Genomic DNA, 56965 nt, shown 5'->3' on the forward strand with positions numbered 1-56965 from the left:
CATCACGCTCGTCAAATACGGAGTGTGGGCCGTCGTCATGAACTTGTTGTTCTTAAGAGGACTGGGCCCGGACGCCGAGACGTTCACCATCCTCATGGCCGTCATGTTGATGGTGTCGCACGGAGCGATGGCGTTTCAGGCTTTCTTATACGCGCCGTTCATGACATGGACAGTTCGCTCGTTCGTCTTGACGCTCGTCTGGGTCATCCATAACGATGTTGTCGACTATGTGCTCGGTCAATGGCCGCGCTATCCGTCGCTCGCCGAACATATCGCCTGGATCGGCTACGGCTCGTTCTGGTTGACCGGAATATGTTTTTTTATGGGATACCACATCATCCTGCGCACTTCGCTTGATAATAAGTTCATAAGAATGTAAAATCAGATTATCAAATACACGCAGAGGTGATCGAGAACATGTCATTAGGTGGCTATATTTTCTATCTTGCACTGATTATGCTCATCCCGTTATGGGCCCAGATGCGAGTGAAAAGTACGTACAAAAAGTTTCTCCAACAACCGATTCAAAGTGGGGTCACGGGTGCACAAGTCGCTGACTTTATCATGAAACAAAACGGTGTCCACAACGTCCGCATCGAGATGGTCGATGGATTGATGAGTGACCATTACGACCCGGTCAATAAAGTCGTCCGTCTATCGCGTGAAGTGTATCAAGGTTCGACGATCTCATCGGCTGCGATTGCAGCCCACGAAATCGGCCACGTCATTCAAGATGCGACAGACTACAAGATGATGCGGGTCCGTCACCGGCTCGTCCCGGTCGTGAACATCACATCGAACTTGTCGTTCCCACTTCTCTTAGGTGGTTTCCTCCTCGGAGCGATGGGCCTCGCTCAACTCGGTGTCGTCATGATGCTCGGGGCGGTCGTGTTCCAACTTGTCACACTTCCGGTCGAATTCGATGCCTCGAAACGGGCCATGGCTGAACTGACGAGTCACGGCATCGTCACGGCAACAGAAGAGTCGGGCGCGCGTAAAGTGCTTAACGCGGCAGCATGGACGTATGTAGCGGCAACGCTCGTCGCCGTCGCCGAACTCATCCGCTTGGCGCTCATCGTCTTCATGCCACGTGACGAGTAGAATCAACGGTCCCGTCGAACGACGGGACTTTTTTTGTATCTCGTTTTGAAAGGAGCCACCCATGCCAAAACCACAATTGACGAAGGCGGGTCGCCTGCGTTTGATCGAACAACTCGAGACGCTTCGCGTCGATGGGCGGCGCGAGGCGCTCGAACGCGTCAAGGCAGCTCGGAAATTTTGTGACTTTCGAGAAGACGTGACGTATGTGGACGCGGTCCGCGAACAAGAGCGCATCGAGACAAAAATCATCGAACTAGCGCGTACGCTCGCCGACGCCGTCATCGTAGAACGGGAATCAGATGCCGGACAAGTCGGATTCGGTGACACGGTAACACTCCGAGAACTACCTCAAGAAGAAACCGAGACGTACCAAATCGTCGGCGAGCTCGAAGCCGATTTGGCGAACGGGACGATCTCCGCGACGTCACCGCTCGGCAGCGGGTTGATGGGGGGCGCCGTCGGTCAAACCGTCTCGATCGCTTCACCGGGAGGCGCGCTCATGTTTGAGATCGTCCACATCAAGCGATTATGAAACGCCCCGTTCATTCGAACGGGGCGTTGTGCGTCGTGACTTATTTCAAGGGAATCCGGTTCTCATCGAACGTGAAGCCTTCACCGCCGACCTCATAGACATGGTGGAACGTGATGAAGGCGTGCGGATCAATCTGTTTGACGATCGTCTTCAATCGATTCACTTCGTTCCGGCCGACGACGACATACAGCACTTCAAGCTCCTTGTTCGAATAGCCACCTTTGGCGAGAAGTCGGGTCGTCCCGCGGTTCATCGTGGCATGGATGCCGTCGGCGATGGCTGTGCGGTGATCACTGATGATCATGGCTGCCTTCCCGGCGTATGTCCCTTCCTGCATCGAGTCGATGACGCGGGCACCGACATAGACGGCGAGTAGCGTGTACATCGCCTCGCGAATATCGAGATACGTCAAACTGAGGACGATGACGAAAAAGTCGAACACGAGGAACGTCTTGCCGATCGACCAGCCGACGTAGCGCTGCACGAGCCGGGCGATAATGTCGACGCCTCCGGTCGTCCCACCGTTATTGAAGATGATGCCGAGACCGACCCCGATGAAAAGACCTGCGAACAGACTCGCGAGCACCATATCGTCCGTCAAATCGATGACGAGGTTCGAGTACTTGGCGATGAGTCCGTACCAGAGCGAGAAACTGAACGTCCCGATGAGCGTGTAAATGAACGTCGTCCGCCCGAGCAGCTTATAACTGACGAAGAAGAGCGGGATGTTGAGCGCCAAGTTCGTGATCGACGGTGACCAGTCGAACAAACCTCGTAGAATCAGTGTGATCCCGGTGAAACCGCCTTCCGCCAAATTGTTTTGGACGTTGAAGTGATAAACCCCGAACGCAAAAATAAAGGAACCAATTAAAATAAAGAAAATATTGCGAAACCGAATCGGTAATTGTACCGTCATTTGGTTCACCTCCCATCTAGTAGCGTACTCGAAAAACCTCTCGGTTGCCTACCCTGAACATATGACAATCGAGACGGAGTCCGATATACTTTTCACAGAAGAGGTGATTTTATGAAAATAGTAGCAATTGGGGCCCATCCGGACGATATTGAGATTGGTATCGCCGGCATGACCGCCCAATGGACCGAGGACGGGGTCGAGGTGCTTTACGTCGATTTGACGAGAGCCGAACTGTCCTCGAACGGGGACGTCGTCACCCGGTCGAAAGAAGCCGAGACGGCCGACCTTGTGCTCGGTACCCGCCGCGTAAACCTCGGTTTCCCGGACCGGGGTTTGACCGGGGACGCAACGCAAGTCGAGGCGCTTGTCCGTTTGATTCGGACCGAACGGCCGACACACGTCCTCTATCCATATGGCGTCGACCGCCATCCCGACCATGGGGCATGTGCCCGACTCGTCGAGGAGGCGCTCTTTAACGCCGGGATCCGTAAATTCATGCCCGACGTTCCGGCGTATCGACCGGCGAGCGTCTATCAATATATGATCAATGCCCACGCGACGCCTGACGTCTGTATCGATATCTCTCCGACGATTGAACGGAAGCTCGACGCGCTTCGTGCTTACGCGAGCCAATTTACGCCAGTCGACGGGGTAGCGACCCCACTGACGGATGCGTACCTCGAGCGGGTCTTGGCCCGGGAACGTCATTTCGGCAGTTTGATCGGCACGGAGTACGCCGAAGGGCTCATGACGACCCGGCCGTACGTCGTCACGAAGGCGGGTGACCTCGCATGAGACTACGCATCGGGGTCCTGTGCTATCCATCGGTCGGAGGTTCCGGCATACTCGCCACCGAGCTCGGCATGAAACTCGCCGACAGAGGTCATGACGTTCATTTCATCACGTCGAGCATCCCGTTCCGACTGAACGCCTATCATCCGAATATCACGTTCCACCAAGTCGAGATCAACCAGTACTCGGTGTTCCGCTATCCGCCGTACGACATCACGCTCGCCTCAAAGATTGCGAGTGTCATCCAGGCGTTCGGACTTGACATCATCCATGCGCACTACGCCGTGCCGCACGCCGTCTGTGCAGCCCTCGGGCGCGAGATGGCGGGGACGAAGACACCGATCGTGTCGACGCTTCATGGGACCGATATCACCGTGCTCGGGGAAGACGAGGAACTTAAGCCGGCCATTTTATATGGTTTGCGCCAATCGAATGCGATCACGGCCGTCTCGGACAGCTTGAAACAAGAGACGCTCGAGCGGATCGGGTCCGATTTGTCAATCGACGTCATCCATAATTTTATCGACGAGGCCGTCTATCAGCCGCAAGCCGACACAGCGCTTCGCGAACGATACGGTCTGTCCGAACAGGACCGGGTCGTCATCCACATCTCGAATTTCCGCCAAGTGAAGCGAATCGATCTCGTGCTCGAGTCGTTCGAACAGATGGACGTGCCGCACAAGAAGTTGCTCCTCGTCGGTGATGGTCCGCTCATGGGAGCGATGCGCCGCCTCGTGAGCGAGATGGGGCTTGAAGAGCAAGTCATCTTCGCCGGGAAGCAAGAGCAAGTGGCGGCACTCTTGTCGATTAGTGACGCCCATGTCCTATTGTCAGACAAAGAGGCGTTCGGCCTCGTCGCCCTTGAGGCGATGGCGACGGGGGTCCCGTCGGTCGTCAGCGATGCGGGCGGGTTACCGGAAGTCATCACGGACGGCGTGGAAGGGTTCGTCATCAAACGCGGGGACGCGCATGCGGCGACGAAGGCACTCGAGGCAATCTTGCTCGATGGAGAACTGCACGCACGTTTCCGTACGAACGGGATCGAGCGGGCCAAACAGTTCGCCTCGGCCGATATTGTCACAGCGTATGAAACGTTGTATGAACAGGTGGTGGACCGATGACAGAATGGGAGTACGCCAAACGAATCATCGAGACGATCAACGCCCACGGTGGGGAGGCGTATATCGTCGGCGGCGCCGTCCGGGATTATATGCTCGGCACGCTACCGGACGATATTGATATCGCCACGTCGCTCTTCCCGGACGAAGTGATGCGCTTGTTTCCAAAATCAGTACCGACCGGGATTGACCATGGCACAGTGACGGTCATTCTCGACCATCATCCGTTCGAAGTGACGACGTTCCGTTCGGAAGGGACGTACTCGGACTCGAGACGGCCCGACCACGTCTCGCTCGGCGTCTCGCTCGAGGAAGATATGAAACGTCGCGATTTCACGATGAATGCGATGGCGTTCCACGATGGCAACGTCGTCGACTTGTTCGGAGGACGGATGGACCTTGAGGCACGTGTCATCCGGACCGTCGGTAGTCCATATGAACGCTTCAATGAGGATGCGCTCCGCATCATGCGGGCGTTCCGTTTCATGGCCCAGCTCGATTTCCGACTCGACGATGACGTGCAACGTGCTTCTCATGCGCTCGGTCACAAACTGCAAGATATCGCGATGGAGCGGATCGCCATCGAGTTTGAGAAACTGATGGTGGGCCCGGCGTATCGGAAGGCGCTCGAGGCAATCCTTGACCTCGGCATCCATCAGTATTTACCGAACGTCTCGACAGAGCTAATCGAGCGCGTCATCGCCGACAAGCGGACGCCAATCAATCCGGTCGGGGGCTGGGCGCTGTTCGTCTATTATGCCGACGACACCAATTGGCTGACACCTTGGAAACGCTCGAACGCGTTGAAACGGGAGGCAGGTGTCCTCGCCCGTCTGTTTGATTCAGGGCTCGACACGTTCACCATCTATGAGACGACGACGGAGACGCTAGCGACATACTTGCACATGTCCGGCCGCAGCGAGACGGCCGAACAGTTGAAACGGCAGTTGCCGATCCAGTCACGTCGAGAACTCCGATTCGATGGTCGCGATGCGTTACAGATTGGGGCGCGCGGACCGCTCATCAAACAACTGCTCGCCCATGTCGAGCGGCTCGTGCTCACTGACGAGCTCGACAACGAAGCGGAACCGTTACGAAAGGAGGCCGAACAATGGCTTCGACACGCGGAAAAGTCTTAAATCTGTTGCAAGACGGGACAGTGTGGAGCGGGCAAGAGTTGGCCCGTCAATTAAGTATTTCACGTACCGCTATTTGGAAACATATTGAGACATTAAAACAAGACGGGTATGTCATCGAGACGATCCCCCGGAAAGGGTATCAATTATTCGGTCAGACCGACCGGCTCGATGAACCGGCATTTGTGTCGTTCCGGAAAGGGCGATTTGGACAAGTCGTCCATGCGTTCGAACAAATCGACACGACCCAGCGTATCGCCCATGAATTGGCACAAAAAGACGCTCCGGAAGGGACGCTCGTCATCAGCGAGGAACAGACAGCTGGGCGAGGTCAACTCGGGCGGAATTGGTATAATCCGAGCCACGTCAACATCGCGGCAAGCGTCATCTTGCGCCCGGCGTTGCCGATTCGAGACGCATCGAAATTGACGCTTATGGCGGCGAGTGCCTTCGCCCGCGCCCTACATGGTCAAGCCGTCCCGGCCGAAATCAAATGGCCGAACGACTTGTTGCTGAACGGGAAGAAAATCGGTGGGATTTTGACTGAGATGCAGACAGAAGGCGACCGAATTCAAGCCGTCATTCTTGGGTTCGGATTAAACGTCAATAGTGACGTCATCCCGGACGAGCTGGCTCATCGCGCGACATCGATCAAACTTGAAACGACCCAGTCGTATCGCAGAAGTGAACTGCTCGCCAATTTGCTCGTCGAGCTTGAAACCGAATATGATTTATTCCTCGAGTCGGGGTTTGGCCCTGTGCGCGACCATTGGCTCGAACACGCCGCCTATTTGGACGAACCGGTCACGTTGAACGCGTCAGGTAAGCCACGACGTGGTTTGATGCGCGGGATTTCGGATGAAGGGGCACTCCTGTTGGAACGAGAAGGAGTGGTTGAGCCGATTTACTCGGCCGAGATCGCAGTTTGGAATGATTGATGGAAACGGCTTCGTGGTCTATAATGAATGTGCCGGACGCTATCGCTAGCGAAGTGTACCGGAACTGCAGACCGTCACTACATTTTTTTGTCTGCCTTGATCATTTTGACAGGGACAGAAGGACACTCATCTACTTGAGATCGTTTTCGTGCGCCTTCTTACCATTCGTGTAGGAAGGCGTTTTTTCTAACCTGTCTCCACATTAGGAGGAGAACCATATGCATACGATGACTTCTTTATTGAAGAAAATGAAGCAAGAAGAGAAATTGGTCATGTTGACGGCTTACGACTACCCGTCAGCGAAACTGGCCGAGGCTGCGGGCGTCGACATCATTTTGGTCGGCGACTCGCTCGGAATGGTCGTACTCGGCTACGACTCGACGATTCCGGTGACGACCTCAGACATGGTCCATCACGCCAAGGCCGTACGCCGTGGGGCACGTGACACGTTCGTCGTCGTCGACATGCCATTCGCGACATACCACGGTGATTTCGATCGTACGCTTCAAGCGGCCGCATCCTTGTTCCAAGACGGGCAAGCCGATGCCATCAAGCTCGAAGGGGCCGGCGAAGTGCTCGAGACGATCGAGCGTCTGACGAAAGTCGGTATGCCGTGCGTTGCCCACCTTGGTCTTACGCCGCAATCGGTCGGTGTGCTCGAAGGCTATAAAGTACAGGGCAAGTCGCTCGAAGATGCCGAACAGTTGATTGCTGACAGCCTCGAGGCCGAACGGGTCGGGGCGAAGATGCTTGTTCTCGAATGTGTACCGCACCAGTTGGCCAAAAAGATCGCCGAGGCACTTACGATCCCGGTCATCGGTATCGGTGCCGGTGCCGACGTGGACGGTCAAGTGCTCGTCTATCACGATATTTTGAAATATGGCGTCGACCGTCTGCCGAAGTTCGTCGAGGCGTACGCAGATGTGAACGCGGTCGCGACGACAGCGATTCGCAATTACGTCGAAGCGACGAAAGACGGCTCGTTCCCACTCGAACGACACACGTTCACGATGGATGAGTCGCTACTCGATACGCTCTACGGGGGCAAGGCATGAACATCGTCACAACACCACAAGCTTTACAGCAACTGTTGACAGACGCTGGAACGATCGGTTTCGTTCCGACGATGGGCTATTTGCACGAAGGGCATCTCAGTCTTGTCGAGGCGGCCAAATCAGAAAACGACCTCGTCGTCATGAGCATCTTCGTCAACCCAACGCAGTTCGGACCGAACGAAGACCTCGACCGCTATCCGCGTGACTTTGAACGGGACGAGGCGCTCGCCCGCGAGGCGGGGGTAGACGTCTTGTTCTATCCGAACACGGAGACGATGTATCCGCTCGACATGGCTCGCGTGACGGTACGTATCGGCGCCGACGTCTTATGTGGAGCGAGCCGGCCCGGTCATTTCGATGGCGTTTTGACCGTGGTCTCCAAGCTGTTCAACTTGGTTCGTCCGACACGCGCCTATTTCGGTTTGAAAGATGCGCAACAAGTCGCCTTGATTGAAGGATATGTCCGTGACTATTTCGTACCGGTCGAGATTCGCCGCTGTCCAATCATTCGTGAAGAATCGGGTCTTGCTAAATCGTCCCGGAACGTCTATCTGTCTGAGACAGAGAAAGTGGACGCGAGTGACATCAATCGGGCATTGACCGAAGCGAAGGACGCGCTCGCACAAGGCAAAACGATTCAAGACGTCAAAGTGCGTCTTGAGGAACGCCTGCATCACATCTCGAACAGTACGGTTGACTATGTAGAAATCAAAGACTACCCGACGTTGACAGAGGTGACATCCGTGTCAACGGAACTATTGATTGCCGTAGCGGTGCAGTTCGAACGGGCCCGCTTGATTGATAATGTGATTTGGAAGAGAGGATGAATCCAATGATTCGAACATTTATGCACGCGAAACTACACAAAGCGACCGTCACCGAAGCAAATTTGCATTACGTCGGCTCGATCACGATCGATGAAGATTTGATGGACGCGGTCGGCATTATGGAGAACGAACATGTGCACATCACGAATAACCATAACGGTGCTCGTATCGAGACGTATGTCATCAAAGGAGAGCGAGGTTCGGGTGTCGTCTGTTTGAACGGGGCAGCGGCCCGTCACTTCCAAGTCGGAGATGTCGTCATCATCATGGCGTACGGTCAGATGACGGCCGAGGAAGCGAAACAGCATCGTCCGAAAGTCGCCGTCTTGAACGAACGGAACGAAATCGATCAACTTCTTTATGAAGAGATCGCGCATACGATTCTATGACACGAGCGGGGATAGCCGATAGAGGCATCCCCGTTTTTTCGTGTATCGTTCTATGGTAAGATGAGACAGACAGAAAGCACGATCGTGCCGAAGATGGGATGGATGTTATGGACACCTATGTGATAGTGGATTTGGAGACGACTGGTCATTCCGTCAAGTCCGGCGACGAACTGATTGAATTTGCGGCGGTGGTCGTTCAAGGGAGTGAAGTGATTGAGCGCTACAGTACCTTGATTCGCCCGAGTCGCCCAATCCCGCCTTTTATCACGCAGTTGACGACGATCACCAATCAAGACGTGGCGGAAGCCCCGACGTTTGAAGAAGTGATCCCAGATATATGGAAGATGCTCGATGGACGGATATTCGTCGCCCATAACGTATCTTTTGATTTGAATTTTTTAAATGAAAGCCTCGAGCAAGCGGGCTATTTACCGTTCCAAGGACGGGCAATCGATACGGTCGAGCTGGCCCGGATTCTATATCCGACGCTCGAGAGCCATGCGCTCGAGTCACTCGCTGAGACGTTCGACCTCGTGCATACCGACGCGCACCGGGCGCTCAGTGATGCCGAGGCAACAGCGGAACTGTTTATTCGTTTAGTCGAACGGTTGCGCGCTTTGCCGCTTGTGACGCTGAAACAATTGCGACGGCTGTCCGAGTCGTGGACGAGCAACGTCGAACCGCTACTCGATGAGTTGATTCTCGAAGTCGGGATACGAGCCGACGATGAGACGACGTTCGATATTCATCGGAAAATCGCGTTCCGACGTCTCGTCGATACGTTCGAGCCCGCTGTCGAACGCGAACCGTTTGAACCGTTTCTTCATCGGACGATCGAAGAGACGCTTCCTGCGCTGTTTGGCCAATTTGAGCCGCGTCAAAGTCAATTCGAGATGATGCGACACGTCTATAAAGCGCTCGATGACGAAGCGACGCTGTTGATCGAGGCGGGGACAGGGACCGGGAAAACGTTGGCGTATTTGATTCCGAGTGCCCATCATGCGCTTGAGACGAAGCGACCGGTCGTCGTCAGCACACATACGATTCAGTTACAAGAACAGCTGTTGAATCGAGATTTACCAATTTTAAAAGCGATTTTCCCTGAAATCGAGTTCACACTCTTGAAAGGGAGACGCAACTACATCGACCTCCGAAAGTTCGAGATGATTCTCGAAGAAACGAACGACGGTTTACTCCCGGCGATGTGCAAGGCGATGGTCCTCGTCTGGTTGACCGAGACGGAGACGGGCGACTTGGAAGAGTTGTCATTGCCCGGTGCGGCGTCACAAGGTCCGGCCTCATTCAAACGGTTGATTCAGGCCGATGCGGCCTCTGACTTCGGTCGGTTCGACCCTTGGTACAGTCGTGATTTCTTCACCCGTGCTGTCTTGCGCTCGAAAGAAGCTGACATCATCGTGACGAACCATGCCCTATTGTTCTCGGATTTGCAACATCAGGCCGGGATTCTCCCAACCGATACACCGCTCGTCTTGGACGAGGCGCATCAAGTCGAGGAAGTCGCGTCGCATCACTTCGGTGTGACGTTTGATGCGATCCAATTTGATCGCCTGTTCAAATGGTTCGGTTATGGTGCCGACGGCAAATTCCATTCACGGGTGCTCGGACTCGCCGATTTGACGGCCGTTTCAGAAGAAGCGGAGGCGTTCAGTAAGGCAACCGATCAAACGCTCGCCCGTGTCGACGATGAGCTGAACGATTTGCTCACGGCGCTCCAGTCACTCGGTAAAAAACGGGAGCAGCGTCAAACCGTCCGCTTCGAGCGGGAAGGAGAAACGTTCCGGCCGATCCGAGAGGTGGCGAAACGGCTCGAAGACCGACTGCGAACGCTCCGGACGACGCTCCGGCAACTGCATCGGCTTCTCGATGAACACAAAGAGCATATGACGTTCAAACAGCGGGCCGTGCTCGGTGATTTGAAGGCGTTCATCGGCGACGTGCGCGATATTGAGAGCGTGCTTTACGAGACGATGCTCACACGGGATGACGATGCCGTCAGTTGGGTTGAGCTCAATCTGGCCAATCGCAAGTTGACTTCAGTGTACACCCAGCCGGTCGAGATCGGTCCGCTCCTGCATGAGCGGCTGTTTGCCAAACGGCCGACAATCTTGACGTCGGCGACGATGACCGTCTCAGGACGGTTCGGCTTCATCGAGCGGCGTCTCGGACTCGACGGGGAAAACGTTCGCCGCGTCGTGTTGGCGTCACCGTTTGATTTTAAGAAGCAAGCGAAACTGTTCGTCCCGTCCGACATCCCACTTATCAACGAAGTCCCGTTGCCGCGGTTCGTTGAACAGATCGCGGGCTCGATCGCTCAAATCGCTAACGTGACGAAAGGGCGCATGCTCGTCTTGTTCACGTCGAACGAATTGTTGCGCTTGACGCACGAGGCCGTCAAAACTCAGTTGGATGAGGCATATACGTTGCTCGCTCAAGGTGTCAGCGGTGGATCGCGTAGTCGCTTGACAAAACAGTTCAAACGGATCGACCAGTCGATTTTGTTCGGAACGTCGAGCTTCTGGGAAGGTGTCGACATTCCGGGCGAGGCACTCACCTGCCTCATCATCGTCCGCCTCCCGTTCGCGCCTCCCGACCAGCCGGTCATGCAGGCACGGTCCGAGAAGATCGAGGCGACAGGCAAATCATCATTCTTTGAGCTGTCACTCCCGCAAGCGGTCATCCGCTTCAAACAAGGGGTCGGTCGTCTGATTCGCTCGAAAGAGGATTACGGTGCCATCTTCGTCTTCGACCGCCGCGTCGAGACGACACGTTATGGGAAACAGTTCATCAACAGTTTGCCGGCCGTCGATCGAATTGATGGACCGCTTGAGACCGCACTCGCCGAACTAGAGCTGTTTTTAGACGAGAAAGAGAAGACCGGCCTAGGAAATCAGAGATAACGCTAGGCAGCGTGAAATTATCGCTTTATAATAATGGGTATAGTGTTTTTTGAAGGAGGAGTAATCATGAATTCGAATATTGAGACGTTGGCGACGGTTCGAATCGAGCCGACGGCAGACGTCTACAAAATTGTCGACTTGTTGAACCGCACGTTGAAGAGCCAAGATTTAATGTTCGGTCTTGCTTTAGAGAAAAAAGTGAATGATCCGAAGAAAGAAGAGATGGTGTTCACCATCTATCGGACGGAATGACACGGAAGACAAAAGTAGTGATTGCGTTCATGACGGCACTCATCGGTGTCGTCATCGTATTTAGTGGCATTTATTGGTTCACGGTCGGCCACACCGAGCGAACGAAAGAGAAGATGATCGAGGAAGCGCGTGAGCGACTCGTCGCCGAGCAACCGTCCGTATCGATTGAACGTGCCGAGTTGTTCAACGGGACAGAACCGTACGTCGTCTTCGAGGAGACGGATCGGGTCCAGTTCGTGCCAGTCGATGATAAGTTGCCAATCGTGACACGGGATATCGCGACGGTCGATTTGGATCAAATCTGTGCCGACTCGGTCGCGGAGACCGGTGGTACGCTCGTCAGCTGTAAGTATGGCTTCGACGAACGGGCATTGATCGAGGTCGTGACAAAAGCGGGCACGTCTTACACGTACTCGTATTATACGCTCCAAGCGGGCGAATTCATTCGACGGGTCCAATTGACGGACTCGCCTTGACGAAACTAGAGGGGGATCTCCATGGAACATCTATTGGCACAACGTGTAAAGCAGTTGACACCTTCAACAACACTCGCCATCACGGCGAAAGCGAAAGCGTTAAAAGCGTCGGGTCAAGACGTGATTGGGCTAGGGGCCGGCGAACCGGACTTCAATACGCCTGAACGCATCATCGAGGCGGCCTGTCAGGCCGCACGCGATGGCGATACGAAGTATACCCCATCTGGCGGGACGGTCGCACTCAAAGACGCAATCATCGAAAAGACGAAACGCGACAGCAACTTGACGTTCACCCGTCCGGAGGTCATGGTCGCTTCCGGTGCGAAACACGCCCTCTATGCACTTTTCCAAGCGATTTTAGATGAAGGGGACGAGGTCATCATCCCAGTACCGTATTGGGTCAGTTATCCGGAGCAAGTGAAGCTCGCGGACGGCGTCCCGGTCTACGTCGACACGAACGAGGCGACGATGTTCAAATTGACGCCTGAGCTGCTCGAAGCGGCCATCACGGACCGGACGAAGGCGGTCATCTTGAACAGCCCATCGAACCCGACCGGTATGATTTATACAGAGTCCGAACTGTCGGCGCTTGCAGACGTCGTCAAACGGCACGATTTGCTCGTCGTCAGTGACGAGATTTATGAGAAACTCGTCTATGGCGATGCGGAGTTCGTCTCGATCGCGACGTTGCCTGACATGCGAGACCGGACCATCATCATCAACGGCGTCTCGAAGTCGCATGCGATGACGGGATGGCGCATCGGCTATGCGGTCGGTGATAAGACGATCATCGAGGCGATGACGAATCTCGCGTCGCACTCGACATCGAATCCGACGTCGATCGCGCAAGCGGCGGCGGTCGAAGCATACAACGGATCGCAAGATGATGTCGAGATGATGCGCGTTTCGTTCGCTGAACGACTCGAGATCGTCTATGATCGACTCATCTCAATCCCAGGGATCACATGTTTGAAGCCGCAAGGCGCATTTTACTTATATGCCAACGCCAAAGAAGCGGCCACGATGAGCGGTTACGACTCGGTCGATGCGTGGTGCGAGGCCGTTCTCGGTGAGGCGTTCGTCGCGCTCGTCCCGGGCTCAGGTTTCGGACAGGACGACTACGTCCGCTTGTCTTATGCAACAGAATTAAAACGGGTATTAGAAGCGCTCGATCGAGTGGAAGACTTCATTACACGTAACGCTCGATAAGCGAAAGGATGGATATGAACATGACAACTATTTCAATCAGCCAATTTAAAGACTATGAAGGCCAGACGGTCCGGGTCGGAGCTTGGATCGCCAACAAACGTTCGAGCGGGAAAATCGCGTTCCTTCAACTTCGTGATGGGAGCGGCTTTGCCCAAGCTGTCGTCGTCAAAGCCGACGTAGCTGAAGATTTGTTTGCGCTCGCTAAAGGCGTGACGCAAGAGACTTCGGTCTGGGTCACAGGTACGGTCAAATCGGACGGCGGACGCACGCCGCTCGGCTTCGAACTCGAAGTGACGGCGATGGAAGTGATCGCGGAATCGGTCGACTATCCGATTACACCGAAAGAGCACGGGACAGAGTTCTTGATGGACAACCGTCACCTATGGCTCCGTTCACGCCGTCAGCACGCGATCATGAAAGTCCGTAATGAATTGATCCGGGCCACGTACGAGTTCTACAACCAAGAAGGCTTCGTGAAAATCGACCCACCGATCATCACGTCTAGCGCTCCGGAAGGCACGACAGAATTGTTCGAGACGGATTACTTCGGACAGCCGGCCTATTTGTCACAAACGGGCCAACTTTACATGGAGGCTGCCGCAATGGCACTCGGGAAAGTATTCTCGTTCGGACCGACGTTCCGGGCTGAAAAATCGAAGACACGCCGCCACTTGATTGAGTTCTGGATGATTGAGCCGGAGATGGCGTTCTTCGACCACGATATGAGCCTCGAGCTCCAAGAGCGCTACGTCTCGTACATCGCCAAATCGGCGCTCGAGAACTGCCGCAACGAATTGGAACTGCTCGGACGCGACTTGTCAAAACTTGAGAAAGTACAAGCACCGTTCCCGCGCGTCCGTTACACGGATGCGATCAAGTTCTTGAAAGAGGAAGGCTTTGACGACATCGAGTACGGCGACGATTTCGGCGCGCCGCACGAGACGGCCATCGCCAACGCGCATGACCTCCCGGTGTTCATCACACATTGGCCGAAAGATATCAAACCGTTCTACATGAAAGTCGACCCGGAGAACCCGGAACTCGTCCTTTGTGCCGACTTGATCGCGCCAGAAGGTTATGGCGAAATCATCGGCGGCTCGCAGCGTGAAGACGACTACGACCGTTTGAAGGAAGAGATTATCAAAGAAGGCCTCGATGAGACAGATGCTTACGATTGGTATCTCGAACTCCGTAAATACGGATCGGTTCCGCATTCTGGATTCGGTCTCGGCCTTGAGCGGACGGTCGCTTGGATTAGCGGCATCGAACATATCCGCGAAGCGATTCCATTCCCACGTCTCTTAAACCGCATTCACCCATAATCGCCGATCGGGGATGACGTTGTCTTCCCCGATTGATTTGTCTAGAAAGGATGTGCGACATGGATGCACATAATATAATCAAGCTGTTCGAACAAAATCCAGTCGTCGTTCCGAGGAAACTGTTCACCGAGGCACGTCGCCTCAACTTGACGCCGATTGAGTTCAATCTCGTCATCCATCTGCTGGAAATGATCGGGGAAGGCATCGAGATGCCGCTTCCGAGTGAACTCGGAGACCGGATGAACGTGGCCGAGAGCGAGGCCCGCGCCGTGTTGCTCGGTCTGCTCCAAAAAGAGTTGATTGCCATCGATGCGTCGGCCGAGGTCGAACGGTACAGTCTGCTCCCGTTATTCTTAGCACTCGATGAAGGGGCAACCTCTGAAAAATCGGCCCATTCGTTGAATGAGAACATCATTCATACGTTTGAGCGCGAGTTCGGGACGATTACCCCGTTTGAGATTGAGCAGATCGTCGGCTGGTTGACCGAGGACGGCTTCAGTGAAGAGCTGATCATGGCTGCGCTTCGGGAAGCGAAACTACGCAACGTGCGCAACTTCAAATATATGGACAAGATTCTCCGGGTGTGGCAAGACCATAACGTCGAGTCGCTCGAGGACCTCGTCGATTATCAACGGAGGAAAAAGTGATGTTGACGAGAGCCCAATTGTCGGAAGTGTCGGACACGATGCGTCGCATGTTCCCGGACGCCCACTGTGAGTTGACGCACCGCAACCCGTTCGAGCTCGTCGTGGCCGTGGCCTTATCGGCGCAAGCGACCGATGCGCTCGTCAACAAAGTGACGCCTGGTCTGTTCGAGGCCTATCCGACCGTCGAACAGATGGCAGCGGCCGACGTCGCCGACATCGAGGCGTTAATCAAACGCATCGGTCTGTATCGCAATAAAGCGAAAAACGTGAAGGCGCTCTCGATGCAAATCGTGGAACGTCACGACGGAATCGTCCCGTCCGACCGTGAATCGCTCGAGGCATTGCCTGGCGTCGGACGCAAAACGGCGAACGTCGTCTTGTCCGTCGCGTTTCATGAACCGGCGTTCGCCGTCGATACGCATGTCGAGCGCGTCTCGAAACGGCTCGGTATCTGTCGCTGGAAAGACAACGTCCGCCAAGTCGAGGACACGCTCATGAAGAAGTTCCCACGTGAAGAATGGTCACAGCTCCATCACCAGTTCATCTTCTTCGGACGCTATCATTGTAAAGCGCAACGTCCTGCCTGCGAGACGTGTCCGCTGCTCGATATGTGCCGCGAAGGGAAGAAACGAATGAAGTCCAAGCAAGCGAAGGGACAATGAACGAAAAAACTGCCTTGCCGATATTCGGCAAGGCAGTTTTCAATGGTTCCACGGATGGTCGCTCCATTCGCGGCGTTTTTTCGTGATCGGTACTTTTTTGAATCCCCAGTTACGGAAATCTTGGTCAGGACTTTCTTTACGAATGTAAATCTTGTCCTTGATGGCTTTGAAGATCCGGTTCTCATCCCCATAATGGACGAACCGTGGTTTCACTTCGATGACGCCACGGCGCACACGCGAGAGCGGGAGGCAGACGAGGTCAGCGATTTCAAGCCCAGACTGATAGATTGTATGTTGTTTCTCCGAGAAGATGAAGCCTTTGATCTTTTGTCGGGACTTTTCGACATCGAGATGGACTGTTCCCGAATTGAAGATGTCGAAGAACGCCTTTTGGATGAGTAAATTCTGATAATCATCACGCGACTCCAAGACGACACGGGCGCTGACTGCTTCCGTCTCTTCTAAAAACGCATAAAACGATTTCATCAAGTGGGCGAAAGCGACGACGTACGGATCTTTCGGTGTCGAATAGAAGTCGCGGAGTTTTTGTTTATCGACTTCGACACTGATGATCGTACAGTTAATGTCGCGCAGAAAATCCGGCAACTTGTTCCAAAAGTCACGAAGCATATCGATCGTGATACCGTCCTCTTTCCCATACGGATGCTCGGCCTTCAAGATCTCTTTTAAATGGAGCGGGATATTCTCCGTCTTGAACACATCGCGCTTGAAGGCATGTAATCGGCGCTTCAACTCGCACGGTATCCCGGCTTCGTCGGCATCGATCGCATATTTATATTCCATCAATACGCCGGTAAGGTTGAACTGGGTATTCCCTTTAGGCGTGCCCGTCTCGTCGACGAACATGACATACTTCTTTTGTGTTTCCATCTTACTCCTCCAACCATGGCCCAACCGCTTATCTAAGCGAGCCTGCTAATTGTTTTCCAACCTTGGTTTACGCTGCTGATTGCACATTAATTGCACACTTTTTCAAACTTACGTCAATCTGCGTTTAATCCGTCTTGATTATGGCTAATAAGTAGAAGACTTATTTCAGAAAAATAAATAGCTCTTCCGTAACAAGGTCGTGTCAATTTGACTACACAATGAACTACCTACTAGTTTAACATACGGGAGTTTGGTACGATATGGATTGCGGAAAATCCACAGAGGAGTCGAGCGACAGAACTCGACAATCAGACTTCAGACGGAAGGAACGGCTGGACCAACCTGTTAAACTAGAGACTAGGGGTGACGACATTGTTCCATTATCCGAACGGGAAAAAGCCGAAACCTGCGGCAACGCCGGTCCGCTCTAATCCGCAGACGTACGCGAACCGAGGAATGAACCTCGAGACGCTGCTGAACGACACGAACGAGTTTTACCGACTTCACGGGCGAGCGGTCATCCATAAGAAACCGACACCACTGCAAATCGTGAAAGTCGATTACCCGAAACGGAGCGCGGCGAAAGTGACCGAAGCGTATTTCAAGCAAGCGTCGACGACCGATTATAACGGGGTGTATCGCGGGAGATATATCGATTTCGAGGCGAAGGAGACGAACAATAAGACGTCGTTCCCGCTTGGAAACTTCCACGACCACCAAATCAACCATATGCGCGAGTGTGAGCGGCATGGAGGGGTTTGTTTTGTCATCATTCGGTTTAGCCGCTATAATACGCAATATGTGTTATCAACGGAGCAATTATTAGTTTGGTGGGAACAGCGCGAATCAGGACGTAAGTCGATTCCGCTCTCCTATATCGAGCAAGAAGCAATTGAAGTTCCAACCCGGGCGATGCCGGCCGTTGATTATTTGACGGCGATTGAGGCGTGGCTCGATTGAAATAGAAGGAGTGAAGCATGAATGGAACGAAGTCGGATGGCACGTCGACAAGATACGACGACCAATAAACGTAAACCAGCGGCCAAAAAGTCGAAACAAAAGACGAAAAAATCGAAGTTTCGGCGCATATTCACGATACTAGGGATTTTGTTCATTATCGGCGTCATCGCCGGCGGCGCATACACGGCGTATGCAATCGCGACGGCACCACCGCTCGACGAAGAGAAGTTGGTCGATACGTACCCGATTCAGCTGTTATCAGCTGAAGGAGAGCCGCTCGAAGGAAGCGGACAAATTCGGGAGTACGTCTCCATCGATGACATTTCGGAAGTGATGCAACAAGCGGTCATCTCGATCGAGGACCGCCGCTTCTATGAACATAATGGAATCGACTTGCGCCGGATTGGTGGCGCCGTGGTCGCGAACTTGACGGACGGCTTTGGGGCCGAAGGCGGTTCGACGATCACGCAGCAACTCGTTAAACAATCGTTCTTGTCGACCGACAAGAAATTGAAGCGGAAGCTGCAAGAACAGTGGCTCGCCATCAAACTTGAGCGCGAGTACACGAAAGAGCAAATCCTCGAGATGTACTTGAACAAAAACTATTATGGTACAGGCGGGTATGGTGTCCAGACGGCATCAAAACGCTACTTCAATAAACCGGTCTCAGAAGTGAACTACCAAGAGGCGGCCATTTTAGCGGGTCTCCCGCAACGTCCGAGCGCCTATGACCCGATCAACGGGGATCAGGAACTGACGCGTTATCGTCAAGAGCAAGTGCTCTCAGCGATGAAGCGAGATGGACATATCACGGAAGAAGAATACAACCAGGCACTTGACGTCGAGATTGCTGACGTCATCTCGCCAGGTGAAGAAACAGAAGAAGAGACGTACACGCGCTCGATTTACGCTCGCGTCCAAGCCGAGCTCGAGGAAGACTATGGTCTCGAGCAGGCCGACATTTACGGGACGGGCTTGAAAGTGTATACGTCCATCAATAAAGACTTGCATACAAAGTTCAATAGCGATATTAAGAATGATAACGTCAACCTTCCAACAAGTGCGTTCCCAGAAGATCTTCGTATGGGAGCGACCGTGTTGAACACGAAGACGGGTGAAATCGTCGCCGTCATCGACAGTGAACAGGCGAAACAAGGCGATAAGAACTATCGCGACTATTCGCGCGAGAAACGCCAAATCGGATCGACGGCGAAGCCGTTCTTCGATTACGGTCCAGGGATTGAAAACGCGCAATGGTCGACCGGGAAAGTATTGATTGACAAAGCGTTTGACGAGGATGAAAATTATAAGCCTCTAAACTATTACGAAGGTTTCCGTGGTGCCAACACGATGCGCTATTACTTGACAATCTCGGGTAACACACCGGCCGTCCGTGCCTTCTATGAAGTACGTGACGAGTTCGGCCAAGAGGCGATTCAATCGTTCGTCGAGAACGTCGGCATCGAGCCGTCGATGTCGGGCGACGAGATGAACGCCTCGAACGCACTCGGGACGGCGGAAGCAAGCACGACACAAATGGCGGCTGCTTACGCTGCGCTCGGAACGAACGGCATGTATACGAAGCCGCACGTCATCCAAAAAATCGAGTTCAACGACGGCTCGACGATCAACTCGCCGATTAAAGCGAAGCAGGCGATGGAAGACTATACAGCCTATATGTTGACGGACATGCTTCGTGACGTCGTCAGCGGGTCGAACGGGACGTATGAACCAGGCGCGTTCCCGTACGACGTCGCCGGGAAGACCGGGACGACGAACGATGATAAGGGCGATGAGAAGGACAAATGGTTCACCGGTTATACGACCGACTACTCGATTTCGGTATGGACGGGCCGTTCAAATGACATACCAGTATCGGTGTTCAAACCGAACTACGCCCAATATTACTTCGAGTATATGATGCAAGAAGTGACAAGAGCGACGGGTCAACCGGATCGCTTCCAACAACCGGAATCGGTGCTTTCGCTCGGGAACGAGTTGTACGTCAAAGGGACGAAACCGAAAGACTTACAGCCGGACAAACTTGCTGCGCCGACCGGCGCATCAGTCGACTATGACGTACCGGGTGAAACGGGGACGCTCTCATGGTCGTACGACAAACAAGCGGTTCAAGCCGCTGGTTACCAAGGACTTTCGTTCACGGTGACGGAGAAACGTCCAGACGGTAGCGAGCGTGTCGTCGGGACGACTGAAGACACGAGTATCGCCATCTCCGGACTCGGTGAAGGGGAGACGACGTTCACGATTGTGGCTAACGCGACGAACGCGCTCGTCGGTGACCAACAGTCGAGCCCGCTTCAAACTTCTTATACGGTCGAACGAAGCGAAGAGCCTGCGGCCGAAGAGGAAGAAGAACCAGCCACGGAAGAGACGCCTCCTGAAGAGGAAGGCGAGCAAACCGATGGTGAGAACAACGGCAATAACGAAAACAATGAGAATAACGGAAACGACAACAACACCGAAGACGAGAACACGGAAGAACCGACCGAAGAAGAACCGACAACCGATGAGGAATCGGATTCGGACGGGGACGTTGACCGTCAATCGACATCAGACTCGGAAGGCCGTGACAACGGCAACGGGAATGGGAATGGGAATGGCAACGGTGGTCGTGATTGAACCGACTCACTGGAAACAGGGCGACATCAGCGCCCTGTTTTTCTGTTTCATTTGCTATAATGAAAAGAAAGCGAATAGGATGGTGACACATGGTACAACTCTCATTGAAACGTAAGATGAAAGTATTGTTTGTGATCGACCGACTGCAAGAGGATGATTTAGGCATCCCGTTACATGGCGTCAATGGCTTGAAGATGGGCCGGTTGCTCCTCGAGGAATCGATTCCGTTCGGACGCTTGATTGATGATCAAGCCGTGGCCGAGGCCAGTGGCCATCCCTATTTGAAACGGATCGGCGTCGAGACGATGTTTCTCGGCGACGAGTCATATTACCCTGAACTTCTGCAGGGCAAGCGCCAAGCGCTCGCGACGCATGAAGATTATCATAAAGCGGTGCAGCGTTACACGAAGCATTTACAAGCGGTCCACTCGAAGTGTACGAAGCTACATACCATCGTCTTGTTCGGACGCTCGACGCAACGGTTGTTTGACGATGCGATCACGCGTCTCGAAGAAGAAAATGAGCATGTCGCCGATTCGTTTAAAGCGATGGACGTGCTCCGTTTGCCGGCCGTCCATCGGCTCGTACGCGACGAACGGATCAGCCAAGTCAAGGCTGTCGTGGAACGTCTCGCACCTTCGAAATCATAAAGAAGGTGAACTCTATGCGGAAAAAACGTTCCGTGGAAGAAATGATTCAGACGCTGAAGACCGACCCGGGTTTTTCGGGCAACGTGACGCATTGGCACACGGTCGAGGCGAAGCCGGCCCGGTATGCGCCGATTCCATCGAGCGTCCCGCCAGATCTCGTCCGAGTGCTCCATGGCCGCGGAATCGAACAACTATACACCCATCAAGCCGAAGCAATCGAGCAGACGTCTCGCGGCAACTCGACGGTCATCGTCACCCCGACCGCTTCCGGGAAGACGCTCTGTTACAATTTGCCGGTTTTATCGAAAATGATTGAACAACCGACGGCCCGGGCGCTCTACCTTTATCCGACAAAAGCGCTCGCCCAAGACCAAAACAGTGATTTGATGGAGATGGTCGAGGCGCTCGAAGGTGACCTTCGTTGTTTCACATACGATGGGGACACGGCGCCAGCGGCTCGTACGAAAGTGCGGGACGCCGGCAATATCGTCATCACGAATCCGGATATGCTTCACTCTGGAATCTTGCCGCACCATACAAAATGGATTCGATTGTTCGAGAACTTGGAATACATTGTTGTCGACGAGTTGCATACGTACCGAGGGGTATTCGGTAGCCACGTCGCCAACGTGTTCCGCCGCCTGAAACGGATCTGTGCCTATTACGGGAGTCATCCGAAATGGATCATGACGTCGGCGACGATTGCCAACCCGGTCGAGTTGGCTGAACTGTTGACCGAGGAAGACGTCGTCCTCGTTGACAATAACGGGGCACCACAAGGGAAGAAACATTTGATTTTTTACAATCCGCCCGTCGTCAATGAGGCGCTCGGGATTCGTCGGAGCGCCACGCTCGAGACGAAGCGGATTGCCTCAAAGCTCGTCGAAGCGGACATTCAGACGATCGTCTTCGCCCGCTCACGGGTACGGGTCGAGGTGTTGTTGACGTATTTACAAGAACTGACGCGGCGCGAGCTCGGTCCTAAGTCGATCGTTGGCTATCGAGGTGGTTATTTGCCGTCAGAACGCCGTGAAATCGAGCGCCGCCTCCGGAACGGGGAAATCAAAGCCGTCGTCTCGACGAATGCGCTCGAGCTCGGTGTCGATATCGGCCAGTTGCAAGCCTGTGTCTTAAACGGATATCCAGGGACGGTCGCATCGATGTGGCAACAGGCGGGCCGGGCCGGACGCCGTCATTCCGAGGCGCTCGTCATTTTTGTCGCCTCATCGTCATCGCTCGACCAACTCGTCGTCGAGCAGCCCGATTTGATTTTAGACCGGTCTCCGGAAGCGGCCCGGCTCGACCCGAACAATTTGATCATTCTCGTCGACCATATGAAATGTTCCGCGTTCGAACTGCCTTTCCAAAAAGGGGAACGGTTCGGGACGGTCGAGACGGAAGACATTCTCGATTTCTTGACGGACGCGCACATCTTGCATGAACGGGCCAATAAATATTATTGGATGACCGACGCGTTCCCGGCTCACGACATCTCGCTTCGGACGAGTGACCAAGAGAACGTCGTTATCGTCGATCAAACCGCGAAGAACCAAGTCATCGGCGAGATGGATACGTTCAGCGCGATGACGTTACTGCATGACGAGGCCATCTATTTGCATGGAGCCGAGCAATATCAGGTCGAACGACTCGACTTTGAAGAGAAAAAAGCGTACGTCCGACGTGTCGACGTCGACTACTATACGGACTCCAATTTGGCGGTCGAACTGAAAGTGTTAGAAGAGAACAAGACGACCGGCGTGAAGACGTTCGGGGAAGTGTCGGTCATCGCGATGGCTACACTGTTCAAGAAAATCAAATTTGGGACGCACGAGAATATCGGTTCCGGACCAATCCATTTGCCTGAACGAGAACTGCACACGACGGCGACTTGGTTCACGCTAGACGACCGGTTCGCGTACTCGGAAGCCGATATGGAAGATCAGCTTGAAGCAGTCAGCGATCTCTTGCGGCGGCTCGCCCCGCTCTATTTGATGTGTGACACGCTCGACTTGTTCACGACGATTCAAATGAAAGCGACCCATACGAACAAACCGACCGTCTATTTATACGACCGCTATCCAGGCGGAATCGGGCTGAGCGAAGCACTTTATCGCGACGCCGATGAGGTCTTGGACGCGGCCATTCGTACGATCGAGGACTGCCCGTGCGAGAGCGGTTGTCCGCGTTGCGTCGGAATGATCGGCTACGGTGATTTCAAACAGCAGGTCGTCAGACAGTTGCATGCATTGAAAGGAACGATATGAAAGCAAAACTATCACGACTCATCAAAACGAATGAACCGAAACAAGTCGCCGTTACACCGGACGACGTCGAACAGGCGAAATGGCGAGATCGAGGCGGAGAAATCTTGACGTTCGAACAAGAGTGGTGCGTTCGACTGAAGCAGATTTACCCGCTCGACGAGACGTATCATGACTATACGTTCGGAGAGGCGAAAGCCTCGCTCGCGAGATCGACCCATCCGTTCTTTCAAGTCGATGTCCCATCCGAACAGGTATTGTTCATGGATACCGAGACGACGGGGCTCCGCGGATCGGGAACTTCGATCTTTTTAATCGGATTCGCACGTTTCCAAAGGGACCATCTCGAGATGATCCAGTACGTGTTACCGCACCCGGCGTTCGAGACGGCGTTTTATTATCACTTTTTGAACGACATCGGCGACGAGGTACGTTTCGTGACGTATAACGGCAAGTCGTTCGACTGGCCCCAAATCAAAACGAGGCACACGTTCGTCCGCTCAAAAGTCAAGGCGCTGCCAGCCGTCGGCCATGTCGATTTGTTGCATGCCTCGCGGCGATTGCTCAAACCGACGCTCGAATCGGTCTCGCTCAAAGCGGTTGAGGCACATTTCGGCCACGCCCGGACAGATGACCTACCGGGATTTTTGGCACCGATGCACTATTTCCAATATGTGAAGGACCGGGAACCGGATATTTTACAGCCGGTCATCGACCACCATCACGCCGACTGCTTAAGTCTCGTCTCGCTCTATAAACGGCTCTGTCATCTCGTCGAAGCTGACGAGACACCGTTCGGCGAAGAACGGGCGCACTGGTTGAACGATCTCGGCAACGCCGAGGCGGCGCTTCAAGAATATGAACGCCTCGAACGGCCGACGAAACGTGCCTTGATGCGTCAAGCGTTGCTGTTGAAACGGACCGGCCAGATGGAGCAGGCGCTGCCGCTGTTCGAACAGGTCGGTACGGTCGAGGCACTCGTCGAATTGGCGAAATACGCCGAACATCGCCAAAAAGATATCAATCGGGCCATCACCTATACCGAACAGGCCATCGCCTTGGCAGAACGGAAAGAGACGGTGCTTCGACAGACCGCCTTGACCGAGATGCGAGCGCTGCGCCATCGGATGAACCGGCTAGAAAGGAAGCGAACATGAAAGTTGTCGCCATCACAGGATATCGGCCGCATGAGCTCGGTATTTTTAAAGCAGACCATCCTGGTATCGACATCATCAAAGAAGCGTATGAACGAAAAATAGTCGAAACCATCGAACTTGGGGCCGAATGGTTCATTTTTAGTGGCACGAACGGTTGTGAATTATGGGCTGGAGAAGTATTGTTAGAGTTAAGAGAAACATATCCAATCAAAATCGCCGTATTTCCACCTTTTTTACAGATGGAAGAGAAGTATAAACCGTATGAGCAAGAATTGTTCATTCGTTTACAGCTCGAGGCTGACTTTTTTGAAGCACTGACCCAGCGTCCTTACGAAGACCCGAGCCAGTTGCGCGCAAAAACCGCCTTCTTTTTAGACAAAGCAGCAGGATTAATCACGCTGTATGACGAAGAGACGGGAGGAAGCCCTCGCTTTCTCGTCGAAGGGGCTAAACGAAAACACCAGATGGAGTTATTCTTGATCACGCAGGAAGAGTTGCGCGTGATTGAAGAAGAAAAACAATGGGAACAACATTGGGAGTGAATATGATGCAAACTGAATTAACAGCTGAAGCTATTTATAAACAAGAGTTCAAGACCGCCCTTCGTGGGTATTCACAGGAAGAAGTCGACCAATTTTTAGACGTCGTCATCCGCGATTATGAGAAGATGACGAAAGAAATCGAGCGGTTGCGTCAAGAGAACGAATCGCTCCGTCGTGGTTCGAATGAACAAACAGAGCCGCTCAAACCTGCCCAACCGGTCGCGTCGAACTATGACATGTTGCGTCGCATCTCGAATTTAGAAAAGGCTGTCTTCGGAAAACAGGTCGGTCCAAGCGAATAAAGTGAGGAGGTGGGAACGATGTTACAAGTATTGACGGCCGTCAAAAAAGAGCCTGAAAAACGACAGACGAAAGGCTTGTTCCGCACGAAAGAAGAAGTCATCACACCGCCGAAGTCGTACACGGACGAGATTGTCGAAATCATCCGTCACACATGCCGGTTTGATTGGATGATGATCGAACAAGTCGAACTCGGTGATGATGTGCTCGATTATGTATTGGTCGGCCCGAAAGGCGTCTTTTTAGTCCGCATCAATCGGACGACGTCGGCCGTCCATATGACGAACCGTGACTGTCGTCTCGAGACGCCGCTCGGTTGGAAAAACATCTATCCACATCCGATGGAAGAACTTGAGCGGATGACGAAGCACGTCCGGAGCGTCTTGAAGAGGCAATGCGGACAGGCTGTCCCCGTCACGTCATTTTTAATTTTCCCTGAGACGCCGCGTCTCAAAGTCGAACGCATTAAGGCGAACTGTGCCGATACGTTCGATGTGATCGACGACGTCATCACGAAAACGAAGCTCGAGCTGTTATCGGAGGCGACAATTAAACACATTGCCTACTATTGCTCGGAGCGTCAAGTACATAAATAAAAATGGCGCTGAAGCTTCAGCGCCATTTTTATTTCAATAATTGTCGGGCCTTCTGTTCATCCTTGCGATGAACGAACAATGCGACCCGGTCGTCCAAGTTTTTCGCAAGCGGCCGGAACAGACGGCCGGTCGGCAAGCCGTGTTCGACACGGCAGGTGATGCCTTGTTCCGTCAAATACGTATAGTCGTCGAGTAGCGCCTCGCCTTGTTTGCCGAACGCCTCACCGAAGCGGACCCACTGTAAGTTACGGACGGCGCGAATCGAGACGAGTACGACGAATGTGATGCCTAAGACGATAATCAATATTGTTTCCAAGTTCAAAGCGTTCAACCCCTTCTTTACATAATTTTAAGGGCGCAACCGCTTGAAAGCAACAACGATAGACCGGTATACTCAAAAGAAAGTGAGGGATGACCATGAAAACAACGATTCAATCGCGTCGCGAAGCCGTGACACTATTAGAGGATAAGCACGTGCTCTACATCCGCATCCATAACGGACAGACCGGGATGATCAAACAAACGGATGAGGGTATCATCATCGCAATTCCGAATGAAGAGACAGATAAAGTCGATTTTCGCAAGTTAGAAGACATCGAAGCATTTGAGGCGTTCTACGATTTGACGCTCTCGAAGCCAGGGACGCTGTATTACAATCGAGCGTGAACAGAGCTCCACTCGTGACGAGTGGAGCTCTTGTCATAGTGCCGGCAACCAAGCCGCCATCGTCTGTTGCAACGACTCAGGACGGAGATGCCGCTGTTTATGAAGCAAATAACCGTCTGGTCGGATGACGAGTACGCCACGCTTCATGAACAATGACTTCGCGAGTTCGTTACCTTGGTCGAAGAATGGGCGGCTCGTCTTCGAAAGTGTGATGATTTGGAAGAACGATTGATGGTCGTTCAAATAGTCATATAGTGCGGTCGCATCACGCTGATCATCGTCGAGGATGATGACTTGGAACCGTCCGTCCGCGATTTCCGAGATTTTGGTGCGCAACCCGTCGTCGGTCCGTATGATCTCGATTTCTGGGAAAATCTTACCCTTGGCGACACGCAAGAACGGAATTCGGGAATGTCCGGGATAAGACAAGTGTAGTTGGGCGATCCGTTCCGTGATTTTTTGATTGATTAAGTTGACGCGCGTAAAGACGTCGGCACCGAGCGCTTGGAACGGCAAGAGGACAGGTAATGTCGTCTGTAACACTTCCGTCGCCACGTTCGTTGTCTGAAGCACGTTACGAGCCACGTGCTCTCTTTCGTCGCGATACGAGGCTACGACGCGGAACGGGGCACCGGCTTTCAAATGAAGCCACAACTTCCAACCGAGATTGAACGAATCGGCGATACCGGTGTTCATGCCTTGTCCGCCCACGGGTGAGTTGATGTGTGCGGCGTCTCCCATGAGAATGACGCGGTTGTGAATGAACGAGTCGACCATCCGGTTATGGACCCGGAAAAGCGAGAACCATTCGACTTCGTCAATCTCGACTTCCATATGGCTGCGCTGTTCGATTAACTTGCGCAGCTCTGACTCGTTGAACGATTCATCGTTCGCGAGGTTTCCCGTGATGCGGATCGTGTCATCCGTGAGCGGGAATACTTCTAAGACGCCCCGGTCGGAAAAGAAGATATGCACTTCTTCGCGCGAAATATTCCACTTGGCTTTCATATCGGCGAGCACCCACGACTCTTTAAACGACTTCCCGCTGAACGGAAGGGCAAGCATCCGTCGGATCGAACTATTCGCTCCGTCGGCCGCCACGACGTATTTAGCTTCGATTGTCCGATTCGACGCATCCGACTCAAGGTGGGCGAGAACTCGGGACGGATAGTGCGTCAATGAGACGAGTGATTCGCCGCGTTGGACAGCATGACCGTGTCCATTTAACGCATCCTCTAAAATCGCTTCCGTCTCATTTTGTCGTAGTAGCGTCACGAACGGGTAGGGCGTGACGAGACGAGAAAATTCAAGCTTGGCCGTCCATTGACCCGAGAAGTACAGATTACCTTTCTCGATAGTCCGTGCCCGGCCGAGCACTTCTTTGGCGACATCAAGACGAGAGAACACTTCAATCGTCCGAGGTTGAATCCCGATGGCACGGGAATTGTTCGACGGTGTCGTCTTACGATCAATAATTTCAAATGAGATTCCATACCTAGCTAACGTCAACGCGAGCGTGAGTCCGGTCGGGCCCGCTCCGACGATTAATACATCAACTTTTTTATCCATCACATCCACCAACTCCTATCGTTAATAATGATATTTCCGACATTTGATGCGTTTAAACGAGGAGACAGCGGTGGAAGTGTAGAAACAAAGAGAACGAGGTGGAGAGAATGGACAAATCATGGATCACGGAACAACATTTGCGTGACAGTTTCTCGATGGAAGAAAACTATGAACAGACGGCTGCCGTCCTGATTCCGTTGACCGAGGTCGACGGGACGTGGCATGTCGTCTTTGAAGTACGCGCCCATACGATGCGACGTCAACCCGGAGAGATTTCATTTCCGGGCGGCCGCCTCGATCCTGGTGAGACGCCGGTCGAGGCTGCGATCCGAGAGACGAGTGAGGAGCTGTTGCTCGCCTTGTCTGATATCGAAGTCATCGGTCGCCTGCAACCGGTCGCGACGCCGCATCGTCAACTCATCTACCCGTTCGTTGGGGTGATTCCGCGGCTGCCGGACGTCCATCACACAGATGAGGTCGATCACTTATTTTCCGTTCCGGTCGAGACGCTGCTTTTGCTCGCCCCGTTCCATGGCGAGATGGAATGGACGATGAATCCGGATCAAAATATCCCGTTTGAGCGGATGGCGAATGCTAAAGCGTACGAAAAACGGGTAATTAAAATGAGAGAACCTTTTTATGAACATGAAGACTACATTATTTGGGGATTGACTGGAAAAATTTTGACACAATTTATTAAACGGCTTAAAGAAAACGTATTCAAACCGATATAATTTCGTTATAATGATAGAAACAAATTTAAGATTGGAAGTGAATGGGTGTGTCTGTAGAATTCGTTGTGGGTGATATCGTCAAGTCAACTCGTGAAGGTTGGGTCGCAGAAGTGACTGCCGTATTGACCAATACGGTCATCGGGGACGTTTCCATCATGGAAGAATTTCAACAACTGGGTCTCGAATTCGAGAAACAAGTTTTATTGAAAACAGATTTGGAATTGATCGAACGCGCCAGCTGACCTTTTAACCGAAAGGGATGATTCAGGTGTCCATTGACAAAAAAGTACGTGAATGGAAAGAGGCCGGTTTACTGGATGAAGTGACCGGTCAGCGCTTGGTCGAATATGAACATAAGAAATTGGCGGTCGGTGACAAACGTGAGCACAAACCGCCTATTCTTGTGATTATCGGATCGATTTTACTGGCGCTCAGCCTCTTCAGCTTTGTCGCGGCCAATTGGCAAGCGATTCCCGACCTCATCAAAATAGCCATTTTCTTATCATTCATGGTTGCGATGTACGTTGCGGCCGAACGCCTGCAAGTGAAGGCATCGCGTTATGTCACACTGTTCCGTCTGTTGGGCGTCGCTTTTTTTGTCGCCACAATGATTGTCATTTTCTCGACGTATAATCTGTCCTCGCAAATTCCGTTCTTATTCTGGTTATTCCTTGCCGTCGCAGTCCTACACAGATTGATGTATAAGCATCCCATTTATACGTTCTTGGCTGCGCTCGCTGCCTTTTTGGCGATCACGAACAGTTTTCAAGGCATCGGACTCCTGTTGATCATGTTCGGTCTGATTGTGACCTGGATTTGGTTCCATTACGGAGACAACGAGCTTGATCGCATTTTCGCCTGGTTCACCTTTTATGGTCTCCTCATCACAATCGGTCAATACGCAGGTTACGAAGGTCGCTTTTGGCCGCTATGGGCACTTGCCGCCTTGCATATCTTATTCTTGGTTTATCGCGAGCGGGGACAGTGGAATTATTTGTACCTCTTCGTCGCGGCGATCCTATCGATTGGTTATTTGATCAATGCGACAGAAGGCTGGTTGTCCCAGCGACAACCGTCCGTCATCGAAGCGACGATGCTGTCGGTCGTTCTCGTCGCTGTCTATTTGTTGCACCGGCGCCAGGATTTGATATGGGTCAGCTTACTCGCCGTCATTCCGTTTTCGTTATTCGAAGACACGGGCATCTTGCTTGCGGTATTGCTCGAAGTGGTCGCACTCGCATATCTCGTCTATCAAGACCATAACCGCAAACCGATCGTCCTCGCTTTCATCTATTTCTTGCTCATCCAAATGACGATCTATTTCATTTACGTTTGGGATCGACTCGACATTTCATTGTTTTTCCTCATCGGAGCATTGATCGTCTTCGCGTTGTCGCTCGCATTATGGTGGCGTAGCCGTTCGAGAGGGGATGCTCAGACATGAAACGATGGACGCCTTGGTTAGTGCCGGTTGTGCAAGTAGTGATTGCGATTGGTTTTATTTTGCTCGTCTATGCGGTCTCTTGGTTTGGAGAAACATATACGTTCAAAGCGACGTCTTATGAGCCGTATGACCCGTTCTTTGGGGACGTTGTCTATTTAGAGTATGATTCGTTTGAAGGCAGACAAGATGTCGAATCAGGGACCATATACGTCTCGTTCAAGACCGGGGACGATGGGTACGCGACCATCGATCGGGTCAGTTCAAGACCGTTCTTCGGTGGCACACGGGCTAACTATTACGACCGGCAAGTGTATATCGATGACATGAGTTCGTATCGGGTCGTTGAGGAAGAAACGTCGGCGATCGAAGGAGCGAAAACGTTCGAAGTGGATGTCGACGTAGCGCCATGGGGCATGGTGAGACCCCATAATCTACGGTCAATTGAAGCTGAAACAGAATGACAATCAGATTACAGATTTGTTACAGGCGATATTGTAACGAATCTGTAATTTTTTGCGGAATCGCTTGGTAATACTGACTAAACAGCAAATGTTACAGATTGTAACCTCTTCTTTCGTCATGTGTCAGAAATATTTCACTTCATCAAAATCTCTTCTCGTGGTTAGAACAGCATGGTAAATTTACTCCTGTTCGTTAGACGACGAGAAAGGTGTTGACCTATTGACTATGCATTCATTAAAATATATGGTCGCGATCCTATTTACCGCATTCGGAACGTTCGTGTTTGCTGCGACGGCCGATGCCGCCCAAATTGGAATCGGGACTGAACAGAAAATTGTCCAAAACCCACTTGAATTAGAACGCCAGGCGATCGAGCTGGAGCGCCAACAAAAAATCGAACGTGAGAAACGTCTTGCCGAAGAGAAACGATTGGCCGAAGAAAAAGCCAAACGTGAACAGGCCGAGCTCGAAGCGAGAGCGAAAGCAGAGCGAATAGCTGAAGAAAAACGCGTCGCTGCTGAGAAGGCACGACAAGAAGAAGCGAAACGTCAAGCCGCAACGAAAGCCGAGATGAAGCAACAAGCGGCATCAAGCGCGACTGTGACACCGGTCTCGACACAAGGACGCGTCATTCAAGCCGAGTCGACGGCGTATACGAACGATGCGGCTGACAACGGCTCTTACGGGGGACGGGTCTTGACGGCGACAGGCCATGACGTGACGGATTCGATTTATGTTAACGGCATGCGCATCATTGCCGTCGATCCATCTGTCATCCCGCTCGGAACGATCGTTCAAATCGAAGGGATTGGTCAAGCGATTGCTCTCGATACAGGCGGTCGCATCAAAGGGAACATCGTCGATTTACTGGTCGACACGAAAAGCGAGGCCATCAATTGGGGCCGTCGCCATGTCACCATCACATTGCCATGATTTAAAGGTTCTCCTTCCCGGAGGACCTTTTTTAGCGTCCATTCACCTAATATGGGCGTTAGCGGGCGATGCGAGCACGTTACATTGTTTAACAAACGTTGGAAACGGGCAAACTAATATTTGACTTTCATGAAAAGTTACGAGCCGAGGAGGGGTAGAGTTGATAGAATTTCAAAACGTATCCAAGCGCTACGAAGACGGGACGTTAGCCGTCAAAGACTTGGATTTGACAGTACACAAAGGGGAGATTTTTGTCTTGATCGGTCCATCCGGGTGTGGCAAGACGACGACGATGAAAATGGTGAATCGACTAATCGATCATACCGACGGGAAAATTTTAATTGATGGGAAAGAGATTTATCAATTCGATATTTTTGAGTTACGTCGCAATATTGGTTATGTACTCCAACAAATTGCCTTATTCCCTCATTTAACGGTCGAGGAAAACATTTCCGTCGTCCCTGAACTGTTGAAGTGGCCGAAACAGAAAACGAAAGACCGCGTAACTGAACTCATGGAGATTGCCGGACTGGACCCTGTCTTGCGGGCTAAAAAACCGACCGAACTCTCGGGCGGACAACAACAACGGGTTGGGGTGCTCCGCGCGCTCGCGGCCGACCCAGAGGTTATCTTGATGGATGAGCCGTTCTCGGCACTTGACCCGATTAGCCGGGGACAACTTCAAGACGATATTAAACGTTTGAACGATGAACTCGGGAAGACGATTCTTTTCGTAACGCATGACATGCAAGAAGCGATGAAACTCGGAGACCGCATCGCCTTGATGCGTGACGGCGAATTGGTCGTCATCGGTACTCCAGATGAAATCAGAGCGAGTACGGACCCGTTCGTCCTCGACTTTACACAACGCGGAAGAGGTGAGGTAGATGCTTGAGACATTTCAAAACCGGCGGGGAGAACTCGTCGAGGCACTGATCGAGCATTTACAGCTCTCCGTCGTATCACTCTTGATTGCCGTCTTGATCGCGGTCCCACTCGGGATTTGGTTGACGCGCCGCAAGAAAGTGGCCGAGACCGCCATCGGTCTCACTGCCATCATTCAAACAATTCCTTCATTGGCGCTCCTCGGTCTTATGATTCCGCTCGTCGGAATCGGTGCCTTGCCGGCGACGATCGCTCTCGTATTATATGCTTTGTTACCAATTCTTCGTAACACGTTCACAGGCTTGAATGAAGTCGATAAATCGCTCATCGAAGCGGCACGAGCTTGTGGCATGAAACCGAACCAAAGCTTGATGAGAGTCGAGCTCCCACTCGCCTTGCCGGTCATCATGGCCGGGATTCGAACGGCGATGGTGCTCATCGTCGGGACGGCAACACTCGCTGCCCTCGTCGGAGCCGGTGGACTCGGGACGTTGATTCTTCTCGGAATCAACCGGAATGACAACTACTTGATTTTGCTTGGCGCCATTCCGGCAGCCATCCTCGCCCTCTTGTTCGACTTCCTGCTACGGCAGATGGAAGGTGCGACGGCGACGCGTAACAAGACGAAGCTGATCGCTGTTTCGACCGTGTTGGCACTGATCATCGCGGCACCGCTCGCGCTCGGTCGTACCCAACAGACCGACCTCGTCGTCGCCGGAAAACTTGGGCCTGAGCCTGAGATCTTAATGAACATGTATAAACTGTTGATTGAGGAAGAGACCGATTTGACCGTTTCCGTCCGTCCAAACTTTGGTGAGACGACGTTCGTTTGGGGAGCGCTTCAATCCGGTGATGTCGATATCTATCCAGAATTCACAGGGACGGTACTCGCCAGTCTCGTGAAAGAGACGCCAAACTCAAATGACGCTCGCGAAGTATATGAACAAGCGCGTGGCGCGTTGGCTGATGACGGTTACGCGTTGCTTGAGCCGATGCAGTTCAACAACACATATGCCATTGCCATCCCACGCGACTACGCCGAAGAGGAAGAGATCACATCGATTTCTGATTTACGCAATGTGCAAACGGACATTGCAGCCGGTTTCACGCTCGAGTTTACGGACCGTGAAGACGGATACCCTGGGCTTCAGCAGGCGTACGGACTCGACTTCCCATCTGTCGTCTCGATGGAACAGAAACTCCGTTACCGTGCCATCGCACGCGGTGACGTCAACCTCGTCGATGCCTACGCGACGGACCCTGACATCGCTGAGAATGATTTGCTCGTCCTTGAAGACGATCAACAGTTCTTCCCGCCATATCAAGGGGCACCGTTACTCAAACAAGAAACGTTAGACGAGCACCCTGAAATCGAAGACGCCCTCAATCAATTGGCCGGCAAAATTACAGATGAAGAGATGTCTGAACTCAACCGCCGTGTCGCGTATGGGAATGAGCGTGCTTATGACGTCGCGCAAGACTTCCTGGAGCAAGCAGGTCTTTTATGAGAGCCATGATTATCTCGAACCCAAAATCCGGTGCAAGTGAAACGATGCTCGGTGAGGTCGTCGGGACAGTCGAATCCTTGTATGACGAGATTTTGATTCGAAAGACGCTCGGACAAGGAGATGCGGCCCGCTTCGCCGAGGAAAGTGCTCCATTCGAACACTTGATTGTCATCGGCGGGGACGGGACCCTGCATGAGGTCGTTAACGGCCTCATGGTACTTCCGAAGGACGAGCGGCCGACGGTCGGCCTCATCCCAGGCGGTACGTGTAACGATTTTGCCCGTGCCCTCGATTTACCGGTCGAACCGATTGATGCGGCCCGGTTATTGAAGATGAGTCATGTCCAACCGGTCGATGTCATGCGGATCAATGAGCGGTACGGCCTCAATTTTATTGGGGTCGGTCTCATCGCTGATGCGTCGCGGCAAATTGACCCGCTTCAAAAAGAATCACTCGGTTCCATCGGCTACTTTTTAGCGACGATTCGTCAGTTCAGGGAAGTCGACCCGTTCGACATCCGTATCGAACAGGACGGAGAAATCGTTCATGACGGTCCGGTCAGCTTTTTATACGTCGGGAACGGGGCATATCTCGGGACAGTCCCGACGAAACTCCCGACCCAGTCGTTCACCGACGGACTCGTCGAAGTCGTCCACAGTTCAGCCATCGGCTTTCCGATGATCCGGCAACTGCTCACGCAACAACTCGGGCTCGAACAGTCATCCCCGGAGTGGGTCCATCTGCAAATGCCCCAGTTGACCGTCCACTTGAGTGAATCGCAGATTATCGACGTCGATGGGGAGCATTTCGAGTCGGACACATTACACATCGACGTATTGCCGAGTGAATTGACGTTTCTTGTCCCATCCCACTAAATGAACAGACAGAGAAAAGAATTCAGACTTTTCTCTGTTTTTTGTTGTCCTCGTTTCTGAACCGTGTTAGTATTTCACTATTATTATGAAAAAGATATGAAAACAGGAAGTAGGGATGGTAATGGCGCAAAATTCGTTCGCCTCAAAAATTGGATTCATCTTAGCGGCTGCAGGGTCAGCGATTGGTCTCGGTGCAATCTGGAAATTTCCGTATGTCACCGGCACAAGTGGAGGCGGCGCCTTTTTGCTCATGTTTTTAGCGTTCACGCTCTTACTCGGTTTACCGTTGTTAATCGGTGAGTTCATCGTCGGACGCTCGACTCAAAAGACGGCATTGCTCGCATTTAAAAAGCTCGGCCACGGCCGTTGGACGCTCGTTGGTTACCTCGGCGTCATCGCATGTTTCTTATTGCTCTCATTCTACAGCGTCATCGGCGGGTGGGTCTTGATTTATGTCGGTCTTGGATTAAGTGGGACATTGAATGGACGTTCGCCTGACGAGTTCGGTGCCGTCTTCGGGGATGTCGTTTCATCGCCAGGCATCGCCGTGTTCGGTCAATTCTTGTTCTTATTGATTACGCTCTTGATCGTCTTAAAAGGCGTCGAAGCAGGGATCGAGCGGATGAGTAAAATTTTGATGCCGCTCTTGTTCGTCAGTTTCATCGTGCTCGTGATTCGCTCGTTGACACTCGACGGGGCAATGGAAGGGGTTCGCTTCTTCTTGCAGCCTGACTTCTCGGCCTTGACGGGTGAATCGGTCTTGTTCGCCCTCGGCCAAGCGTTCTTCTCGCTATCGCTCGGAGTCGCGGCCATGTTGACGTACGCGTCCTACATTAAGACGAAAGGGACGCTTAATCGTTCGGCGAATATGATTGTGCTATTGAATATCGCCGTCTCGCTATTGGCGGGTCTCGCGATTTTCCCGGCTGTGTTTGCATCAGGACTCGACCCGGCTGAAGGCCCGGCGCTCCTCTTCGTTGTCTTGCCGGCCGTCTTCAATCAAGTGCCGCTCGGCGGGTTCTTCATGGTCTTGTTCTTCCTCTTGTTCACGTTCGCCTCAATCACATCGTCAATCGCGATGCTAGAAGTCGTCGTCGCCGGTGTGACCGACAGACTGAATGAAAAGAAACAGACGATGTCGAAACGGAACGTCACGCTCTTATCGGCGGCGATCGTCTTCGCGGTCGGGATTCCTTCAGCTCTCTCGTTCGGTGTCATGAGCGAGTTACAATTCTTTGATGGAATGACGTTCTTCGATGTGATGGATTACGTCGTCAGCTACGTTTTGATGCCGATCGGCGCGCTTCTGACCTCCATTTTCGTCGGATATGTCGTTGATCAACGCATCTTGAAAGAAGAGATTCAAACGTCGGATGTCGGTGTGAAGCTGTATCCAGTGTGGCGCTTCCTTATTCGCTACATCATTCCGGTGACGGTCGCCGTCGTCATGGTGTCGACATGGATCACTACGTTGCTTGAAACGTAACCTGTTTATTAAAAACATCCTCTCGCTACATATGGTGTAGTAAGAGGATGTTTTTCGTTTAAAAAGGTTCAGGAGAAGGTGGGCTTATGCACTAAAAACAACATGATGACAACACCTAGGGTAGCGATGGCAAACACCTACATATTCCGTTCTGTCTGACGCCAAATGGCATTGATGCCGATGACTGTCGCAGCGATGATGACCACAATTCCTTCAATAGAGAAGATGTTCCCTGTAATTCGAGATATACCTATGAAAGCTAAAGTAGTTTAGATGGCGCTCAAGACAACAAATAGGAAAAAAACGATGGAAAGTTTCCCAAATGAGATCTTTGGAAATGTAAATATGCTGTTCAGCTCCTTTTGTGCTTCGTTGAGACGAATAACAATCGTCTTGGCTTTGAGAGTACTTGTATATGAAGATGCCCTGTTATTTAAAAGTTCATTTCGAGTATTAGGTGAAGGATGGTCGAGACTATTTCGTTCTTGCGACCGAGAGAGCGCCAGGTATCATTATGCTAAGCTTATAAAGATGACGAAACTTTTTTTGAAGGGTCACGTAAGGTACAATAGAAGTATCATGAGACGAGGTGAAACGGATGAAAACATGGATGAAATGGGCCCTGACCGGGGCGATCCTATATTTTGCCATAAACGTTTTTGATTTTTCTTGGCTGTTTATCATCGTCGGGGCGCTCGTATTAAACGAAGTGTGGTCGACCAATAAACGCCGGAAGCGGGCGCCGGCTCCTGTTGCCAAACGGGCCAAGAAGAAACTGCTGCTCGATGAAGACGAGCCGTTCGTTGGTTCGCGCATCTTGAAACCGCTTGAAGAAGCGGCACCGGTGCGTCAGTTCGAGGCGACCGACGACTTAGAGCTTCAATTTTTACAGCGGACGATTGAGCAAGGCTATGAAAAGCTACAACAGATTGACCGCGTCTTGCCGGAAATCAAGGATATCGAGGTGCGGCGTGAGATGAAGGCCGTTTCGAAAGAAGCTCACGAACTGTTCGCTGAGTTGTTCGAAAATCCACAAGACGCGAAACATGTGCGTGACTTGTTCACGTTCTATTTGGATTCACTCGTGTCGGTCGTATTGAAATTCAAAGAACTAGAAGGAAAACGCGTCGTCATTCAAGAAGAGACACGTGAACAGCTGATCACCAATATGCAACTCATCGTCGACAAGTTCAAACAGCAACGCAGCCGTCTATTAGAAGATGATGCGGTTGACTTTGAACGAGAGTTGATCATGATGGAAAAAGTATTGGCCGATCAACCAGAAGGGAGAAAAAAACATGACTTCATCGAATGAAACGAACTGGCAGTCATGGCCAGAAGAAGAGCTCACTTCACAGACGAAAACGAAGACGGAGACCGATGCGATTTCGGACCCGTCCGTGGATTGGTCATCAATGACAGAGAAACATGAGGTGCCGGCCATTCAAGTCAATGCCGACGTCCCACAAGCGCATCGGGAACGGATCACCCGCATCGCCGAATCGATCGATATTAAAAAGACGGATTCGGTCATGTTGTTCGGTTCGAACGTGCAACGTGAACTATCACAATTCTCAGACCAAATCTTGACTGAGGTCCGGATGAAAGATGGCGGAGACGCCGGCAAGCTATTGTCCGACTTGATGCAGAACGTGCGCAAGATGGACCCGGACATGTTGCAACCGGAGAAGAAGAGTTTTATGGACAACCTACCGCTCATCGGTCGGGCCAAGAAGAAAGCCGAGAACTATAAGTTACAGTTCGAAAAAATGAGCGTCTATTTAGAAGAGGTCATCCATAATCTAGACCGGGCCAAGTTCGGCTTGATGAAGGATATCACGATGCTCGATCAAATGTACGACAAGAACAAGCGTTACTTCGAAGAACTCAACGTCTATATCGCCGCTGGTGAGACGAAACTCGACCACGTGCGTAGCTATGAGATTGCCCCGCTTCGCCAAGAAGTCGAGATGTCAAAAGACCAGGTCAAACTGCAACAGTTGAACGACATGATCCAACTCGCGGACCGGTTCGAGAAAAAGTTGCACGACTTGAAATTGAGCCGGACGATCAGCTTACAGATGGCACCCCAAATCCGGGTCATCCAGCAAAACAACCAGATTCTAGCCGAGAAAATCGAGTCGGCGGTCGTCAATACGATCCCCCTCTGGAAAAACCAAGTCGTGCTTGCGCTCAGCTTGACGCGACAAAAGACGGCGCTCCGGATGCAGCAAGACGTCACGAAGACGACGAACACGTTGCTCGAGCAGAACTCGAAGATGTTGAAAGACTCGTCAATCGAGATTGCCACGGAGAACGAGAAAGGGATCGTCTCGGTCGAATCGCTCAAAGTGGCGCACGAGAACTTGCTCTCGACGCTCGATGAGACGCTCCGGATTCAACAAGAAGGACGACAGAAACGTCGTGAGGCCGAACGTGAACTCGATCGGATGGAGCACGAGTTGAAAGAGAAAGTCATCGAGATCGCTTCAAAAAACAAAGAGTTGCCAAAAGAGACTGGGTATTGAACGAGGAAAGTCTGAGTGCTCAGACTTTCCTTTTCTTCGAGGAGGATACAACATGGAAAAACAACGGCTATGGGATGAGACGTGGTTACAGTTCGCCGATATGATGGCGGTACGTCATTCGAAATGTGCCTCAAAAAGTGTCGCTTGCGTCATCGTCAAAGATGAGAAGCCGATTTCAATCGGCTTGAACGGGACGCCACCGGGGCATACGAACTGTAATGAAATCTTTTTAAAGCGGGAAGACGGCTTTTATAAACGGGACGAGTACGTTTCGCCGGATGCGGTCGAATTGCTTGAGGAACCGGAATCGATCATCCATGAGGGTGTGACATTTATTAAATGTTCGGACCCATACGACCACCACAACTGGTCAAAACAACATGAAATCCATGCTGAAATCAATGCGATTGGAAAGCTCGCTGCGGATTCGACGAACGCGTTCGGTGCGACGGCGTACGTGACCCATTCACCGTGCCACGCCTGCTCGCTTGCCTTGATTGCGTCCCGTGTGGCCCGTGTCGTCTATGCGGTTGGCTATGAGCATGGCGACGGCCTCGATTTGATGCGGGAGAGCGGGATTGATGTGGTACATATGCCGCTTGAAAAAAGTTTCAAAAACGCATTGTAAACGTTTACATTCGGTGTTATATTATTAATGTACTGCCAATGGTGTTTTACTCTTCCATTATTCGTCTCTCTTCGGAGGGACCTTTTTTTATGTCTAGGTAAAGGTGAGACAAAGTTTACACATAATGTTCAATATTTCACAATCTTTTCGGGGATTTCTTTCTTATAATGAAAGTAGATTAACGAGAGGGGAAATGTTACATGGAAAAACAAGTTCGTTTCACAGATGGTGCCTATGAAGTGGAAGCGTTGATCACACTCGAAGAGGTGTGGGAAGATAAATTTGCGATTGGGACGCATAAAGAGCTCGCTGTCAAATCGTTGAAAATCAATGGGAACGACGTTTCGGAGTTGAAGCACGTTCGGGCGTTGCTTCGCTATTACCCGACGCTCGGTGTCTCGGGCATCTTGCTTGCGCTTGACGGTGCAGCCGCTGAGATTGTCGCCTTGTCGGGGGACACGGATCCGGCGCTCCAGTTTGTTGAGCTCGTTGCGTTGCAAATGGACGAGGTCTCGACTGAAGAATTGAAAGATTTATACGCTGAGATGGCGGTTTAATTTCGTAAGGATGACGTTCATGTCATCCTTTTTCTATTTTTGGGTTGCATCACCAGGGAAGTATGGTATGATTGTCAATAGATGAAGAAATGGAACGCCATATCGTTATCGACAACCAAAAATGGGGATCTAGATAGCTAGATCGCTGTGAAAAGCCACGTTCATAGGAACGTGGCTTTTTTTTGTATAAATTTGAAATCAGCAGCGAGATCACTAGCGACATGTGCGTCTGAACCGAGCACGAACGGGATGCCGAGAGTGGTCGCCTCGATCGCGACATCAATCGCGTAAGGTTGCTCACAATCCGGTTTACGGAGCCCGGCCGTATTCAGATCGAGTCCGAAACCGCGTGTGGCGATGGTGTGTAGCAAGCGCGTCTGTTCGTCCCGGACATTCAAACGATTCCACGTGTAATTGTGCTGATATTTGATTGGTAAATCGATATGTCCAATCCGGTCCACTTTCAGTCGCTCCCATGGGTATGAAAGGCCCGTTGTGAGTGACGTGTAATAACGACGCATCACAGCCTCGAACGAGCCGAAACGTTCGACGAGTACATGAAACGTCTCCGCTGAGAAGTCGACAGGCAGGAGCTCGTCGTCGACGAGTAGAAAGTGTTGGGACAGGATTGTCTCATCAAGGTCTGCTGCGTATGGTTCAAGTAAAGACAACGTCTCCGATTCATAACCAGGCAAGTAGTCGATTTCCAGTCCGATACGGATGTCGAACTCGGGATTCGCTCGCTTCAGCGTTTGCAAAGCTTCTATATAATGTGGGAGCGAATCGAGCGCCATCGCCGAGTCTTGATCGGGCGTCGGGTCGTGAAATCGTTCGGGGAGCGGCGCATGCTCCGTGAACGTGAGCGTTTTAATTCCAAGCTCCGACGCGCGATTTATATACGCTTCAAGCGAATCAGACGAGCCATGTGGGCAAAATGGGGTGTGAAGGTGACCATCACGGGTAAAGTCAATCATTGGTCAACATTCCTTTCGAGTTCGCCGGTTGACAGCACCGGCTTGGTTTGATAAATTTAACACACTACTTTAGTTTGGTAAAGTGATAATAAGATAAAGGGTGATATTGATGATCTGGTTCAACACAAAAGGATCCATCCCGGAAGGATGGCACGAATTGCAAGGGGAGGACGTCTTGCGTCCGAAGCAGTGGATGTTGTCATTTTTAGAACGAGCCGAGTCAAATGGCTACAGTGTCATTGAGCCGCCGCTCGTGGAATATTATTCTCACTATCAAGACTTGGCCTTATTTGATGAATCGGCCTATTATCGCCTGTTCGGGAACGATGGCGAGTTGCTCGTCATGCGTCCTGACTATACGCTACAAATCGCGCGGAAGCTCGCCGATGGTCATGAGCCGATGCGCGTCGCCTATGCGGGGGCCGTCTATCGACGTACCCCGAAGCATTCGGGTCAGCCGCACGAACGTCAACAACTCGGACTGGAATGGATTGACGGCGACGCAGCCGATATGGAGCTGATCGCGTCATTCCTCAGTATGACCGAGCACGTGTTGCCGCAAGACGGCCTTCGGATTCAAGTCGGCTCGGCTGCTTTGGTCGCGGCCGTGGCGGAAGAGGCTGGCATTCCAGAGCGGACACTACGCCAATATTTGGCACTCCGCAACCTAGAATCACTCCGTGACCTCGCAGATACGTATCAATACCCGTTAATCGCGAAGTTACCGTTCTTAATCGGTGATTCGGCGCTTACTGAATTACGGGAAGCCGCCGAGCCAGGGCTGACAGTGGCGATCGATGAAGTAGAGCGAGCGGTCGAGCACTTACGCGCCATCGGTTTGAACGTATCGTATGACTTTGGTCAGACTGGTGATTTCGACTATTATTCGGGCTTGACGGTGACAGGAAGCATCGACGGGCGACGCGTCCTCTCAGGTGGCCGCTATGATTCGTTGTATGGACATTTCGGTCAATCACGTCGAGCATTTGGATTGTCGCTCGATTTAGAACAGTTAGGTGAGGTGATTTTATGAAAGTGGCCATTGCGAAAGGGCGCATTGAAAAAGCGGCCCGTGACTATTTCGAACAAGTCGGATTAACCGTTTGGCCGGAAAAACGCGGCCGGGAATTGACGGTTGAAGTCGACGGTCACGAGTTCATCTTCGTCAAAGGCGATGACGTCTATAAATACGTCATGCACGGTGCAGCGGATGTCGGCGTCGTCGGTGGCGACATTTTACGAGAGAAGACGCCTGGCGTCCTCGAAGTCGTCGATTTGCCGTTCGGACGTTGCCGGATGGCGGTCTGTGGACCGAAAGAACGAAAGAACGGAACGAAAAAACTGAAAGTCGCGAGCAAGTATCCGAATATCGCCATTTCTCACTTCGCTTCGAAACGTCAGAACGTCGAAGTGATCGCGTTGAACGGTTCGGTTGAACTCGCACCACTTACAGGACTCGCCGATTGTATCGTCGACATCGTTGAGACGGGGGCGACGCTCCGCGCGAACGACCTCGAAGAATACGAGACGATTTTCACGGTGAACGCCAAGTTCATCACGAGTGAGACGGCGCTCGCCAACGACCCTGATGAATTGAAGGCGTGGATTCGTCGTTTAAGCAAGGAGGAAGCGAAATGAGTACGGAAACGAATCGGAGCCGGCGTGAAAGCTGGGCGGAAGCAGTTAAGCCAATTCTCGAGGCCGTGGAGTCTAACGGAGACGAGGCGCTCCTCGCGTTCACAAAGAAATTTGATGGTGTCGATCTCATCGAAACGGTCGACTTGACATCCTTCACGCCACCTGAGGCGTACGGGGAGTTGACCGATGCGTTGACGCTCGCCGCCGAACGGATTCGCGCGTTTCACGAGCGTCAGCGTCGTCAAGAGGACGTGTATGAAGATGGCATGTTCCGGCTCGGACGTCGTTTCATGCCACTCGACTCGGTCGGCGTGTACGTTCCAGGCGGGACGGCCGTCTATCCCTCAAGCGTCTTGATGAACATCATCCCGGCGAAAGTCGCAGGTGTGAAACGAATCGTCATGGTGACGCCACCGAAACGAGATGGCATCGACTTGTCGCTATTGATTGCGGCAAAAATCGCAGGGGCAGATGAATGTTATCTCGTCGGTGGGGCACAAGCCGTCGCCGCCCTTGCGTTCGGCACCGAGACCATCAAATCGGTCGATAAAATCGTCGGACCTGGGAACGCCTATGTCGCGACAGCCAAATCGCTCGTCTCCCATATCGTCGGCATCGATTCAGTCGCCGGACCTTCTGAAGTACTGATCATCGCCGATGAGACGGCCAATCCGAAATGGGTCGCCGCCGACTTGCTCGCCCAAGCCGAACATGACGTCGAAGCGACGGCACTCGCTCTCGTCACGTCAGCCGAGTTGGCCGAACGAATCGATCAGGAATTGACTCACCAGCTGGCTGAGTTGCCACGCCGTGACATTGCGGTCGAGGCATTGAAGCGAGGCGGGGTACGCGTCATGTCGAGCGAACGTGCAATCGAGGTCGCCAATGAAATGGCAGCCGAGCACGTGCAACTCGCCGTCGCCAATCCGGAAGGCTACATGCAAGCCATCCGTCATGGCGGATCATTCTTCCTCGGTCATGAAGCGGCGGAGGCGTTTGGCGATTACATCGCTGGACCGAACCACGTCCTGCCGACGAGCGGGACGGCCCGCTTCTCGAGCGGCCTCTCGGTCGATGATTTTTATCGGAGACAAACGTTCCTTCAAATGACGGAGCTCGATGAGCGCATCACGCGTGCCGCGATTCGCATTGCCCAACAAGAACAACTTGACGGCCACGCCCGGGCGATGGCGGTCCGATTGGAGGACGCATGAGACTGAACTATGAGACGATTCCACGCTACGTCCCGCATGCGGTCAAAGGACACGCGTTGAATCAAAACGAAAGCCAATACGAGTTTCCAGAGCGATTAAAGACGGCCATCCGAGAGCTTCCGCTCGACTTGAGCCATTATCCGGTCGACGAGTTGACGGCGCTGAAACAAAGCTATGCGGCATATGCCGGTGTGAGCCCACAACAACTCATGGTCGGCAGTGGCAGCGATGAATTACTCGCGATACTTTGTCAGGCCCTCCTCGATGCCGATGACGTCGTCGCCGCACCGCTTCCCGATTTTTCGATGTATGGCATATACACGCACATCGCCCGCGGGAATTTCGTGCAACCGGATGCGGACGGCTTGTCGTTCGAGGCGCTCATGCAAACGATTGAAACGGAACGACCGAAGCTCGTCCTCGTATCGAATCCGAACAATCCGACCGGGAAGATGTGGTCGCTCGATGATCTCGAGACGATTGCCCGCCGAGTCCCATATCTTGTCGTCGACGAGGCGTATATCGATTTCACGATTGAGGACTCATTCAAAGACCGCCTCGCGGACCATGCGAACGTCATCATTCTCCGGACGTTATCGAAAGCGTTCGGACTCGCAAATCTGCGCATCGGCTTCATGATCGCCGATGAGCGCTTGATCGAGAAGATTGATCGGTTCCGCTCTCCGTTCAATGTGAGTGGGCTGAGTGCGGCCGTGGCGACGGTCGTGTTGAACGACTCCAATTACATCGGAGAGTCGATTATGTTCCATCAAACGCAACGAAAAAAACTTGAATCATTGCTCACCCCAATCGGTAACGTGCTACCGAGCCGAGCCAATTTCCTATATGTCGAGACAGCGGACAGCAAGGCGTGGGCAGAACGCTTCCTGGAGAAAGATGTCCATGTTCGTGCGTTCGCGGACGGGATTCGTGTCAGTGCTGGCACTGACGAGGCGTATCGATTGATTCAACAAACGATAGAAGAGGTGACTTCACTTGAGAACAGCTGAGACGAAACGAGAGACGAAAGAAACGAACATCGAGCTCAAGCTTGATTTGAACGGGACGGGACAAAGTGACATCAAAACAGGCGTCGGCTTCTTTGATCACATGCTGACGTTGTTCGCGTTCCACAGCCAAATTGATTTGACGGCCCATGTCGAAGGGGACACATGGGTCGACGCCCACCACACGGTCGAAGACGTCGGAATTGCCCTCGGGCAGATGATTAACGAGGCGCTCGGCGACAAAATCGGGATTCGTCGCTATGGCACGAGTTATTTGCCGATGGACGAGACGCTCGCGCGTGCCGTCGTCGACGTGTCTGGCCGCCCGTTCCTCGTTTACCGGGCCGATATTAAAAATCCGAAACTCGGTGATTTTGATACCGAGCTCACCGAAGAGTTTTTCCGGGCCGTGGCGATGAACGCCCGCTTGACGCTTCATCTAGAAGTACTTTATGGATCGAACTCGCACCATATGATTGAAGGGCTTTTCAAGGCGTTCGGTCGCGCCCTCGCTGAAGCGATTGGGCAAGACGGGTCAAACCGACTCCCTTCAACGAAAGGACGGATCGAAGGATGAAAGTCGCGGTCATCGATTATGGAATGGGCAACGTGTTCAACGTTGAACGGGCACTCCAAGCCATCGGCTGTTACGTCACCATCACCAACGACCCCGTGGACATCGAGGCGGCTGACGCCATCTTGCTACCGGGAGTCGGGGCGTTCCCGCAAGCGATGCAATCGTTGAATGAGACGGGACTGATTCCGCTATTGAAACGGTCGGCACAGGAAAAGCCGTTCCTTGGCATTTGCCTCGGTATGCAGCTCTTATTCGAGTCGAGTACGGAAGGGATGCCGACAGAAGGACTCGGTTTGATTGAAGGACATGTCGAGCGGATGCGGGCGAAACGTCTGCCGCACGTCGGATGGAACTCGATTTTACGAGACGAGGACGTCTATTTCGTTCACTCGTATCACGTCGTGACCGATCCGGTCCATGTCGTCGCTTCTGCCGACTATATGGGGGAGAATGTGCCCGCCATCGTGCAAAAAGGACTCGTCACGGGGATGCAGTTCCACCCGGAGAAGAGCGGCGCGTTTGGACTCAGTTTATTGAAAGAATGGAAGGAGGCGGTCGAACGTGAGATTACTACCGGCCATTGATTTGATTGACGGAAAAATCGTCCGTTTGACGGAAGGCGATTTCAATACAGAAGAACAATACGGAGACCCGTATGAGAAGTTGAAGGAGTGGCAAGGACGTGTGCCGATGCTCCACTTGATTGACCTCGAAGGTGCGAAAGCAGGAGAACCGAGACATCTCGATGTCGTCCGCTTTGCCAAAACGTGTGGCTTCTTCGTCCAGACCGGCGGGGGCATCCGTTCCGAGGAAGCGCTTGACGCGGTCATGGCGACTGGGGCGGACCGAGTCTTGCTCGGGACAAAAGCGTTCACAGACCCGGATTTCTTGGACCGGGCGCTCGCGAAGTACGGTGACCGTGTCGCCGTCGCCCTCGATGCCTATGATGGCATCGTCGCCGTCAACGGTTGGCAAGAAGCGACCGACTTAAAAGATATCGATGCCGCGAAAGGGCTCGTTGACCGTGGTGTCAAGACGATTCTCTATACGGACATCGGGTCGGACGGGAAGTTGAACGGACCGAACCTCGAACGCATGAAGACGCTCCGTGAAGCCGTATCGGTCACGCTCATCGCCTCGGGCGGTGTGACGACCGAGACTGATGTCGAGGCGCTTCAAGCGGCTGGAATCGATGAGGCGGTCGTCGGGAAGGCACTACTTTCTGGCCAAGTCAGCCTCGATGACTTAATCGAGTGGGAGGCGCGCCATGCTTAAACGACGCATCATCCCGTGTCTTGATGTGAAAGACGGTCGTGTCGTCAAAGGAATCGAATTTGTGGCGCTTCGGGACATCGGAGATCCTGTTGAAATCGCGAAATATTACGATGCCTCTGGTGCCGACGAACTTGTCTTTTTAGATATCACCGCAAGTACGGAACGCCGCCAGACGATGCTTGACGTCGTCAGTGCCGTGGCCCGGAAAGTGTTCATCCCGCTCACGGTCGGCGGGGGCATCCGTTCGCTTGAGGACATCTCCTCGCTCCTTAAAGCCGGAGCCGATAAAGTGTCGCTCAATACGCTCGCTGTCGAATCACCCGATTTAATTAAACGGGCGGCCGAACGATTTGGGTCACAATGTATCGTCATCGCTATCGACGTCAAGTTTGAGGACGATGATTATTTCGTCTATACGTATGGCGGCAAGAACCGGACCGAGTTACGGGCCGTCGACTGGGCGCAGCAAGTGGCCGCACTCGGGGCGGGCGAATTGCTCGTCACGTCGATGAATCAAGACGGCAAGCAGAGCGGCTATGATTTGCGAATCCTTGATTTGCTTCGCGAGGCCGTCGATATCCCGATTATTGCCTCTGGCGGTGCCGGGAACGCGAATCATGTCGTCGACGCGCTCGAGAAAGTCGATGCGGCGCTACTCGCCTCGATTTTGCATGACCGGAAAACGACAGTGGAAGAGGTGAAACACGTATGCAGCGAGCACAACTTGCCGATGCGGTTCGTTACGACGCAAACGGATTGATTCCAGCCATCATCGTGTCGACAGAAGACGATGCTGTCCTCATGTTAGGTTACATGAACGATGAGGCGATTCAGAAGACGCTCGAGACGAACACGGTCACGTTCTGGTCACGTTCGAAAGGACGACTTTGGATGAAAGGGGAGTCGAGTGGAAATACGCTCGAACTCGAAAGCATCCACGTCGATTGTGACCAAGACGCGCTCTTGGTCCGTGTCCGTGCCAATGGGCCGACGTGTCACACGGGAAATCGAAGCTGCTTTTTCACGGAGGTGGAAGGATGATTCACGAATTAGAGAAGTTGATTCAAGAGCGGCAGGCGTCACCGAAAGAAGGGTCGTATACGTCATATCTATTCGACCAAGGTGTCGACAAGATTGCCAAGAAATTTGGAGAAGAGTCGTTCGAGGTCGTCATCGCGGCACTGAACAATGTAGATTTGGTCGAGGAGTCAGCGGATCTCTTGTACCACTTGCTCGTCTTGCTCGCCGCCAAAGGGGTGTCATTACAAGACGTCGAGGCGCTCCTCGCCAAACGGCACGGGACGACGACACCGGCGAAGCCACGGCGGGACGTCACCGACTGGTAACACAAAAAGGAACGAAGCCCATTGCGGCTTCGTTCCTTTTTAGCGGTTGACCGAGGCGGCCATGCGGATATACGTATGGCGTCGTCCACGGATCGCAATCGATAACGCTTGAATGTTCTCCGGTGTGGCGATCCCGGACAGACCGGCATCGCCGATATGGAAGATGTCGGTCCCGCCGCGCTTCGAGGACAAGGCGATGTCACGGATCGTCGCTTCATCGGACCCTTCCTGCGACGTACCGATGGCGGCGACGACGAGCTTGTTCAACGCCTGAATCTCGCGTGTCACTTCATAAAATTCGTCTTCGCGGACGCCGGGAACGGTCCCAGGCGCAGGAATCAAGATGATGTCGGCCCCGGCTTCAGCGAAGCGGACGTATGCCTCTTGGTCGAGTACACGGCCGACGCCGGCTTGATGCATCTTCCCGGCGATGATGACGCCCGCGAACTCTTGGCGTGCGTTAATGATGGCTTGCTCAATCGCCTCGTTCGTCACCCCGGTGTTCGGATTGCCGGTCAAACAGATGAAGTCGATCCCGAGCTCTGATGCTCTAGCGAACGCTTCCCGTGTCGCCAACCGTCCTTGTTTCACGTCATACATATCCTCCGATTTCTCAGAGAAGTCGACCGGTTCGAGGTTGACCCCAATCGGCAAACCGACGAGGCGCTTCAATTCCATGATTGGATTGTCAGACATCGTCTCGCCGGGTACGTTCCCGAACAAGGCGTGGCTTTCGAGACCTTTTATGTATGGATGGAACACGTCGAACATATTCAACAGGATCATATCGGCCCCGAACGCCCGAGCGAGTTCGGCGTTCGTCACTTCTGGATAGAGTGGCTGCACGGTCGGGATGACCTCGGCGAGTACGGTCCGACCCTCGGCCTTCCGAATCGATCCGATCAAATCCGAGCGGTTGAACGTCAAGAAATCACTGGCCCTACAATCAAGAATTCGTTTCATCGATTTATTCCTCCTCTAGTTCGTCATGGTCCTATTCCCCGTTTCGTCAGAAATTCCTCTATACTAAAAAAAGAAAAGGGGGAGAAGCGGATGACAGAAAAAGAAAAAATGATTCAGGGCGAGCTTTACTTGGCCGGGGATGACGAGCTTGTCGCCGATCGGCGTCAGGCGCGGCGTTTGACGGAACGGTTCAATCGGTCCGGCATCGATGAACTCGACGAACGAAAAGCAGTGTTAGCAGAGCTATTCGGCTCGACCAGGGGTTCGTTTTATTTGGAGCCGACGTTCAAATGCGACTACGGCTATAACATTCATCTCGGGGAGCGGTTCTTTGCCAACTTTGACTGTGTGTTCCTCGACATTTGTCCAATCACGTTCGGTGACGATTGCATGCTCGGACCTGGTGTCCACGTCTATACGGCGACGCATCCGCTTGACCCGATCGAACGAATTTCGGGTCTTGAATACGGGAAACCGGTCACGGTCGGGCATCGGTTGTGGATTGGCGGCGGCGCCATCTTGAACCCTGGGGTGACGGTTGGCGATGATGCGGTCATCGCCTCTGGTGCCGTTGTGACGAAAGATGTGCCAGCCCGTGCCGTCGTCGGGGGTAATCCGGCGAAAGTCATCAAACTCATTCCGTGACAAAAACGCTCCGACTGGGACCAGCCGGAGCGTTTTTAATTAATTCGTCGTTTGTATCGCATACACGTTGAGTGCCTCGTTCGCCAAGGCGAGGGCTTGTTCACTGCCGAGCGTGATGCGAATCCCGTTCGGTTGTTTCGATGTGTGAACCCCGTGCGCGGCGAGGTGGGCCCATACGGCCTCCGGTTCCTCGAGCGTGACGTAAATGAAGTTCGCCTCGGCGGGATGGACGTGACCGATGGTGGCGAACAAGTCGGTCCACTGTTTGCGCATGTCGGCGTGCCAAGCGATGACTTCATCGAGATAAGTCTCATCTTGTAAGAACACGTTGGCGATTTTCGCGCTCACGCCGCTGATGTTGAACGGCGGGACGAACTGACGGAAATATGCGGCGAGTTCGGTCGTCGTGACCATGAAGCCGAGGCGGGCGTTGGCCAGGCCAAACGCCTTCGATAATGTCCGCAGCACGATTACGTTCGTGAACGCGTCAAGACGGGACACCATACTCGACGCCGGTGTGAAGTCGATATACGCCTCGTCGACGATCAAATAGGGCACGAGTCCCGCGAGTTCAGTCAGTTCAGCGACGCTCCACAATTTTCCGGTCGGATTGTTCGGGTTCGACAACAGCAACAACTTCGGTGCGTGTTGCGTAATCGCCTGAACGAGTGCGTCATACGACAGGTCATCGGCTTGCACATGACGGCCATGGGCAATGGTTGTGAAAATCGGATAGAGTGCAAAGTCCGGACTCGGTGACAAGACGACGTCTTCTGGTGACAACAACGCCTGGGTGACGACGTGAATCATCTCGTCACTGCCGCAACCGACGAGCAGTTGATTCGGTTTAACACCAGCATAGGCGGCATAACGGGTGAACAACTCGTCAATCGGTTGGACCGGATACTCATGCAAATCTTGGAACGTAATCGTCGCCAGTTGGTCATACAGCCGGGACGGTACCGGGAATTGACTCTCGTTTTGATTCAATCGGTACCCTTCTGGATAGGTAACGGGGTAAATCGGCAGCGAGACTTGTCTCATTCCGTCGGCTCCATCGAGAACCATTTTTTAGCGAGTTCATCGATTTCACCCGAGTCAATCATCTTGTTCAATTCTTCGTTGAATTGATCGCGGAGGTCGTCCTCTAATTTAAATGCGGCTGCAGAACCTTTCTCGCCATCTTCTTTAAGCGCGAACGTATAGAGCCCTGCGTCTTGGTCCAAGTATTTTTGGGCGACCGTATCCTCGATGACCATCGCGTCGATTCGACCCGTGTTCAACTCTTGAACGATTTCTGGAATCTTGTTCAATGAGACGAGTTCTGCGTCCGGAGCTTGCTCTTTGGCGATGTTCTCTTGAATCGATGCCGTTTGGACGCCGATTTTCTTGCCGGCGAGCGCTTCGATTTCTTTTAGCGACTCGTCTTTTGTCATAATCAAATTCGTCGCCGACAAATAGATGTCCGAGAAGGCGGCATTTTCTTTCCGTTCTTCAGTCGGTGTCATGCCCGCCATGACGAAATCGATCCGTCCGGCGTTCAGTGCCCCGAGCAGGCTACCGAAGTCCATGTCTTCGATTTTCAGTTCGTAGCCGAGGCGCTCCGTGATCGTCTCCGCGATTTCGATATCGAAGCCGACAATCTCGTCTCCGTTCGCCGTATCGACAAATTCATACGGGAAGTAATCGGCGCTCGTTCCCATGACGAGTGTCTTTTTCTCTTCGCCCGTCGTCTCCTGGCTACAACCTGCTAATAATGCACTTGCCACTAATCCCCCTGAAATGACCCACTTTTTCATGTATGAATTCCTCCTTCAAGATATGAGACTAAGTGTATATGCATGATTATTAATTGTAAAGCATAAAAATACAAAAAAGATAAAAAGATGCACCCGCCTAAAAGTCACAGGATGCATCGGACGCTCAATCCATTGGGTGAGATGGGCATTTGACTCGAATGTAAACGTATGCAGCATCGGTTCGTTTAGACTGCCCATTATGAGCGGATTCACTGGAATCGAAGAAGCTGAAGAGTTGAATAAAGAATATTATTTTATCCTCACGTTCCATTCGGTTTCCCGCGACTGAACCCGGCAAATAACCGGCCGCCGAATGGGGAGAGCGTCTCATCGACGAAACGGATAAGAGCCTCTGTGTCGTTCGTTTGATAATAACGTTCAAGGGCATCAGTGAGCTCATGGGCTACTTGTGCGTCATAGCGATCGAAAGCGCGGTATGTCCATTTGGAGGAACCGATCCATTGTCGATTCGTACGCAGGATGAACTCGCAGACTAACGTGGCGAGGGTGCCCGCGATGAATAACCCTTCTGCCCGATTGGTGCAACCAATCAAGTCATCGAGCGCATCGGTCAGGAAGTATCGTTTCATCTCAATCGTCTCGTCCGACCACGCTTCCGGCCCGCTGTCGAGCAAGGCCCTCGCTTCATGTTTGATGTCTGTGATGACACCGGAATCCTTCAAGATGATACCTTCGGAGACCATTGTCGGTAACGATGGAATGGCGCGCCGATAGTCTTGTTCGAAGAACGCGCGATACGACGTCAAGTTATGGGCGAACAGCTCGATATGCCATCCGGACTCGATGAACGATTCCCGATAAGATGAGACGAGGGTGTCGTCAAAGATGATGATGTCTAAATCCGACGTCGCGGTCGCCTCACCACGGACGATGCTTCCGGCGAGCAGCGCAGCCTGACAATTGGAGAAATGTGTTCTGACGAACGTCTTTGCCGCTCCGATCGGTTCAAGTTTAGCTTGCATGGAAGACTCCTTTATACAGACTTGGCTTCATTAACGTCCCATTGTGTCGAGATGCTTTAGAAAATCACAAACCTCGGTACGTGATCGCAATCGGATGATTTGTTTTTCGGCAGGAAGTGAGTTCAATCGTTTGATTACATCCGGGCGTTGCGACTTCGGATAATCCCACACCCATTTCAAAAATTTCGGATCAAACTGTTCTTCACAACCGGCCCCCATATCCGGACGTGTCTTGCCACGGTACGTCAACATGCGCTTCAAGATGCGATATGTACATATGGTTTTCGGTAAGTCGAGAAAGATAATCGTATCGGCTGCGTCTAAACGAAAATTTAGCGTGCCGCCGTAATTGCCGTCGATGATCCACGACTCGCGTTCAATCAATGCTGACTGCGTGGCAAGTTGTTCTTGCCGTGTGGCGGGTGTCCAATTCGGTTTCCATAACAAGGCGTCCAAGTGATGGACATCGATGCCAAGTCGCATTCCTAATTTACGTGCGAGTGTCGATTTTCCCGATCCGCCAGAGCCGATCAAGAGTATTTTTTGCATGAGAACTCACCTTCCACATCGTCATGTTCTTGATTATTCAGATTCAAGAATACGCCATTTTTTAATTTGATTCTCCTCTTCGTATAGGACGCGCACTTCCATCTGGTTCAAAACGAGCCGTTGCTCGCTGGCGAAGAGCACAATCGGATAACCGATTGACAGCGGTTCGTCCGCTTCAAAGACGGGGCTGTGCGCCTGCATGGCATAATAGCCGTCCGAGCGTGTGTTGGCCGCACCTGCATCGACTTGAATCACCGTATCGAACCCTTGGAGTCGCAACACGTAACTATAAGTCGTGCGCGCCCCGCGTTCGAGCCGCCACTCCTCGATCATCGCCTCGCGGCCATCGTTCACTTCCTCGAGTAACACTTTTTGTGCCGTGTACTCACGTTCATACGGAATCATCTCTTGAATGTTGACAGCCGTCATGGTGGCGACTTTTTGTGATTCTTCTGATGGTGGGGTAATGAGAATACCGATAAAAATCAAGATTGGAATGAGCAGATAAATGATGACCCGACTTCGCATATGGTTTCACCTGTCCTTTATCGATTTTTTCGCCATCTTTAGCAAGAACCCTGCCTGACCGGCGAAATATGTCTACGGAACACGTTGAAATGTCTCGGATTTCGAGAAGGCATGTATGATGAAGGCAGGAGGGGATTAACATGCAAATCGGGATTATCGGTGGTGGAGTTGCCGGATTGACGACAGGTGCGCTCGCGAGCCGAATTGGCCATGACGTGACCGTATACGAATCGTCACGAGAATGGGGTGGATGCGCTGGCAAATTCGAACGTGGGGACTATCGGTTCCCGGCCGGGGCGACGCTTGGGATGGGCTTTGAACCCGGAGGCCTGCATGAGCGGGTTTTGTCATATTTAGGTGAAACGATTGACGTTCGTCCATTAACCGAGGTGATGCACATCCATGTGGATGGGAAAACCGTCCATTATCATCAAGACCGGGATCAGTTCTTAGCAGAACTCGAGTCGACATTTCCGGAGCTTGCGCCGCGCATTCGGGCTTTCTTCAATGAAGTGTGGGCCGACTTTGAGACGATTCGTCCTTTGTTTGAAACACTACCGGCGTTGCCGTTTCGTACGGTTCGTGATGCAACGCTTGCGATCCGTGCGTTTCGACCGGCACAGCTCGGGGCGTTCCGGAAACTGTATCGACCGCTCGGCACGACGCTGTCGCATCATGGATTGGACGGGACGTCGTTCGAACGGGTGATTGATGGAATTTTGCTCGATAGCCTGCAGACCGGTGCCCGCGAAGCGAGCCACTTGCTCGCGGCTGTCGCGTTATCGATTTACCATGAAGGGGCATTTTACGTCGACGGTGGCTTGTATACGCTCGCTCATGCATTGGAGCGCTCGATTCAAAGAGATGAAGGCAAAACGCTTCTAGGGCGACAAATCGTCAAAGTCGAACAGGTCGCGGATGGTTGGCTCTTGACCGATCGCCGGGGCCGGCTCGACCTCGTCGATGTCATCGTGTCGGCGATTCCGCTAGAGGCGACAGCTCAGCTATTAAGCGGAGATCCATCGGTTCAGTTTAGCAAGCAGTACGCCCGTCACTTAAAGCGCTCACAATGGGGGACGTTCAGTCTGTACGTCACGTTACCGGAAGCGGTGTGCTCCGGACGTCCGCTGTTTCAACAAGTGTACAGTGACGGCTTACCTTCTGGGCACGCCTTCATCTCAATGTCGGCCGCGGATGATGCGCTCCGGACCGAACGACCGGAACGGACCATCACCGTCTCGACCCATATCGATTTGAGCGAGTGGCAAGGTTGGAAAGACAAGATGACGTATGAGAAACTAGAGACAGATTGGACCGAGCGTCTCGTCTCGGTAGTGGGTCGAGCGTTCCCAGACTGGACCGGCGAATCGTCAATCCTGCTTCCTGGGGGACCGGGGGCGTGGGTGAAGTATACGAAACGTCCAAATGGTGCGGTCGGAGGATACGCCCAGACACCTCAACAAGCGTTGTTCCATGCGGCGAGCTATCGGACGAACCTCCCGAATTTTTACGTTTGCGGCGACACGGTGTTTCCAGGTGCGGGGACAATCGGGGCGATGACGAGTGGACTTCACGTTGCCCGTGCGCTCGGTTCGAAGTTATGAGGGGAGACAAGTTAAGATGCATAAAAAACGGTTTGATGAATTGACGACGAGAGAACTCTATGAGCTGTTGGCGCTCAGGACCGAAATATTCGTCGTGGAACAAGATTGCCCGTATCAAGAAGTTGACGGGAAAGATATAGCGGCGGTCCACTACTGGATCGAGGCCGACGGTCGCCCGATCGCGGCGCTACGTGTCCTTGAGGAGGAGTCACCGATCGCCATCGGTCGTGTCGTCACGAAATCGACGCATCGGGGAGAAGGTCATTCGCGTCGATTGATGCAAGCAGCCGTGGCTGACTTTGGTGACCGTGATTTATACTTACAAGCCCAAACCTATGTCGAGCCGTTTTATGCGAGCTTCGGGTTCACCCGAACGAGCGAAGAGTACTTAGAGGACGGGATTCCCCACGTCGATATGGTCCGCGTTGCGACCGTTTTGATGTGAAGCGATGCGGTACCGTTTGTGATAAGTTCATGGTAGAATGATGGAGAATACTTGCGTGCGTCAAGACGTACGTTCAATCATAGAGAGCAAAGGGGTTTACGATGGTGACTGATCAGACAGTGATTCAAAAAGCAAAAGAATTGGCCGACTTGTTGGCGAGCACGCCGGAAGTGGCCCGCTTCAAAGAAGCGGAAACGAAAGTGAACGAGAGCGAGCGCGTCCAAACGTTGATCAAACGAATCAAATACTTACAAAAAGAAGCCGTCAACTGCAAGCATTACGGGAAGACGGAAGCACTCGCCAAAGTCGAGTTGAAAATCGACAAGGCGATGGACGAACTCGATTCGATTCCGGTCGTCCAAGCGTTCCAAGAGACGCAAGTCGAAGTGAATGATTTACTTCAATATGTGACGGTCACACTCGCCAACTCGGTGACAGATCGTATTATCGAGTCGACGGACGGAGACGTTCTCGCCGGTAAGACAGGAAGCGGCATGGCAGCGGAGAAATCACGCGGCGGCTGCGGATACTAACAAACAGCTGGCCTTTGGTCAGCTGTTCTAATTTCTAGAGGTGAACACGAATGGAAACGATACATCAAACTCCGATGATGAAACAGTACTTCTCAATCAAGGCAGATTATCCAGATGCCTTTCTCTTTTACCGGCTCGGTGACTTTTACGAGCTATTTTTTGAAGATGCTAAAATCGTCGCCAAAGAACTCGAACTGACATTGACTGCGAAGAACGGCAAAAATGCTGAGCACCCGATTCCGATGTGCGGGGTCCCGCATCACTCTGCCGCTATCTACATTGAACAGCTGATCGAAAAAGGGTTCAACGTGGCCATCTGTGAA

General features: G+C 52.6%; 62 protein-coding genes and 2 pseudogenes (2 of these 64 only partly in view). 53 read left to right on the forward strand and 11 right to left on the reverse strand.

The genetic code is table 11. The features are described from left to right. The 3 genes from EVJ33_RS02330 to EVJ33_RS02340 form a co-directional block, all read left to right on the forward strand. On the forward strand, positions 1–379 hold the 3' portion of the coding sequence (locus tag EVJ33_RS02330) for a DUF1405 domain-containing protein (protein ID WP_131434063.1). It extends 236 nt beyond the left edge of the window; 379 of the gene's 615 nt are visible here — the last part of the coding sequence; its start codon lies off the left edge, out of view; its stop codon occupies positions 377–379. 38 nt (positions 380–417) lie between these two features. Then, positions 418–1101, forward strand: a complete 684-nt coding sequence (locus EVJ33_RS02335; RefSeq protein ID WP_131434065.1) for a zinc metallopeptidase — start codon at positions 418–420, stop codon at positions 1099–1101. Between the two features lie 61 nt (positions 1102–1162). After that, a complete protein-coding gene (locus EVJ33_RS02340) occupies positions 1163–1633 on the forward strand; it encodes a GreA/GreB family elongation factor (protein WP_131434067.1) in 471 nt (156 codons plus the stop codon). Between the two features lie 40 nt (positions 1634–1673). On the opposite strand, the gene EVJ33_RS02345 is transcribed toward EVJ33_RS02340, so the two are convergent. After that, positions 1674–2549: a YitT family protein gene (locus EVJ33_RS02345; protein ID WP_131434069.1), complete on the reverse strand. Its 876-nt coding sequence runs from the start codon at positions 2547–2549 to the stop codon at positions 1674–1676. Between the two features lie 111 nt (positions 2550–2660). Here EVJ33_RS02345 and bshB1 point away from each other — a divergent pair, with 111 nt between their 5' ends. The 14 genes from bshB1 to nth all read left to right on the forward strand — a co-directional run bounded on the left by bshB1 (position 2661) and on the right by nth (position 16290). Further along, a complete protein-coding gene (gene bshB1 / locus EVJ33_RS02350) occupies positions 2661–3344 on the forward strand; it encodes a bacillithiol biosynthesis deacetylase BshB1 (RefSeq protein ID WP_131434071.1) in 684 nt (227 codons plus the stop codon). Continuing rightward, entirely contained in the window at positions 3341–4462 is a 1122-nt protein-coding gene (bshA, locus tag EVJ33_RS02355; RefSeq protein ID WP_131434073.1) for an N-acetyl-alpha-D-glucosaminyl L-malate synthase BshA, read from the forward strand. Before bshB1 ends, bshA begins: the two co-directional genes overlap by 4 nt. Next, a complete protein-coding gene (locus EVJ33_RS02360; RefSeq protein WP_131434075.1) occupies positions 4459–5598 on the forward strand; it encodes a CCA tRNA nucleotidyltransferase in 1140 nt (379 codons plus the stop codon). The genes bshA and EVJ33_RS02360 overlap by 4 nt, the downstream gene beginning before the upstream one ends. Further along, positions 5571–6533 (forward strand): biotin--[acetyl-CoA-carboxylase] ligase, encoded by a 963-nt coding sequence (locus EVJ33_RS02365; RefSeq protein ID WP_131434077.1) that lies wholly within the window; start codon positions 5571–5573, stop codon positions 6531–6533. Before EVJ33_RS02360 ends, EVJ33_RS02365 begins: the two co-directional genes overlap by 28 nt. 218 nt (positions 6534–6751) lie before the next feature. Further along, the gene (gene panB / locus EVJ33_RS02370; protein ID WP_131434079.1) at positions 6752–7588 is read left to right on the forward strand and encodes a 3-methyl-2-oxobutanoate hydroxymethyltransferase; all 837 of its coding nucleotides are present in this window, start codon (positions 6752–6754) and stop codon (positions 7586–7588) included. Continuing rightward, positions 7585–8415: a pantoate--beta-alanine ligase gene (panC, locus tag EVJ33_RS02375; protein ID WP_131434081.1), complete on the forward strand. Its 831-nt coding sequence runs from the start codon at positions 7585–7587 to the stop codon at positions 8413–8415. The genes panB and panC overlap by 4 nt, the downstream gene beginning before the upstream one ends. 5 nt (positions 8416–8420) lie before the next feature. Continuing rightward, complete coding sequence (gene panD, locus EVJ33_RS02380; protein WP_021067221.1) at positions 8421–8804, forward strand: aspartate 1-decarboxylase; 384 nt, start codon at positions 8421–8423, stop codon at positions 8802–8804. A 107-nt stretch (positions 8805–8911) separates the two neighbouring features. Next, positions 8912–11722 (forward strand): ATP-dependent DNA helicase DinG, encoded by a 2811-nt coding sequence (gene dinG, locus EVJ33_RS02385; RefSeq protein ID WP_131434083.1) that lies wholly within the window; start codon positions 8912–8914, stop codon positions 11720–11722. A 66-nt stretch (positions 11723–11788) separates the two neighbouring features. Then, the gene (locus tag EVJ33_RS02390) at positions 11789–11974 is read left to right on the forward strand and encodes a YpmA family protein (RefSeq protein ID WP_016509977.1); all 186 of its coding nucleotides are present in this window, start codon (positions 11789–11791) and stop codon (positions 11972–11974) included. A 17-nt stretch (positions 11975–11991) separates the two neighbouring features. Further along, positions 11992–12450 (forward strand): hypothetical protein, encoded by a 459-nt coding sequence (locus tag EVJ33_RS02395; RefSeq protein WP_236634506.1) that lies wholly within the window; start codon positions 11992–11994, stop codon positions 12448–12450. Positions 12451–12471: 21 nt separating this feature from the next. Next, positions 12472–13659 (forward strand): pyridoxal phosphate-dependent aminotransferase, encoded by a 1188-nt coding sequence (locus EVJ33_RS02400; RefSeq protein WP_131434087.1) that lies wholly within the window; start codon positions 12472–12474, stop codon positions 13657–13659. A gap of 20 nt (positions 13660–13679) precedes the next feature. Then, positions 13680–14981, forward strand: coding sequence for an asparagine--tRNA ligase (gene asnS / locus EVJ33_RS02405; RefSeq protein ID WP_131434089.1), 1302 nt, complete (start codon positions 13680–13682; stop codon positions 14979–14981). 59 nt (positions 14982–15040) lie between these two features. Then, positions 15041–15628: a DnaD domain-containing protein gene (locus EVJ33_RS02410; protein WP_131434091.1), complete on the forward strand. Its 588-nt coding sequence runs from the start codon at positions 15041–15043 to the stop codon at positions 15626–15628. Further along, on the forward strand, positions 15628–16290 hold the full coding sequence (gene nth, locus EVJ33_RS02415; protein WP_131434093.1) for an endonuclease III: 663 nt from the start codon (positions 15628–15630) through the stop codon (positions 16288–16290). The genes EVJ33_RS02410 and nth overlap by 1 nt, the downstream gene beginning before the upstream one ends. 39 nt (positions 16291–16329) lie before the next feature. Here the strand turns inward: nth and EVJ33_RS02420 are convergent, their stop codons facing one another. After that, positions 16330–17181: a DUF3800 domain-containing protein gene (locus tag EVJ33_RS02420; RefSeq protein ID WP_131434095.1), complete on the reverse strand. Its 852-nt coding sequence runs from the start codon at positions 17179–17181 to the stop codon at positions 16330–16332. Positions 17182–17544: 363 nt separating this feature from the next. Between EVJ33_RS02420 and recU the strand changes: the two genes are divergently transcribed. From recU to EVJ33_RS02460, 8 genes are all read left to right on the forward strand, one after another. After that, on the forward strand, positions 17545–18141 hold the full coding sequence (recU, locus tag EVJ33_RS02425) for a Holliday junction resolvase RecU (RefSeq protein WP_131434097.1): 597 nt from the start codon (positions 17545–17547) through the stop codon (positions 18139–18141). A 21-nt stretch (positions 18142–18162) separates the two neighbouring features. Further along, positions 18163–20781 carry a transglycosylase domain-containing protein gene (locus EVJ33_RS02430; protein WP_131434099.1) on the forward strand — a complete coding sequence of 873 codons (2619 nt, stop codon included), beginning with the start codon at positions 18163–18165 and terminating at the stop codon, positions 20779–20781. Between the two features lie 89 nt (positions 20782–20870). Beyond that, positions 20871–21431, forward strand: coding sequence for a hypothetical protein (locus EVJ33_RS02435; RefSeq protein WP_236634507.1), 561 nt, complete (start codon positions 20871–20873; stop codon positions 21429–21431). A 14-nt stretch (positions 21432–21445) separates the two neighbouring features. Continuing rightward, complete coding sequence (locus tag EVJ33_RS02440) at positions 21446–23695, forward strand: DEAD/DEAH box helicase (protein WP_131434101.1); 2250 nt, start codon at positions 21446–21448, stop codon at positions 23693–23695. Then, positions 23692–24849, forward strand: a complete 1158-nt coding sequence (locus tag EVJ33_RS02445) for a ribonuclease H-like domain-containing protein (RefSeq protein WP_131434103.1) — start codon at positions 23692–23694, stop codon at positions 24847–24849. The genes EVJ33_RS02440 and EVJ33_RS02445 overlap by 4 nt, the downstream gene beginning before the upstream one ends. Then, on the forward strand, positions 24846–25391 hold the full coding sequence (locus EVJ33_RS02450; protein WP_131434105.1) for an SLOG family protein: 546 nt from the start codon (positions 24846–24848) through the stop codon (positions 25389–25391). Before EVJ33_RS02445 ends, EVJ33_RS02450 begins: the two co-directional genes overlap by 4 nt. 5 nt (positions 25392–25396) lie before the next feature. Beyond that, positions 25397–25693: a cell division regulator GpsB gene (gpsB, locus tag EVJ33_RS02455; protein ID WP_483297297.1), complete on the forward strand. Its 297-nt coding sequence runs from the start codon at positions 25397–25399 to the stop codon at positions 25691–25693. An 18-nt stretch (positions 25694–25711) separates the two neighbouring features. Next, the gene (locus tag EVJ33_RS02460; protein WP_131434109.1) at positions 25712–26287 is read left to right on the forward strand and encodes a nuclease-related domain-containing protein; all 576 of its coding nucleotides are present in this window, start codon (positions 25712–25714) and stop codon (positions 26285–26287) included. Between the two features lie 28 nt (positions 26288–26315). On the opposite strand, the gene EVJ33_RS02465 is transcribed toward EVJ33_RS02460, so the two are convergent. Then, positions 26316–26609, reverse strand: coding sequence for a hypothetical protein (locus EVJ33_RS02465; protein WP_021067239.1), 294 nt, complete (start codon positions 26607–26609; stop codon positions 26316–26318). 95 nt (positions 26610–26704) lie between these two features. Here EVJ33_RS02465 and EVJ33_RS02470 point away from each other — a divergent pair, with 95 nt between their 5' ends. Next, a complete protein-coding gene (locus EVJ33_RS02470) occupies positions 26705–26953 on the forward strand; it encodes a hypothetical protein (protein ID WP_131434111.1) in 249 nt (82 codons plus the stop codon). A gap of 33 nt (positions 26954–26986) precedes the next feature. Here the strand turns inward: EVJ33_RS02470 and EVJ33_RS02475 are convergent, their stop codons facing one another. Next, the gene (locus EVJ33_RS02475) at positions 26987–28522 is read right to left on the reverse strand and encodes an FAD-dependent monooxygenase (RefSeq protein WP_131434113.1); all 1536 of its coding nucleotides are present in this window, start codon (positions 28520–28522) and stop codon (positions 26987–26989) included. A gap of 107 nt (positions 28523–28629) precedes the next feature. On the opposite strand from EVJ33_RS02475, the gene EVJ33_RS02480 reads away from it, so the two are divergent. The 13 genes and pseudogenes from EVJ33_RS02480 (at position 28630) to EVJ33_RS02540 (ending at position 40562) form a co-directional block, all read left to right on the forward strand. After that, positions 28630–29256 carry an NUDIX hydrolase gene (locus tag EVJ33_RS02480; RefSeq protein WP_131434114.1) on the forward strand — a complete coding sequence of 209 codons (627 nt, stop codon included), beginning with the start codon at positions 28630–28632 and terminating at the stop codon, positions 29254–29256. 41 nt (positions 29257–29297) lie between these two features. Then, positions 29298–29498: a DUF2187 family protein gene (locus EVJ33_RS02485; protein ID WP_131434116.1), complete on the forward strand. Its 201-nt coding sequence runs from the start codon at positions 29298–29300 to the stop codon at positions 29496–29498. Positions 29499–29515: 17 nt separating this feature from the next. Next, positions 29516–30700 carry a DUF2157 domain-containing protein gene (locus EVJ33_RS02490; RefSeq protein WP_131434117.1) on the forward strand — a complete coding sequence of 395 codons (1185 nt, stop codon included), beginning with the start codon at positions 29516–29518 and terminating at the stop codon, positions 30698–30700. Further along, positions 30697–31161 carry a GDYXXLXY domain-containing protein gene (locus EVJ33_RS02495; RefSeq protein ID WP_131434118.1) on the forward strand — a complete coding sequence of 155 codons (465 nt, stop codon included), beginning with the start codon at positions 30697–30699 and terminating at the stop codon, positions 31159–31161. Before EVJ33_RS02490 ends, EVJ33_RS02495 begins: the two co-directional genes overlap by 4 nt. A 226-nt stretch (positions 31162–31387) precedes the next feature. Continuing rightward, complete coding sequence (locus EVJ33_RS02500; protein WP_131434119.1) at positions 31388–32095, forward strand: 3D domain-containing protein; 708 nt, start codon at positions 31388–31390, stop codon at positions 32093–32095. 160 nt (positions 32096–32255) lie between these two features. Then, positions 32256–32972, forward strand: a pseudogene (locus EVJ33_RS02505) (ABC transporter ATP-binding protein); the annotation flags it as partial. 10 nt (positions 32973–32982) lie between these two features. Further along, positions 32983–34488, forward strand: a complete 1506-nt coding sequence (locus EVJ33_RS02510; protein WP_131434121.1) for an ABC transporter permease/substrate-binding protein — start codon at positions 32983–32985, stop codon at positions 34486–34488. Continuing rightward, positions 34485–35363 carry a diacylglycerol/lipid kinase family protein gene (locus tag EVJ33_RS02515; protein WP_131434123.1) on the forward strand — a complete coding sequence of 293 codons (879 nt, stop codon included), beginning with the start codon at positions 34485–34487 and terminating at the stop codon, positions 35361–35363. The genes EVJ33_RS02510 and EVJ33_RS02515 overlap by 4 nt, the downstream gene beginning before the upstream one ends. A gap of 121 nt (positions 35364–35484) precedes the next feature. Then, the gene (locus tag EVJ33_RS02520) at positions 35485–36849 is read left to right on the forward strand and encodes a sodium-dependent transporter (protein WP_131434125.1); all 1365 of its coding nucleotides are present in this window, start codon (positions 35485–35487) and stop codon (positions 36847–36849) included. Between the two features lie 598 nt (positions 36850–37447). Beyond that, a complete protein-coding gene (locus EVJ33_RS02525) occupies positions 37448–38164 on the forward strand; it encodes a 5-bromo-4-chloroindolyl phosphate hydrolysis family protein (RefSeq protein ID WP_131434127.1) in 717 nt (238 codons plus the stop codon). Continuing rightward, positions 38148–39377, forward strand: coding sequence for a toxic anion resistance protein (locus EVJ33_RS02530; RefSeq protein WP_131434129.1), 1230 nt, complete (start codon positions 38148–38150; stop codon positions 39375–39377). The genes EVJ33_RS02525 and EVJ33_RS02530 overlap by 17 nt, the downstream gene beginning before the upstream one ends. A 52-nt stretch (positions 39378–39429) precedes the next feature. Next, positions 39430–40005, forward strand: coding sequence for a deoxycytidylate deaminase (locus EVJ33_RS02535; RefSeq protein ID WP_131434131.1), 576 nt, complete (start codon positions 39430–39432; stop codon positions 40003–40005). 200 nt (positions 40006–40205) lie between these two features. Continuing rightward, the gene (locus EVJ33_RS02540; RefSeq protein ID WP_131434133.1) at positions 40206–40562 is read left to right on the forward strand and encodes a hypothetical protein; all 357 of its coding nucleotides are present in this window, start codon (positions 40206–40208) and stop codon (positions 40560–40562) included. Between the two features lie 161 nt (positions 40563–40723). Here EVJ33_RS02540 and hisJ read toward each other — a convergent pair whose 3' ends face one another. Beyond that, positions 40724–41536 (reverse strand): histidinol-phosphatase HisJ, encoded by an 813-nt coding sequence (hisJ, locus tag EVJ33_RS02545; RefSeq protein WP_131434135.1) that lies wholly within the window; start codon positions 41534–41536, stop codon positions 40724–40726. A gap of 109 nt (positions 41537–41645) precedes the next feature. On the opposite strand from hisJ, the gene EVJ33_RS02550 reads away from it, so the two are divergent. The 9 genes and pseudogenes from EVJ33_RS02550 to hisIE all read left to right on the forward strand — a co-directional run bounded on the left by EVJ33_RS02550 (position 41646) and on the right by hisIE (position 48593). After that, entirely contained in the window at positions 41646–42569 is a 924-nt protein-coding gene (locus EVJ33_RS02550) for an ATP phosphoribosyltransferase regulatory subunit (RefSeq protein ID WP_131434137.1), read from the forward strand. Further along, the gene (gene hisG, locus EVJ33_RS02555) at positions 42566–43174 is read left to right on the forward strand and encodes an ATP phosphoribosyltransferase (protein ID WP_034777382.1); all 609 of its coding nucleotides are present in this window, start codon (positions 42566–42568) and stop codon (positions 43172–43174) included. Before EVJ33_RS02550 ends, hisG begins: the two co-directional genes overlap by 4 nt. Further along, complete coding sequence (gene hisD, locus EVJ33_RS02560) at positions 43171–44388, forward strand: histidinol dehydrogenase (RefSeq protein ID WP_131434139.1); 1218 nt, start codon at positions 43171–43173, stop codon at positions 44386–44388. The genes hisG and hisD overlap by 4 nt, the downstream gene beginning before the upstream one ends. After that, positions 44385–45398, forward strand: a complete 1014-nt coding sequence (locus EVJ33_RS02565; protein ID WP_131434141.1) for a pyridoxal phosphate-dependent aminotransferase — start codon at positions 44385–44387, stop codon at positions 45396–45398. Before hisD ends, EVJ33_RS02565 begins: the two co-directional genes overlap by 4 nt. Then, positions 45385–45972 carry an imidazoleglycerol-phosphate dehydratase HisB gene (gene hisB / locus EVJ33_RS02570; RefSeq protein WP_131434143.1) on the forward strand — a complete coding sequence of 196 codons (588 nt, stop codon included), beginning with the start codon at positions 45385–45387 and terminating at the stop codon, positions 45970–45972. Before EVJ33_RS02565 ends, hisB begins: the two co-directional genes overlap by 14 nt. Further along, the gene (gene hisH / locus EVJ33_RS02575) at positions 45969–46556 is read left to right on the forward strand and encodes an imidazole glycerol phosphate synthase subunit HisH (protein ID WP_131434145.1); all 588 of its coding nucleotides are present in this window, start codon (positions 45969–45971) and stop codon (positions 46554–46556) included. Before hisB ends, hisH begins: the two co-directional genes overlap by 4 nt. After that, on the forward strand, positions 46534–47247 hold the full coding sequence (hisA, locus tag EVJ33_RS02580; protein WP_131434147.1) for a 1-(5-phosphoribosyl)-5-[(5-phosphoribosylamino)methylideneamino]imidazole-4-carboxamide isomerase: 714 nt from the start codon (positions 46534–46536) through the stop codon (positions 47245–47247). Before hisH ends, hisA begins: the two co-directional genes overlap by 23 nt. Then, the gene (gene hisF / locus EVJ33_RS02585) at positions 47240–48007 is read left to right on the forward strand and encodes an imidazole glycerol phosphate synthase subunit HisF (RefSeq protein WP_131434149.1); all 768 of its coding nucleotides are present in this window, start codon (positions 47240–47242) and stop codon (positions 48005–48007) included. The genes hisA and hisF overlap by 8 nt, the downstream gene beginning before the upstream one ends. After that, positions 47956–48593 (forward strand): annotated as a pseudogene (gene hisIE / locus EVJ33_RS15865) (bifunctional phosphoribosyl-AMP cyclohydrolase/phosphoribosyl-ATP diphosphatase HisIE). The gene hisF and the pseudogene hisIE overlap by 52 nt, the downstream one beginning before the upstream one ends. Positions 48594–48632: 39 nt before the next feature. Here hisIE and EVJ33_RS02600 read toward each other — a convergent pair. Continuing rightward, positions 48633–49556: a DUF7916 family protein gene (locus EVJ33_RS02600; RefSeq protein ID WP_131434155.1), complete on the reverse strand. Its 924-nt coding sequence runs from the start codon at positions 49554–49556 to the stop codon at positions 48633–48635. A 90-nt stretch (positions 49557–49646) separates the two neighbouring features. Between EVJ33_RS02600 and EVJ33_RS02605 the strand changes: the two genes are divergently transcribed. Further along, positions 49647–50201 (forward strand): maltose acetyltransferase domain-containing protein, encoded by a 555-nt coding sequence (locus tag EVJ33_RS02605; protein ID WP_131434157.1) that lies wholly within the window; start codon positions 49647–49649, stop codon positions 50199–50201. 39 nt (positions 50202–50240) lie between these two features. Here the strand turns inward: EVJ33_RS02605 and EVJ33_RS02610 are convergent, their stop codons facing one another. The 5 genes from EVJ33_RS02610 to EVJ33_RS02630 form a co-directional block, all read right to left on the reverse strand. Next, positions 50241–51245 (reverse strand): pyridoxal phosphate-dependent aminotransferase, encoded by a 1005-nt coding sequence (locus EVJ33_RS02610; RefSeq protein WP_131434158.1) that lies wholly within the window; start codon positions 51243–51245, stop codon positions 50241–50243. Continuing rightward, a complete protein-coding gene (locus EVJ33_RS02615; RefSeq protein ID WP_131434160.1) occupies positions 51242–52000 on the reverse strand; it encodes a transporter substrate-binding domain-containing protein in 759 nt (252 codons plus the stop codon). Before EVJ33_RS02615 ends, EVJ33_RS02610 begins: the two co-directional genes overlap by 4 nt. Before the next feature lie 260 nt (positions 52001–52260). Then, a complete protein-coding gene (locus EVJ33_RS02620) occupies positions 52261–52983 on the reverse strand; it encodes a nucleotidyltransferase domain-containing protein (protein WP_131434162.1) in 723 nt (240 codons plus the stop codon). A 30-nt stretch (positions 52984–53013) separates the two neighbouring features. Next, a complete protein-coding gene (locus EVJ33_RS02625) occupies positions 53014–53532 on the reverse strand; it encodes a DNA topology modulation protein (RefSeq protein ID WP_131434164.1) in 519 nt (172 codons plus the stop codon). A 33-nt stretch (positions 53533–53565) separates the two neighbouring features. Beyond that, entirely contained in the window at positions 53566–54060 is a 495-nt protein-coding gene (locus EVJ33_RS02630; RefSeq protein WP_131434166.1) for a hypothetical protein, read from the reverse strand. 140 nt (positions 54061–54200) lie between these two features. On the opposite strand from EVJ33_RS02630, the gene EVJ33_RS02635 reads away from it, so the two are divergent. From EVJ33_RS02635 to mutS, 4 genes are all read left to right on the forward strand, one after another. Continuing rightward, positions 54201–55664, forward strand: coding sequence for a phytoene desaturase family protein (locus EVJ33_RS02635; protein WP_131434168.1), 1464 nt, complete (start codon positions 54201–54203; stop codon positions 55662–55664). Positions 55665–55680: 16 nt separating this feature from the next. Further along, positions 55681–56109, forward strand: coding sequence for a GNAT family N-acetyltransferase (locus EVJ33_RS02640; RefSeq protein ID WP_131434170.1), 429 nt, complete (start codon positions 55681–55683; stop codon positions 56107–56109). Positions 56110–56210: 101 nt separating this feature from the next. Further along, positions 56211–56642 (forward strand): YlbF/YmcA family competence regulator, encoded by a 432-nt coding sequence (locus tag EVJ33_RS02645; RefSeq protein WP_114165669.1) that lies wholly within the window; start codon positions 56211–56213, stop codon positions 56640–56642. A 50-nt stretch (positions 56643–56692) separates the two neighbouring features. After that, positions 56693–56965, forward strand: partial view of a DNA mismatch repair protein MutS gene (gene mutS, locus EVJ33_RS02650; protein ID WP_131434171.1) — the beginning only. Its footprint extends 2253 nt past the window's final position; the window shows 273 of its 2526 coding nt (coding positions 1–273); the start codon lies at positions 56693–56695; its stop codon lies beyond the right edge, outside the window.

Origin of the sequence: Exiguobacterium sp. SL-10, assembly GCF_004337025.1 — a bacterium.
Lineage (GTDB): Bacteria > Bacillota > Bacilli > Exiguobacteriales > Exiguobacteriaceae > Exiguobacterium.

Bases quoted from the DNA above. Each gene is read 5' to 3' on its own strand.
- EVJ33_RS02335 (WP_131434065.1), top strand. From the start codon at position 418: ATGTCATTAGGTGGCTATATTTTCTATCTTGCACTGATTATGCTCATC.
- EVJ33_RS02340 (WP_131434067.1), top strand. From the start codon at position 1,163: ATGCCAAAACCACAATTGACGAAGGCGGGTCGCCTGCGTTTGATCGAA.
- EVJ33_RS02345 (WP_131434069.1), bottom strand. From the start codon at position 2,549: ATGACGGTACAATTACCGATTCGGTTTCGCAATATTTTCTTTATTTTA.
- bshB1 (WP_131434071.1), top strand. From the start codon at position 2,661: ATGAAAATAGTAGCAATTGGGGCCCATCCGGACGATATTGAGATTGGT.
- bshA (WP_131434073.1), top strand. From the start codon at position 3,341: ATGAGACTACGCATCGGGGTCCTGTGCTATCCATCGGTCGGAGGTTCC.
- EVJ33_RS02360 (WP_131434075.1), top strand. From the start codon at position 4,459: ATGACAGAATGGGAGTACGCCAAACGAATCATCGAGACGATCAACGCC.
- EVJ33_RS02365 (WP_131434077.1), top strand. From the start codon at position 5,571: ATGGCTTCGACACGCGGAAAAGTCTTAAATCTGTTGCAAGACGGGACA.
- panB (WP_131434079.1), top strand. From the start codon at position 6,752: ATGCATACGATGACTTCTTTATTGAAGAAAATGAAGCAAGAAGAGAAA.
- panC (WP_131434081.1), top strand. From the start codon at position 7,585: ATGAACATCGTCACAACACCACAAGCTTTACAGCAACTGTTGACAGAC.
- panD (WP_021067221.1), top strand. From the start codon at position 8,421: ATGATTCGAACATTTATGCACGCGAAACTACACAAAGCGACCGTCACC.
- dinG (WP_131434083.1), top strand. From the start codon at position 8,912: ATGGACACCTATGTGATAGTGGATTTGGAGACGACTGGTCATTCCGTC.
- EVJ33_RS02390 (WP_016509977.1), top strand. From the start codon at position 11,789: ATGAATTCGAATATTGAGACGTTGGCGACGGTTCGAATCGAGCCGACG.
- EVJ33_RS02400 (WP_131434087.1), top strand. From the start codon at position 12,472: ATGGAACATCTATTGGCACAACGTGTAAAGCAGTTGACACCTTCAACA.
- asnS (WP_131434089.1), top strand. From the start codon at position 13,680: ATGACAACTATTTCAATCAGCCAATTTAAAGACTATGAAGGCCAGACG.
- EVJ33_RS02410 (WP_131434091.1), top strand. From the start codon at position 15,041: ATGGATGCACATAATATAATCAAGCTGTTCGAACAAAATCCAGTCGTC.
- nth (WP_131434093.1), top strand. From the start codon at position 15,628: ATGTTGACGAGAGCCCAATTGTCGGAAGTGTCGGACACGATGCGTCGC.
- EVJ33_RS02420 (WP_131434095.1), bottom strand. From the start codon at position 17,181: ATGGAAACACAAAAGAAGTATGTCATGTTCGTCGACGAGACGGGCACG.
- EVJ33_RS02430 (WP_131434099.1), top strand. From the start codon at position 18,163: ATGGAACGAAGTCGGATGGCACGTCGACAAGATACGACGACCAATAAA.
- EVJ33_RS02435 (WP_236634507.1), top strand. From the start codon at position 20,871: ATGGTACAACTCTCATTGAAACGTAAGATGAAAGTATTGTTTGTGATC.
- EVJ33_RS02440 (WP_131434101.1), top strand. From the start codon at position 21,446: ATGCGGAAAAAACGTTCCGTGGAAGAAATGATTCAGACGCTGAAGACC.
- EVJ33_RS02445 (WP_131434103.1), top strand. From the start codon at position 23,692: ATGAAAGCAAAACTATCACGACTCATCAAAACGAATGAACCGAAACAA.
- EVJ33_RS02450 (WP_131434105.1), top strand. From the start codon at position 24,846: ATGAAAGTTGTCGCCATCACAGGATATCGGCCGCATGAGCTCGGTATT.
- gpsB (WP_483297297.1), top strand. From the start codon at position 25,397: ATGCAAACTGAATTAACAGCTGAAGCTATTTATAAACAAGAGTTCAAG.
- EVJ33_RS02460 (WP_131434109.1), top strand. From the start codon at position 25,712: ATGTTACAAGTATTGACGGCCGTCAAAAAAGAGCCTGAAAAACGACAG.
- EVJ33_RS02470 (WP_131434111.1), top strand. From the start codon at position 26,705: ATGAAAACAACGATTCAATCGCGTCGCGAAGCCGTGACACTATTAGAG.
- EVJ33_RS02475 (WP_131434113.1), bottom strand. From the start codon at position 28,522: ATGGATAAAAAAGTTGATGTATTAATCGTCGGAGCGGGCCCGACCGGA.
- EVJ33_RS02480 (WP_131434114.1), top strand. From the start codon at position 28,630: ATGGACAAATCATGGATCACGGAACAACATTTGCGTGACAGTTTCTCG.
- EVJ33_RS02485 (WP_131434116.1), top strand. From the start codon at position 29,298: ATGGGTGTGTCTGTAGAATTCGTTGTGGGTGATATCGTCAAGTCAACT.
- EVJ33_RS02490 (WP_131434117.1), top strand. From the start codon at position 29,516: ATGATTCAGGTGTCCATTGACAAAAAAGTACGTGAATGGAAAGAGGCC.
- EVJ33_RS02495 (WP_131434118.1), top strand. From the start codon at position 30,697: ATGAAACGATGGACGCCTTGGTTAGTGCCGGTTGTGCAAGTAGTGATT.
- EVJ33_RS02500 (WP_131434119.1), top strand. From the start codon at position 31,388: ATGCATTCATTAAAATATATGGTCGCGATCCTATTTACCGCATTCGGA.
- EVJ33_RS02510 (WP_131434121.1), top strand. From the start codon at position 32,983: ATGCTTGAGACATTTCAAAACCGGCGGGGAGAACTCGTCGAGGCACTG.
- EVJ33_RS02515 (WP_131434123.1), top strand. From the start codon at position 34,485: ATGAGAGCCATGATTATCTCGAACCCAAAATCCGGTGCAAGTGAAACG.
- EVJ33_RS02520 (WP_131434125.1), top strand. From the start codon at position 35,485: ATGGCGCAAAATTCGTTCGCCTCAAAAATTGGATTCATCTTAGCGGCT.
- EVJ33_RS02525 (WP_131434127.1), top strand. From the start codon at position 37,448: ATGAAAACATGGATGAAATGGGCCCTGACCGGGGCGATCCTATATTTT.
- EVJ33_RS02530 (WP_131434129.1), top strand. From the start codon at position 38,148: ATGACTTCATCGAATGAAACGAACTGGCAGTCATGGCCAGAAGAAGAG.
- EVJ33_RS02535 (WP_131434131.1), top strand. From the start codon at position 39,430: ATGGAAAAACAACGGCTATGGGATGAGACGTGGTTACAGTTCGCCGAT.
- EVJ33_RS02540 (WP_131434133.1), top strand. From the start codon at position 40,206: ATGGAAAAACAAGTTCGTTTCACAGATGGTGCCTATGAAGTGGAAGCG.
- hisJ (WP_131434135.1), bottom strand. From the start codon at position 41,536: ATGATTGACTTTACCCGTGATGGTCACCTTCACACCCCATTTTGCCCA.
- EVJ33_RS02550 (WP_131434137.1), top strand. From the start codon at position 41,646: ATGATCTGGTTCAACACAAAAGGATCCATCCCGGAAGGATGGCACGAA.
- hisG (WP_034777382.1), top strand. From the start codon at position 42,566: ATGAAAGTGGCCATTGCGAAAGGGCGCATTGAAAAAGCGGCCCGTGAC.
- hisD (WP_131434139.1), top strand. From the start codon at position 43,171: ATGAGTACGGAAACGAATCGGAGCCGGCGTGAAAGCTGGGCGGAAGCA.
- EVJ33_RS02565 (WP_131434141.1), top strand. From the start codon at position 44,385: ATGAGACTGAACTATGAGACGATTCCACGCTACGTCCCGCATGCGGTC.
- hisH (WP_131434145.1), top strand. From the start codon at position 45,969: ATGAAAGTCGCGGTCATCGATTATGGAATGGGCAACGTGTTCAACGTT.
- hisF (WP_131434149.1), top strand. From the start codon at position 47,240: ATGCTTAAACGACGCATCATCCCGTGTCTTGATGTGAAAGACGGTCGT.
- EVJ33_RS02600 (WP_131434155.1), bottom strand. From the start codon at position 49,556: ATGAAACGAATTCTTGATTGTAGGGCCAGTGATTTCTTGACGTTCAAC.
- EVJ33_RS02605 (WP_131434157.1), top strand. From the start codon at position 49,647: ATGACAGAAAAAGAAAAAATGATTCAGGGCGAGCTTTACTTGGCCGGG.
- EVJ33_RS02610 (WP_131434158.1), bottom strand. From the start codon at position 51,245: ATGAGACAAGTCTCGCTGCCGATTTACCCCGTTACCTATCCAGAAGGG.
- EVJ33_RS02615 (WP_131434160.1), bottom strand. From the start codon at position 52,000: ATGAAAAAGTGGGTCATTTCAGGGGGATTAGTGGCAAGTGCATTATTA.
- EVJ33_RS02620 (WP_131434162.1), bottom strand. From the start codon at position 52,983: ATGCAAGCTAAACTTGAACCGATCGGAGCGGCAAAGACGTTCGTCAGA.
- EVJ33_RS02625 (WP_131434164.1), bottom strand. From the start codon at position 53,532: ATGCAAAAAATACTCTTGATCGGCTCTGGCGGATCGGGAAAATCGACA.
- EVJ33_RS02630 (WP_131434166.1), bottom strand. From the start codon at position 54,060: ATGCGAAGTCGGGTCATCATTTATCTGCTCATTCCAATCTTGATTTTT.
- EVJ33_RS02635 (WP_131434168.1), top strand. From the start codon at position 54,201: ATGCAAATCGGGATTATCGGTGGTGGAGTTGCCGGATTGACGACAGGT.
- EVJ33_RS02640 (WP_131434170.1), top strand. From the start codon at position 55,681: ATGCATAAAAAACGGTTTGATGAATTGACGACGAGAGAACTCTATGAG.
- EVJ33_RS02645 (WP_114165669.1), top strand. From the start codon at position 56,211: ATGGTGACTGATCAGACAGTGATTCAAAAAGCAAAAGAATTGGCCGAC.